We start from the raw sequence: 57,671 nt of genomic DNA on the forward strand, positions 1-57,671 counted from the left end.
TTATACGGCATTACATTATCCGTTTTTAATTGAGCCAACATTTCTGGTATATCAAAAATATTAAAGTGTCCAATATTTTTACCTATTGCTTCAGGTAGTTCTGTATTTATCTCTTTATAAAAATTTTCAATGGTGGTAGCTTTCATCCTATTTATTGTAAAATTCAAATATCAATCTAATAACATACATTCTATTTACAATTTCAAAATAATACCATCTACAAATAAAAAAATAGCAGCTTTTAACATTAATTTAAGCAATTAGCCCAATTTCTTCTCTAACTAGATTTTAATTTATAAATTGTACGAGCAAAAAACTATGCGCTTTTTATGAGAAAAGTATTGCTTATTGTCTTCTTATACCTATTCTCTAATACTATCTTTTCTCAAGATTTATCTAAAGAATATAATTTTGTAAGTATAAAAGAAGGCATCTCTAAGGTTGGTGTATCTACAATTGTGCAAGACCATCACGGGTTTATGTGGATGGGTACAAATGGTGTTGGTTTATACCGTTACGATGGTATAGACTATACCTACTACAAGCATATTTTAAACGATACCACCTCTATAAGTAGTAGTTTGGTTTATTGCTCTTATTTAGACAATAGCAATAGATTGTGGTTTGGTACAGAAGAGGGCTTAAATGTGTACGATAGAGATAAAGATCAGTTTAAAAAAATTCACCTTACTACCGAAGAAAAAGAAAATAGAACAAACATATCTATACGCAGTTTAGAGGGCGATAAAAACGGAAATCTATTTATTGGTACGTATGAGCAGGGATTGTTTAAGTTAAATTTAGAAACTTTAGAGGCTAAAAAAATACAAAATCAATACAAGTACATCCCTATTAGCATTTTTGCTTTAAAAATTGATAACAATAACAAAATTTACGCGGGTACAAGTATAGGTTTGCAGGAATTTGATTCTAACACAAATACCTTAAAACAATCTTTACTTAATACAGAAGATAACTCGTCTTCCCTTAAACAACCCATACAATCTTTAATGGTTGATAAAAAAAACAATATTTGGGTAGGTACAATTGGTGACGGACTTTATAAAATTGATGATCGACTAAATACCTATCATTTTTCAATTTCTGATAACAAGATTTTTTCTATAATTCAGTTACCGGACAATACCATTATGGTGGGTTCAGAGAACAGTGGACTTTTTCACTTAAACACTAATGGTAGTATTATAAAAAGATATCTTTCTAGTAAGACTGATGAAAAAAGTATTTTATACAACTCTATTTGGTCTTTATTTCTGGATAAGAACCAAAGAATCTGGATGGGTTATTACAATTCTGGTGTTGCTGTTTATGATAAGTTATATGATAAATTTAAAAACATAGAAAGCCTAAATAACACTCAAAATTCGCTTCAAATAGGTTCTGTAACCGGTATTTCTCAGGATAGTGAGGGTAAACTTTGGATTAGTATGGATGGCGGTGGTATAGATGTACTAGATCCTAAAACAAATAACTTTACCCATATAAACCTAAAAGAAAATAGTACTTACTCTGGACTAACCAGTGATTATATAGAAGCCATTTTTATAGATAGCAAAGAAAACATCTGGGCAACAAGTTGGGACAATGGTATATATATGCTAAAAAAAGGAGAAACTAAATTTACTCACTTTAACATAGAAAACACCAATGGTAATTTAAGTTCTAATACCGTTCTTAGTATTGATGAAGATTCTGAAGGTACCATTTGGATAGGCTCTTTTTATAGAGGTTTGCACTCTTACAATCCTAACACAGAAAAAATTACACACCATAACACAGAAATTTTTGTAAAGAATGATATTACAGTTAGTGATATCTGGAAAGTTTTAGTAGATCATGAAGATAATATTTGGCTTGGTACAACTTTAGGTTTATTTAGAGTTAAAAAAACAAATAATGGTAATTTTATTGTGACTCCAATGTCCGCTAGGATGTCTAAAGAATACAGAAACCAAGCAAGTGCTAGCCATATTTTAACCTTACATGAAGATAGTAAAGGAAATATGTGGATTGGTACAAAAGGTGCTGGTCTTTGTAAATACAACGTAGCAGAAGACACTTTTAAATGGTATAATAAATTTAATGGTTTAACAGAAGAAAATGTATCTGGAATTATAGAATGTACAGATGGTAACATTTGGGTTACAGGTAACGCAGGTATCTCTAAAATTATAGAAAAAGATAATAGTATTACTAATTACACAAGCAATGACGGTTTATTATCTAACGACTTTAATATAAATGCAACCTACAAAGACAGTGAAGGAAAACTGTACTTTGGTAATTATAAGGGCGTAGATTATTTTAACCCTAAAAACATACAAACCAACAAAACGCTAACTTCTATTTACTTAACAGATTTTAAACTGTTTAATAAAAAGGTGACTCCAACACAAGATAAATCACCCTTAAAAAAAGTTATATCAGAAACAGATAGCTTAACATTAAGTAGCAAACAATCTGTTTTTACTATAGAATATTCTGGTATTAACTACACCAGACCAGAGAAAAACGAGTATGCCTATTATTTAGAAGGATACGAGAAAAATTGGAACTATGTTGGTAATACTAGAAATGCAACTTACACAAATTTAGATCCTGGTAATTATGTTTTTAAACTAAAAGCGTCTAATAATGATGGGGTTTGGAATGAAAATCCGTTGGAATTAAAAATTACAATACTACCTCCCTGGTGGAAAAACATTTGGGCACTAATGGCCTATGTTGTCCTTTTTCTTTTAGGTGTGTACATTTTAAATAAAATGACACAAAGTAGAATAAAAGAGAAACAACTTATTAATAACGAAAGAGATAAAAGATTACAAGAAAAAGACTTAGACGAGAAAAAATTTCAGTTTTTCACAAATATATCTCATGAGTTTAGAACACCATTAACACTTATATTAAATCCGTTAGAAGATATTATTAACGATACTAATATTAGTCTACCTGAGCGTACCAAAGAAAAACTAAACATAATACATAAAAATACAGATAGACTTTACCGTTTAATAAACGAGCTTTTAGATTTTAGAAAACTAGAGCTAAACAAAATAAACATAAAAGTAAGAGAGCTTAACCTTGTTGCTTTTACCAAAGAAATTGCGAGTCACTTTAAAGAAGAAGCAAATTCTAAAAACATTAACTTATGGGTTAGCTCTACTATAGAAGATTTATCTATATGGGCAGATGAAAACAAATTAGAGAAAATAATATTTAATATTTTATCTAATGCAATGAAGGTTACTCCTAATGGTGGTGCCATAAAAATTAAGTTAGAACCAAAAAGTAAACTAGCAATACTGCCGCTTGTTAATACCACCAGGCCAGTTAGTGCTATTAAAATTACAATTTCTGATACCGGTCCCGGATTAAAAAAAGAACAAGTAAAACGTATTTTTGAGCGTTTTTATCAAGTAGACAACCTTAACAAAACTTATTATGATGGTACGGGTATTGGTTTAGAAGTTGTAAAAAGCTTTGTACAACTGCACAAAGGTAAAGTAGAGGTAAATAGCACTGTTGGCAAAGGAACAAAGTTTAAAATTATACTTCCTGCTGGTAAATCTCATTTCGCTGAAGATGAAATTCTACAAGATGCTATTAGTGTAAACGCAAAAAAAGAACGCTTTTCTACAGAAGAAACTAAGAATCAAACAGATACTGTAGACATAGAAAACAACTCTAACCTACATACATTATTAATAGTCGAAGACAATAGTGAACTAAGAAATTACCTAAAAAACGAGTTAAAGCATTTGTACAGAGTTTTAACTGCTGCAAATGGCTTAGAAGGCTTAAAAATTGCAAAAGAAGCCTTACCAGATGTTATAATTACAGACGTTATTATGCCAGAGATGAACGGTTATAAATTCTGTGAGAGCATTAAAAATGACCTAAAGACAAGTCATATTCCATTACTAATGCTTACTGCCAAAGCTAGAATAGACGACCGTATAGAGGGTATAGAAAAAGGCGCAGATGCCTATATGGTAAAACCTTTTGATATGCGACTTCTTAAATTAAGAGTCTCACAACTAATAACAAGTAGACAACTTATTTTTAATAAATATTTTAGTTTGATAAATGATGTGCCTAAAAACATAAACACAACTTCTTTAGATAAAGAGTTTATACAAAAAGTACTACTATATATTAATGAAAACATAGGAGATCCAGACTTAAATGTAGAATCATTAGCATCTGAATTAAACCTGAGCCGAAGTCAGTTTTACAGAAAAATAAAAGCCCTTACCAACCAAACAGCAAGTGAGTTCTTAAGAAATATACGTTTGCAAAAAGCAAAACAAATAATAGAAATGGGTAATACAAACATTAGTGAAGTATCTTATAAAGTAGGTTTTTCTTCTCCTTCTTACTTTACAAAGTGTTTTAAAAATTATTTTGATTTGCTACCCACAGATATCAAACAAACAGATTCGTAATTTTAAACAGTTTTAACGTTGATTTAAGCCTACTTAAGATTACTTTTTCATAACTAATACACGCCTAAACACAATACATAATTAAGCACCTTAATAAGGTAATTACAATCCTTTTTAATAGATTAATTCTAATACTTAAATACAGTGTAAGTTTACTATAAAGAGCTTCATCAATCTTACAAATAAAACTAAAATAACAGGAAGTACATACGTTATTTTAATGCATTTTTCATTTAAAAATCGGCTTCAATTAGATAATAATTAAGAGATTTTATACACCGTAACACTCAAGTTACAAAAATAACAATACTACAACTCCACTACAAACGCTCCTCTACTAAAAGGTATGTTGTATACAATGCTACAAATGTTGCAAATAGCTCGTATTACCACATATTGCTACAAATCTTGTAGTAAACGCTTTATATGTTTTAGCAACTAGTATGGTTCTGTATCTATATTTGAAATTATGAAGATTAACTATTCCAGATGGAGACGCCTCATAGAAATAGGCCTAATAGCAGCAATAATTGCACTCCTCGTTTTTATTATTACTTATATAATATAAACAATAACTTATTTACAAAACGTAACAATTAGAATAACTATATAATTAATGAAGAAAGCCTATGACAAACAACTCAAAAACGAATTAAAACTAAAAACTAAACAATTATAACTCACAAAAAACTAATTTACTAACTTAAACTTTTTTAATATGATAATAAGGTTAAAATACGTGATTGCTACACTGGTAATTATCTTTACACAAGCAGCATTCTCGCAGACAAAAACTGTAAGCGGAGTTGTTACAGACCAAAGCGGTATTCCGCTAGGTGGCGTAACTGTTCTTGTATCTGGAACCACTAATGGTACTAGTACAGATTTTGATGGTAACTATACTATTGAAAACACTAAGGCTACAGACAAACTAGAGTTTACATATATAAGTATGGTAGCTCAGACAATTCTTATTGGTAACAAAACAACAATAAACGTAACACTACAAGAAGATGCACAAGCTCTTGACGAAGTTGTTATCGTAGGTTACGGAGCTAAGAAAAAGAGCTTAGTAACTGGTGCTATCTCTAGCATAGATAGCGAAGATATTAAAAGCGCATCTGGCCAAAGGGTAGAGCAAGTTTTACAAGGTAGAACTTCTGGTGTAAGCGTTTCTTCTTCTTCTGGTGCACCAGGTTCTGGAGCAAAAATTAGAATTAGAGGTGCTGGTTCTAGTGGTAACTCAGATCCTTTATACATCGTAGATGGTATGAAAACTTCTTCTATAGTAGATATAGCTCCTGGAGATATTGCTAATTTAGAAATTTTAAAAGATGCCGCTTCTGCTGCAATATATGGTACAGAAGGTGCAAATGGTGTTGTAATTATTACAACTAAAAAAGGTAAAATTGGTGGTTTAAAAGTTGGTTTTAATACACAAATAGCAATACAATCTGTTAAAACTAAAATGGATTTAATGAATGCTGATCAGTTTGTAGAGTATATGAACGAAGCAGGACAAGCTAATGTTGTTAATAATGGTTACGATACAGATTGGATAGACGAAACATTTAACAATGCTTTTATGTTTAGAAATGATGTTAACCTTTCTGGAGCAACAGAAAAACTATCTTACTATATGTCTGCCTCTAACTTAAACCAAGATGGTATTGTTGGTAAAGGCAATTCTTCTTTTGAACGTTCTACATTTAGAGCTAATGTAAAAGTAGATGTAACCAAGTGGTTAGAAGCTGGTGTAAATGCTACCTATTCTATTACAGACAAAAACGGTATACAAGAAAATAGCGACACTAGAGGTGTTATACAAAACATGTTAATTATAGACCCATTAACTCCTGCTACTTATGCTAATGGTGCTGTACCACAATCTGTAATAGATAGAGCTACAAATAACAATGTACCTTTATTAACAGATAACAATGGTAATGTATATGGATACCCTAGTTATTCTACTGGAGAGGTAATTAATCCTGTAGCATTTGCTAATAGTATTAACAAAACTATTACAGACACAAATCAGTTTTTAGGTTCTGCTTATTTAAAGTTTAATTTATTTGAAGGATTCAATTTTACGTCTAGATTTGGATATGAAAACGGAGAAACTGAAGTAAGAAACAATGTAAACCCTTATTACGTTTCTTCTGAAGCTGCTAATACAAAATACACAACATCACAAACTAAGTACCAAACTAAAAAGTGGTTGTGGGAAAACTTTGCAACATACACTAAGTCTATAAACGATCATAACTTTACGTTGTTAGCTGGTTATTCTGCAGAACAAACAAGATTTGAAACTACACTTTCTAGAAATGGTTCTATAGACATAGATCAGTTTACTGGATTTGATTTAGACTTACCTGGTTACACTGTAGAAGTTAAAGATATTATACCTGCTCCAGATAATATGGTTTCTATGTATGGTAGATTATCTTATGATTTTGCTGGTAAATATTTATTTGAAACATCTATAAGAAGAGATAGATCTGATAAATTCCCTGATGCTAACAAAGCTGGTACTTTCCCTGCTTTTTCTGCAGGTTGGTTATTATCTAAAGAAGATTTCTGGAAAGAAGATTCTAAAATAAACTATGCAAAATTAAGAGCTAGTTGGGGACAAAACGGAAGTAGAAGTAACCTTAATGGAAACTCAGATAAAACATATGTTATTAGAGCTATTAATGGTATTGATATAAATTACGAAGGATTAACAGGTGCACAGATTTCTGGCTACTCTAACCCTAACTTAGTTTGGGAAACATCTGAACAGTTAGATTTTGGTGCAGATTTTAGAGCTTTTGAAAACAGATTAAACTTTTCTGTAGATTATTATAAGAAGACTACAAGAGATGCTATTGTTAATGATGGTAGTTTAATTACTCCAGGTTCTGCAGGTTTTCAATCTAACGAATTTAACGCTGGTACTATAGAAAACAAAGGTTGGGAATTTGAGCTAGGTTATGGAGATACAACTAGTAGTGGTTTTAGATACGATATTAACGCTAACTTATCAACCCTAAAAAATGAAGTAACAGAAATTTTATTTGTACCAGAAGGTGCATCTATAATTGGTGCTGGTGCACAACAGAATCCTGATGGTGTTACACGTTTTACACAAGGACAACCTTCTTGGTACTTTTACGGTTACGAAACTAATGGTATAGATACTGCAACTGGTGAAGTTATTAAAGTAGATACTAATGGAGATAACATTATAAACAATGCAGATAAAGTTAATGTAGGTTCTCCTCACCCAGATGTTTTATTTGGTGGTAACATTGCTTTAGGATACAAAGCTATAGATTTTAATGTACAGTTTCAAGGTACAATTGGTAACGATATTTTTGCTACGTACCACCAACCTTCTAGACCTATAACTAACAAACCAGTACATTTTTATAATGAAAGATGGACACAACCTGGTGATGTTGCTACTTTTCCAGGAGCAGCTAATGTTATAGATTCTTACGATACAGATTTAATGGTAGAAGATGGTTCTTATATGAGAATTAAGCAAATACAAGTTGGGTATACATTACCTAAGAAAATTGCAGAGAAACTACGTATTAACAATTTAAGAATGTATGTATCTCTAGACGACTACTTTACATTTACAGATTACAAAGGTTTAGATCCAGAAATTGGTAACTTTAGCTATAATTCTATTGGTGTAGATAGAGGTTTTTATCCTACAGCTGCTAAAACTGTATTTGGTATTTCATTAGACTTTTAATAAAACAGATATATTATTATGAAAAAAATTATAGTAACAATGGTAACTATCCTATTAATAGGAGGAGTTACTTCATGTAGTGAAGATTTTACAACCAACCCTCGTGAGGATGGTGAAGACCTAGCAACATTTTTTCTTGAAGAAGAAAATGTAGATGCTGCTGTTGTAGGTATATATGACCTTATGCAACACAACTATTCTGTAGATTGGAACAGTGTATTTTTGGTAAAACAATTACCTGGAGATGATATGAATGCTGCTGGTGGTAACAGTGATGATCAACCACAATTACAAGATATAGACGATTACGCTAATGTATCTACATCTAACCAATCTATAAGAAGCGTTTGGGATTTGTTTTACAGAACAATTTCTTTATCAAACTTAGTTATAGAAAACATTAAAGACAGTGAGTTAAGTAACAAAGAACAAGCTTTAGCTGAAGCTAAATTTTTAAGAGCTTGGTCTTATTTTGAGCTTACAACTATGTTTGGTGATATTCCTTTAAGATTAACAATACCTGCTTCTGCTACAGAATTTGGAATTGCTAAATCTTCTAGAGCAGATATTTACGCACAAATAAAGCTAGACTTAACAGATGCAATTGCTGGTTTAAAAGATAAATCTGCATTAGCAGATAACTTTAGAGCTTCTAAAGGTGCTGCACAAGCATTAATGGGAAAAGTATTAGTTTTTGAAGGTAAATATGGCGAAGCAATTCCTTTTTTCGAGGATGTAATTGCTAATCCTGCTCACGACTTAGCTATAAATCCAGAAGATGTGTGGAGTATTAACCACGAATTTGGACCAGAATCTTTATTCGAAATTGGTTTTATCTCTACTACCGGAAGAGACTGGGGTAATTTTGCTTGGGGAGGTAGAAACGAGAATAACATACACATACAGTTAATGGGCCCACGTGGAGATGGTATTTTTGATGTTTCTACAATTGGTTTAATTAACGGTTGGGGTTTTAACTTACCAACTGCAAAATTAATGAACGCTTTTGATGCTGCTGGTGATACAGAAAGAAAAGTAGCTACTGTAATGACAGAAGCAGAATTAATAGCTGCTGGTGGTGCTGTAGACCAATCTCTTGCAACTGGTGGTGCTGTTTGGGATTACGAAGGTGGTATTAGAATTAAATACGCTACAAAAGAAGAAGATACAAGTTCTGACGGTGTTAAGGAATTAAACTATGGTACAAACTATAAACTGTTCCGTTATGCAGAAGTTTTATTATTAGCTGCTGAGGCTTACAATAAAGATAATAAAGATGGACAAGCTAGAACTGAGTTAAATAAAGTTAGAAACAGAGCTGGTTTAGCAGATGTAGATGCTTCTTTAGCTGGTGACGATTTATTTGAAGCTATTGTAAATGAAAAGTTTTTAGAATTAGCTCACGAAGGTCAACGTTTTTGGGATTTAGTACGTTGGGGTAAAGCTGCAACAGAATTAGCAGGTACAGGTTATACTGCTAAAAACGACTTGTTCCCTATTCCTGAAACAGAAATTGAAAAAAATTCAGAATTAACGCAAGCAGACCAGAATCCTGGTTATTAATTCTTAGAATATAGTAGTTAGATTTTTAGTTGAATTGATACGGCAGTTTAAGATTTCTTAAACTGTCGTATCTTTTTTATACCAAGTTCTAATCATCATTATATAAAAAGTCGCTTAAAAGAACAGTACTGTTCTTTTAAGCGACTTTTTATATGTATACAGTAGTTAATAATTAAATATACAGCTGTTTTTAAAGCGGTTAAATTAGTTAAAAAAGCCATTAAAATTTAAGAAATGATCAACTTAATACATTCATTTTTAGATAATTAATAATAAAATCTACTTTAACAATTTATTAACTTCGTTTAGTTCGGGAGTTTCCGAACCAACTATATCTTTGCACCTTTCTTTTACGCAAGAAATTAGTTTACTTAAGAATATGAATTCTAAAAAATAGCAAATGAAAAAAAACATTTGTATTAAAAAAAATGCCTTAGTAGAAAAACTAGGAATACATATAGAAGACAATAATGGTTATGCACCATTAGCATCTAGAATATTAGCCTACGTAATACTAACAGGTAAAATAGGTACCACTTTTGAAGATTTGGTTTCTGTATTGTGCGCTAGTAAAAGTACCATATCTACACATTTAAATTATTTATCAGATTTAAAGGAAATAGAATATTTTACAAAAACAGGAGATCGTAAAAAATATTATGTAATTACAAGCAACAAAATTAAGAATCATATTAATACAATGATTCACAAATGGGAAGTAGAAAAAGAATTACATCAAGAAATTAGAGATTATAAAGATGATATAAACAAAATAGAGACAACAACAGAAGAGGAAAAATTTGATTTAACATTTCATAACAATTACATACAATTTTTAAACCAAGCAATTACGTCTATATCTAAACTACACATAGACAACATTAACCTATAAAGACAAACAAGATGAAAAAGAGAACTATCAGTAAAATTTTAATACCAATGGCAGCAATTCTTGTCATTGTTGGCTGTGGCGGTAAGCAAGAGCAACAAGCTCCGCAAGCACCACCGGCATCTTTACCAGTTGTACAATTACAACCAAAAACGGTAACAGGGTTTACAGAGTACCCAACTACAATAGAAGGTGTTATTAATAGTAATGTTAGAGCTAAAGCTTCAGGATATATTCAGAAAGTATTAGTAGACGAAGGACAAAAAGTACGTAAAGGTCAAATTTTATTTAGACTAGAAACGCAATCTTTAAGTCAGGATGCTGGTGCTGCAAAAGCACGTATTAATGTTGCACAAGTAGAGGTAGATAAACTAATACCTTTAGTAGAAAAAAACATTATTAGTGCTGTGCAATTAGAAACTGCTAAAGCTAATTTAGCACAAGCAAAAGCTAATTACAGTAGTGTTGCTGCTACTATTGGTTATGCTACAATTAAAAGCCCTGTAGATGGTTATGTTGGTGCTATTAATTTTAGAGAAGGTACTTTAATTAGTCCTAGCGACCCAACACCATTAACAACTGTTAGTGATATTAGTAAAGTATATGCTTTTTTTAGTTTAAACGAAACTCAGTATTTAGACTTTTTACAAAATGCTGAAGGAAAAAATGTAAAAGAAAAATTAGCAAATTATGCAGATGTTAATTTGATTCTAGCAAATGGTAGTATTTATTCTGAAAAAGGAAAAATACAAACAAGTACAGGACAAGTAAATCCAAATACAGGTACTGTAAGCTTAAGAGCAATTTTTAACAACCCTAATCAACTTATTACAAACGGTAATAGTGGAAAAATACAAATTCCTACTGTTTATGAAAACGCTATAGTTATACCACAAGAAGCTACTTACGAGCAACAAGGTAATGTTATGCTTTTTAAATTAGGAGAAAATAATAAAGTGGTTAACACTATTGTAAAGGTAAAAGCAACTATAGGCAATTTATATGTTATAGAATCTGGTTTAGATGCTAAAGATAAAATTGTTACTACTGGTGTTGGCAAATTAAGAGATGGCGTAGAAATAGCTCCAAAAGAAGTTTCTTTTGATGACGTTCTAAAGCCAATCGAAACATTATTTAAAAACTAGAAATTTAGAAACTATGTTAAAAACATTTATTGAAAGGCCTGTACTTTCAACAGTTATTTCTATAATTATAGTTATGCTTGGTGTTATTAGTATCACCGGCTTACCTATAGAGGAATACCCAGATATTGCGCCACCAACTATTAAGGTAACAGCATCTTACCCAGGTGCAAACGCAGAAACAGTTCTAGAAAGTGTAATTGTACCTATAGAAGAACAAATTAACGGTGTAGAAGGTATGACGTATATTACCTCTACAGCATCTAACAATGGTACTGCAGATATTACTGTATATTTTGATCAGACAGTAGATGCAGATATTGCTGCAGTAAACGTACAAAACCGTGTTGCTAGAGCAAATCCATTATTACCACAAGAGGTAAAACAAACTGGTGTTACTACACAAAAACAAGAGACAAGTGCATTAATGTTCTTATCTATGTATACAGATAGTGACGATTACGATGCTACTTTTATTCAGAATTACCTAAAAATCAACGTAATACCTGCAATGCAACGTATTAAAGGTGTTGGTGATGTTAGTGTATTTTCTCAACAAGATTATGCAATGCGTATTTGGTTAAAACCAGAAAAACTTGCTGCATATGGTTTAATTCCTTCAGATATTTCTGCTGTATTAGCCGAGCAAAACTTAGAAGCTGCTGCAGGGTCTTTAGGAGAAAATAACGGAGAAGCATTTACATATACGTTAACCTACAGCGGACGTTTTAAAGACGAGAAGCAATACGGAGACATTGTAATTAAAGCATTAGGAAACGGAGAATTTTTACGTTTAAACGATGTAGCTAAAATAGAGTTAGATGCACAATCTTACTCTTCAAACGCAATGAGTTTAGGACATCCTGCAGTATTTATGGGGGTTTTTCAAACTAAAGGATCTAATGCAAGAGAAATTATTGAGAACATAAAAACAACTTTAGAATCTGTTGAAAGAGATTTACCAGAAGGATTAAACATTTTTGTTCCTTATGATACTAGTTTGTTCTTAAACGCATCTATAGAAAAGGTAGTTAGCACTTTAATTGAAGCATTTTTACTAGTATTCTTAGTTGTATTTATCTTTTTACAAGATTTTAGATCTACATTAATACCTGCAATAGCGGTACCAGTATCTATTATAGGTACGTTCTTTTTCCTTAGTGTTTTTGGTTATTCTATTAACCTATTAACTTTATTTGCTTTAGTCCTCGCCATAGGTATTGTGGTAGATGATGCCATTGTGGTTGTAGAAGCCGTACACGCAAAAATGGATGAAGGTGTTAAAAATCCTAAAAAAGCAACATTAGTTGCTATGAACGAGATCTCTGGGGCTATTATATCTATTACTTTAGTAATGGCAGCAGTATTTATTCCGGTAACCTTTATTACAGGACCTACAGGTGTATTTTACGAGCAATTTGGTGTAACATTAATTATTGCAATTCTTATTTCTGCAGTAAACGCATTAACGTTAAGTCCGGCTTTATGTGCTTTATTATTAAAAGAACATAAGGATGATGAAGAGTTAAAAGGAAAAAGTCCTTTAAAGCGTTTTTACACATTATTTAATCGTGGTTTTAACGCTACAATAGAGAAATACGGTAAATCACTTCAGTTCTTATACAAGAAAAAATTTATATCTGTTATATTATTAATAATAGCAGTAATAGGTATTTTCTGGGCTGCTAAAACAACGCCAACTGGTTTTGTACCAGATGAAGATAGAGGTATTATTTTTGCCAATATAGAGTTGCCAGCAGGTTCTTCTTTGGATAGAACAAATGCTGTAGCAAAAGATTTATACGATAAGATAAATGGTATAGACGGTATTATTGGTGTTAACTTTATTAAAGGTCGAAGTTTAATTAGTGGATCTGGTACAAACTACGGTTTTGGTATTATAAAACTTAAAGATTGGGGTGAGCGTAAAGATCCATCACTATCTGCACAAGCAATTACTGGAAAATTATTTGGTGTTGCATCTTCAATACCAGAAGCAAACATTATTTTCTTCTCTCCTCCAAGTATTAGAGGTTTTGGTAACTCAGCTGGTTTTGAAGTTAACTTGTTAGATAAATTTGGTGGTGAATTTACAGACTTAGATAAAGCGAATCAAGAATTTGCTGCAGCTTTAATGTCTCACCCAGAAATTAAATATGCACAATCTGCTTTTAACACAAAGTATCCACAGTACGAGATGGAAATTAATGTGCCTTTAGCTAAAGAAAAAGGAGTGCCAATTAATAGTATCTTCTCTACTCTACAAGGGTATATTGGAGGTATTTATGCTTCAGATTTCTCTAAATATGGTAAACAGTTTAGAGTTTACATACAAGCTCTACCAGAAGATCGTGCTAGCCTAGATGCTTTAAACAGTATGTATGTTAGGACTGATGCAGGAGAAATGACACCAATTACACAGTTTGTAAAATTAGAGCGTGTATATGGTCCGCAATCTGTAACTCGTTTTAACTTATTTAATTCTACAACAATTACAGGGGCAACAAATGCAGGTTTTAGTACTGGTGATGCCATTAAAATTATTGAAGAAGAGGTTGCAAAACTACCAAGTAATTACACTGTTGCATATTCTGGTTTAACTCGTGAAGAGGTAAACGCTGGTAACCAAACTACGTTTATATTTATATTAAGTATTTTGTTTGTTTACTTCTTATTAAGTGCACAGTACGAGAGTTACTTATTACCATTTGCAGTAATATTTTCTTTACCATTTGGTGTATTTGGAGCTTATATAAGTACTAAATTCTTTGGATTAGAAAACAACATCTATTTTCAAATTGCATTAATTATGCTTATTGGTCTACTAGCCAAGAACGCTATATTAATTGTGGAATTTGCCCTAGCTAGACGAAAAAATGGCGAAAGTATTGTAGATGCTGCCATACACGGTGCAAAAGCACGTTTACGTCCTATATTAATGACATCATTTGCCTTTATCTTAGGTTTAATGCCATTGGTATTAGCAAAAGGTGTTGGTGCAGAAGGTAACAACTCTATTGGTACTGGTGCAGCTGGTGGTATGTTAATAGGTACAGTTTTAGGGGTATTTGTTATTCCAATATTGTTTATTTTATTTCAATGGTTACAAGAAAAAGTTTCTAGTAAACCAGCAGTTCAAACTACAGAAGAATAAGAATTATGAAATCTACAACGAAATATAAATTTATTAGCAAAACAGCACTTGTCGTAGTTGTTGCATTTACACTACAAAGTTGTTTTGTTGCTAAGGATTACGAAAGGACTGAGTTTAAAGAAACTGAAGCCCTATACAGAACAGACAATTTGCCTACAGATAGTATATCTATGGCAAATGTGTCTTGGAAAACAATTTTTACAGACAATTATTTAGAGCAATATATTAATGAAGGATTGCAAAGCAATTTAGATATTAGAATTGCAATACAACAATTGGCTGCTGCAGAAGCTTATGCTAAACAAGGTAAAGCGGGCTATTTACCTACTTTAGACGTTGGTGCTAAATTAACGCACCAAGAGCTTTCTAAAAATAGTCAGTTTGGATCTTTCTTTAATGGTAGTTTAGACCAATATGATATTACAGCTAACCTATCTTGGGAAGCAGACATTTGGGGTAAAATAAGAAGCAATAAAAGAGCTACACAAGCTGCATATATGCAAAGTGTTGCTGGTCATCAGGCAGTAAAAACGCAACTTATCTCTAGTATCGCAAATACGTATTATAACTTATTGGCTTTAGATGCTCAATTGGCTGTTACAAAAAAGACTATTGAGACAAGAGAAAGTAGTGTAGAAACTATAAAAGCTTTAAAAGATGCTGGTAACGTAACGCAAGTTGCAGTAGACCAAAACATAGCGCAATACAACAGCGCTAAGGCTTTAAAAGTAGATTTAGAAACTGCCATTTTTAAAACTGAAAATACACTTAGTATTTTATTAGGTAAAGCGCCACAAAACATTAAAAGAACTAGTCTAGATGTACAAGATATATCAACAGATTTAACTGTTGGTGTGCCTTCTACCTTACTAAGCAACAGACCAGATGTAATGGCTGCTGAGTATGGACTAATTCAGTCTTTTGAGCTTACTAATGTTGCTAGAAGTAGTTTTTATCCATCATTAACGCTAACAGCTTCTGGAGGTTTTCAGAGTTTAGAATTAGACCAGTTAATAGATGCTAATTCGCTTTTTGCCAATATAATTGGTGGGTTAACACAACCTCTTTTTAATCAGCGTAAGCTAAAAACACAAAAAGAAGTTGCTTTAGCACAACAAGAACAGTCTTTATTACAATTTAAAAAGACATTACTAGTTGCTGGCTCAGAAGTTTCTAATGCTTTATACACATATAATGCTGAAACAGAAAAGTACGAGTATAGACAAAAACAAGTTGAAGCTTTACGTAGAGCAGAGCTTAATTCTGAAGAGTTACTTAAAAACGGGTACGCTAACTACCTAGATTTATTAACTGCTAGAGAGAGTGCTTTAAATGCAGAGCTTAGTATTATAGACAGTAAGTTACAACAACTAACAAGTATTGTAAATCTATACGAAGCACTTGGTGGTGGCTGGAGATAAAAACAGTAATGATTACTAAAAAGGAACTTTTAAAGTGTGCAATTACCAACTTTACAAAATTTGGTAGTAAACGTTTAACTTTAGATGAACTAGCAAAAATTTTAGGGATATCTAAAAAAACAATTTATATACATTTTAAAAACAAAGAAACTTTAGTAGAAAATAGTTTAGAGTTTTTATTAGATGAATACAAAGCAGACATTAAAAGCATTATAGCGGATAACAAAAAAGACGCTATACTTACTATTATATTAATATACAAAAGAGGGTTAGAGTATCTTAGATACTTTAAACCCTCTTTTATTTTTGGCCTAAAAAAATATTACCCTGATGCTTATACTATTTTCGATAATTTTAGAGTAGAATTAGCATACGTTACCATTTTAGATTTACTTAAAAAAGCAAAAGAAGACGGCTATATACGTAACAATGTAAATCTTAAATTAGTTACAGAACTCTATTTTTTAAGAATAGAATCTATTGCATTTACCGTAGATAATCTTTTTACGGTTTATGATATTAACACAATTCTAGACCACTTTATTGTAAATAATTTAAGAGGAATAACTACAAGCCAATACTCTAATTGTTATTACAATTAACTCCTCTTTTTAAAAATATTAGCATCTAAAAAATAGGTCATTTTTAATGATATTGTTGTGCTACTTTTCTCTTCTAAAACACGTTTAAAATTTGTACCATAGGTAGAGTTTACATCTGTGTTGTAATAGTTAGCCCCTAACTTACAGGCCAAACTAATTTCACTCGCTGGAGCAAACTGCCATTTAGATATAAAATCTATATTAAACTGATTAAAATTATCATCGTAATCATCTGGATTTATAGCAAAATTATGAGTTGTAAAATCTCCATTTTCTTTTAATGAAAACTGATCTTTATAATCTACAGTAATCCAATAATGACGCAAACGCATATTTACGTTTAAGGTAGAGTTTACAGCGTAATTTAACGTAATTGCATTACTTAATTCTTTTACTTTTCTACTACCAAAAATAATACTATTATCTTGTTTTGCTAAAAAACCTACTCCGTTTGGTTTATCTTCTAAAGCCTGACTAAAATATAATGAAAAATGCTGACCAACCCTGGCATTTACACCATAACCTGCTATAAACTCTTTTTTGTAAATTTCAGAATTAAAATATTTTACTAAGACCATATAACCTGCTATAGAAACAGCTTTATTATCATTAGTTTGGTACTCTAAAAATGTTTCTGCTTGTGCTGGCACATTAAAATGCTTGTCTTTTGTACGAGCCTCAAAAAAGTTTTTACTCTTTTCTATATATCTAAACTCTCCAAAAAATGTATGGTTGTTTTTTTTAAATACTCCGTAAGACCCCAATTTATAATAAGTCTGTTCTTCCTTTAATAAGCTATAGTAATACGTTTGTTGGTGATCTAGAAAAACTTGATATCTAGAAAATATTTTTTCAGGGTTATTGTTTGTGTACCGCAAATCTCCTTTAAAACGGAACTCATTATTTCTAGACAAATATCCAAAGTCATTAGAATCAAATTTATCATCTAATAATTTAACAGACACACCACCTGTCCATTTACCACTTACTTTACCTGCATACCCATAATATTCGTGTCCAAATTGGTCTTCTTCTCCTGTAAAATATTTTTGAGAAAGTGCCTTTTTAAAGTACATAGAATACGTTCTGTCTTTATTGTAATACCTGTACAAAAGTGCCGTTAAATTAGCATCGTACGCAGATCCGCTACGTAAAACAGAATTATTTATAAAAGTTAAAGAAGAGTTGTTTTTTAGTGTCTTATCTAAAACAATTGCATTGTAATTCGTTAGTGGGTTAGTTAGTACATTTCTTGTAGTATTGGTATTTGTATTTTTAATTTCGGCTTTACTCTCTGCAGTAATTCCGTTTAAAATACCAATAGACAATCCGTTTTTAGATTTACCTGTAAACTTTATAAGGTTTATAATATTAGACGTTACAGGGTTTTCTATAATCTCTTCTTCATCAGTCTTTGTAATAGTATCTTTATAGATTGGGGTACCTCCTATTCTACGTGTGTATAAATATCCACCTTTATCAAAAATCTCTGTACCCTCTACAAAAAACTGTCTGTTTTCATTAAATTTTACTTCAAACGGAGATAAATTAAAAATCTGATCGTCTGATGGTGCCTGACTAAAATCTGGAATAAGAGAAACATCTAATGTATATGCATTTTTATGCACGTATTTTACATCTAAACCGCCATTAAAAGTTGTGTTTTTATAACCTACAGGACTCTTTTCTGTAACAACAGACACAAAAGGATTAAACGATAAATTTAGCGGTGGTGCAATATTATTTAATCCGTTTAATTTTCCAAGCTGATTTAAATACCCATCTAGATCTAACCGTATTGGACTCCAATAAGCATCTTCATTTAAACTATTAGTTATACGCTGAAAATTTATTTTAAAATTGCTTAAATCCTCTTTAGGAAAACGTATACTGTTAAAAGGTATTTTCATCTCCACAATCCATTTATCATTATACAATTTTACTTTGCTCTGCCAAACTACGTTGTAATTGGAGTAAGAATCGGTTGCCGTTATTTTTTGATCTAACTGTACACCAGCTGCTGTAACAGAGAAATCGTAACCTTCTCTTGCCTCACCAAAAGGATCTATTTGTATCCCAAAAACATCTGCATTACCAGTATCGTCCCTAGCGGTTAACTGGTTACTTATTGTTTCTTTATTCGCTACATATAAAACACCCAGAACATATAAATAAGCATCATCAAACAAAATAGCTATATCTGTTTTTTGTTTAGATGGTTTACCTGCTTCTGGCAAAGTTTGTGTAAAATTACCAGCTATTAAATGCTGTTGCCAAATAGACTCTGTTACTTCGCCATCAATCTTTATAGGTTCGTTTACTTTGTGTATTGTTATATTTTTTTGAGCAGACATTTTATGTACTATAAGACTTAATACACAAAAGACAAACAACTTATACATATTGTTTTTATTTGATAGTTTCATTATTGGTTGTTTTTTAATTGATGCCGCAAATGTGAGGTTGTTCTATTAATAAGTTGGTTAACCCAAGGTTAAAGGGCGGTTAATACCAAGACTATTAGAATTTTTAAATAATTAACAGAAGAATAAAAAGCCTTTAAACACTGTAAACACAGCATATATTAACGTTAATGAAGGGTTAACGGTTTCTGTTTGCACTACTTAATCTAGGTTTATTGGTACTTTTGACTTGCAGAAAAAAACCAATGAAAAACAAAACAACCATATTAATAAGTACCGCTATACTAGTTTTAATAGCGTTATCGTCTATACAGGCATACTTAATAAACAATACCTATCAACTAAAAAAGAAGGCATTTATTAACGAAACAACAGATGTTATATCTATTATAGATGACAACCCTAAACTAGATTCTTTATATAATATTTGGGGAGACGATTTAAAAAATAACATATCAGATTATAAAAACAATCGTTTATCTAAAGCTCAAATTATAAGTAGATCTAATGAAAAGAGTAACAGCTTAAACTCCGAGTTTAAAAGAATATTTAAAGAAGAATTAAAGAAAGTTAACTTAGGGTATGATGTAGATTTTAAAATGAATTTAACCAGCGTTGTTCTTTTAGATAAAATTAAAAACGACACTATATTTTCGGCTAGCAAAAACCAATCTAGATTATTTGGAGAAAAGTTTGATGATGAAAATGCAAAAACAATAAATAATGCCAAATGGTTTTCTGAACAAGAGTTTGTAGAAAAAGTTGAAGGTGAAATAAAAATAAACACATTTGATTTAGAAGTTAAATCTGAAAATAAAATATTAATTAAAGAATGGAAAAGCATTGTATACAAAAGAATGGCATTTCTACTCTTTGCCTCTGTACTTATATTTTTAATAGTTATTGGCCTTTTATATTACTCTATAAAAAACCTAATAACACAGAAAAAAATAACAGCAATTAAAACCGACTTTATAAACAACATTACACACGAGTTAAAAACGCCTTTAGCAACCTTAAGTATTGCATCTAAAAGTCTTAAAAAAGCAGAAATTAAGAATAACGAAGCTATTTTTAATAGCACTCTTAATATTGTAGACAGACAAAATGAACGTTTACAAAAGCTAATAGACCAAGTATTGACCAATAGTCTAAGTTCCGAAGAAATTGTTCTAAATAGAGAACAGATTATAGATAACGAATACTTTAAACATTTAATTGAAGATTTTAAATTATCTGTACAACAACAAGATGTTACCATAATAAACAAAGTTTGCTCTGCAGAAGTTTTACTGCGCATAGATAAGTTTCATTTTACTACGGCACTATTAAACATATTAGAAAATGCGGTAAAGTATGGTACAGAATCTATACAAATTACTATAGAAACCAAACATACAAACGGAGAGTATAGTATTGTAATTAAAGACAATGGCATTGGCATCCCAGAAAAAAACCTTCCATTAATTTTCGATAAATTCTATAGAGTTACAGATGGTAACCTACACAATGTAAAAGGCTTAGGACTGGGACTATATTACACAAAACAAATAATAAATGCGCACAATGGCACTATTACAATAGAAAGCCAATTGCATAAAGGAACAACGTTTACTATTAAAACACCTATAAACTAATGCAAAAGACAACTGTTTTATTAGCCGAGGACGATTTTGATTTTGGAAGTATTTTAAAGCAATACTTAGAAATTCACGATTTTACTGTTACCTGGGCAAAAGATGGAAAAGAAGCTTTAGACTCTTTTACAAAAGAAGCAAGTAACAACAACCCTTTTGACATTTGTGTTTTTGATGTTATGATGCCAAAAATGGATGGTTTTACCTTAGCCGAAAAAATAATAAACAATAGTCCAGAAACTCCTTTTGTTTTTTTAACAGCCAAAAAAATGAAAGAAGATAAGATTAAAGGGTTAAAGCTTGGAGCAGACGATTATATAGTAAAACCCTTTGAAGCAGATATACTAATATTACGATTAAAAAATATATTAAAAAGAACACAAAAAATCATTCATCAATCAAAAAACAACAGTAGTTACAACATAGGCGCCTATGTTTTTAACCCTGTTAATTACCAATTACTTTTTAATAACAAAATACAACGACTAACAGAAAAAGAAGCTCAGTTAATAGCCTATTTTTTTGAAAACAAAAACCAAATGGTAAAAAGAGATCATCTGCTTACTGCTGTTTGGGGCACAGATGATTTTTTCTCTGGTCGCAGTATGGACGTTTTTATTAGTAGACTCCGTAAATATTTTAAAGAAGACAACAACATTTCTATAGAAAGTGCGCGTGGTGTTGGCTTAACTTTTAAAATTAAGGAGTAAAATGTAACAACAAAAACTTCTGTAAAAAGCAGAAATTAAAAACAAAATCTATGAAAAAAATAACAATATTAACCGTACACATTATTTTATTTTTACTAGGAAACACAGTACTAGCACAAACAATACCAACTCCGCCAAAACCACCAACAACACATACATCTAGTTCTAGTTCTATGTCTTATTCTAGCTCTAGCAGCGATAATCGTGGTGGTAACATTTCTATAGCTATTAGCAATACAAATGACAGTTATAAGTTTAAAGCAAAATTCCCCGAAAAAAGATACTCAGAATTAGTATCTGTCTTAAAAAATGAATTAGAATCTAAAAAAATGACCAAATCTGGTAATTCTTATTCTTGGATTTCTAATGCTGATGAAAATGAAGTTTACAATGTAAATTTAAATTCTAAAAAACTAGTGATGTCTTTAGATAAAAATGTAGCTTCTGATGCACTTATTGATAAGTTTGAAGCCTTAGGAAAAACATTAAAAACAGTTATATCTGGTAGTAATGAAACAAAGCGAGAAGCAGAAGAATTACAACGTGAAGCAGATAGATTACTTAGAGATGCAGAAAGAATGCAACGTGAAGCAGATAGAATACACAGAGAAGCCAAACGTATAGAACAAGCCAGTTTAGAAAGCTATAGAGAAGATGCTATGCATATTGCAGAAGAAGCAAAACGCTTAGCAGAAAAAGCTGCAATAATTAGTGTAGAAGCAAGTCATAAAGGAGCTATTAATGCTCCTTTAAAAATGCTATTGCGTAGTAACAAAACTTACTTAAGTAATACCCTAATAAACACAATTAATTATACTTGGCCAAGTGCGCAAAATGAACTTATTACGGCTCTTTTAAAAGATAATATAGTACAATCTAAAAATGATATAGTTTTTAATACAGACCCAACAGGTGTTTACATAAACGGCACAAAACTTACCAATACACAAATTAACCAGTACAAGAGTATTTTAAAAAAATATAACATTACGCCAGATAATACATTCTCGTTCTACAAAACAGACAATAATATTGTTATTATTAATGACAATGCAAAACTTACTAGCTTTTTAAAAAGCTTAAAAGAAAAAGGATATATAAACTCTTTAAAAGACAAATTGCTTTTAGAAATTAACGGTACCAGTATTATAAAAAACGGAAAGGCAGTTTCTGCTAAAGATCTAGCAATTTACAATACGTTACTTTTAAAAAATAACATTATACCTGCACCCGGAAAAATTATAGAAATAACAACTTCTAATGCATATAAATTAGGCTACACATTAAATAACAATGCACATTTAGGAACTTGGGTTATGCCTTAACTAAAACACAACCCAGTTCTTATTTTTTTTTAAACTACTTCTTGTTTACAGACATAGAGTATGGCTTAGCTTCTTTAGCTGTACCTCTACTCTTATTTGGTACATTTTTCATACTAAAATCGTATGTTGTACCATCCATAATATCATCAAACGTAATATAGTTTTTATTGTAACTACTACCATTTTTCTGTACTGCATCAATATAAATATTCTCTTTAGTATTCTCTGGTGCATTTACTGTAAAAGTTTTACCGTTTCTTAAATGCATTTTTACACTTTTAAATAAAGGGCTACCTAAAGCATATTCACCTGTTCCTGGAGTTACAGGGTAAAAACCAGCTGCAGAAAATACGTACCAAGCAGATGTTTGTCCGTTATCCTCATCACCACACAAACCGTCTGGCGCAGAAGAATATAATTTATCCATTACATTACGTGTGTGCATTTGCGTTTTCCAAGGTTGCTCTAACCAATTATACAAATAAATTGCGTGTTGTATGGGTTGGTTACCGTGTGCATATTGCCCCATATCTGCAACTAACATTTCTGTAATTTCATGTATTTGTTGTCCGTAATAAGAATCGTTAAAAGTTGGTGCTGTTGTAAAAACATCGTCTAATCTAGAACGCATTTTGTCTACACCACCAAAGTCATCTGCTAACCCTAACGGATCGTGAAAAACACACCACGTCCAATGCCAAGCAGCACCCTCTGTAAAAGCATCTCCCCACTTATCTGGCGTGTATGTAGTTGCCCAGGAACCATCTTTATTTTTACCACGCATAAAACCAATTTCAGGATCAAATACGTTTTTATAATTTAAAGAGCGTTGTCTAAATAACTTAACCTCTTTTTTAGGTTTTCCTAAAGCTTCACCTAATTCTGCAATACTCCAATCTGCATATGCATATTCTAATGTACGCGCAGCATTTTCATTAACTCCAACATCATAAGGAACGTATCCTAAATCATTATAAAATTCAGCTCCAAAACGACCAACAGAATTAACTGGTCCTTTACTTGTTGAGTTTTTAACAACAGCCTCATATAAGGTTTCAATATCAAAACCTCTAATACCTCTTAAATATGCATCTGTAATGTTTATGGCAGAGTTAGACCCTATCATACAATCTCTATGCCCTGGACTTGCCCATTCTGGCAACCAACCACTTTCATTATATGTGTTTACAAGGCCTTGCATTACATTACTTAAGTAATCTGGATACATTATAGTAAAGAAAGGAAAAACAGCTCTAAATGTATCCCAAAAGCCATTATCTGTAAACATATAACCTGGTAATACTTTGCCATTGTAAGGACTGTAATGTACTATTTTATCATCTGCATTTAGCTCATAAAACTTTCTAGGGAATAATAACACACGATACAAAGCAGTATAAAATGTTCTGTATTGTTCTACAGTACCACCATCTACTTCCATACGTCCTAATTCCTTATTCCATGCAGTTGCAGCTTTTTCTTTAGTCTGATTAAAAGTGTCTTCTCCTATTTCTCTTTTTAAGTTGATTTCTGCTTGTTCTAAACTTATAAAAGACGATGCCACTTTTGCAGTAACCTGCTCCCCGTCTTTTGTTGAAAAACTAATTGCAGCACCAACGTGGTATCCTTCTGCTTCTTTGGTGAACGATATTTGTTCTTTACCTTCTTTTTCTTTTTTCCAAGTTAGAACCTCATCAAAATCTTTATCGAAAACTAAAACAAAGTAATTGTGAAAATTCTCTGGTACACCACCACTATTATTTCTACAATAGCCAATAATTTTACGCTCTTCTGGTATTATTTTTACCATAGATCCTTTAAAAAAACCATCTACAAGAATATGAGATTTTTTAGATTCTGGAAATGTAAACCTAAACTGTGCTCCTCTTTCTGTTGGTGTAATTTCTGTAGTTACATCATAATCTGCCAAGTAAGCACTGTAGTAATGTGGTTTGCTAATTTCTGATTTATGTGAATACCAAGAAGCTCTATCGTCTTCATTAATTTTTAATTTTCCTGTTTCCGGAAACAAAGAAAAAGCAGCATAATCATTGATCCACGGGCTTGGTTGATGCGTTTGTTTAAAACCTCTAAGTTTTAAAGCATCGTAGGTATATCCCCAGCCGTCTCCCATTTTACCAGTTTGCGGTGTCCAAAAGTTCATTCCCCAAGGCGTAGCAATTGCTGGGTAAGTATTACCATTAGATAAAGCAAACTCAGAATCTGAACCTACCAACGGGTTTACATAATCTACATAAGATGTTGCCGATTTACTTTGAGCAAATATGGCTGTGTTTACAAGTACAATTAGGGGAAAAAGTATTTTTATTAATTTCATTTTTTGAGATTGTTTACACTATTTTGAATAGGAAATATTTTACTAATTTAAGCTTATTTGCGCTCTTATTGTAACTAAAAAAAGAGGAGGAATAATTCCCTCCTCTTTTAAAAAACTAAATAATTACACTAAAAAATTATTTATCCCACCATACTCTTGTTGTAAGTACATCTGGTCCTTGAGAAGCTATTGCCGCTGCATAGTTCTCTGGGTTATTACTTTGTTCGCTAGTTGCGTATGTAAGTCTTCTTGGTATAGTACCTCCTGTTTCATTACCTGGGTAATTAACTGGTGTTAAATTAGGAAAACCTACTCTTCTCCAGTTTGCGAAAGCTTCATATTCATTTAAGAAAGTCGCAGCCCAATACTGTGTATTAATTTGCTCTATAGCATTAGCTGCATCAAACGGATTATTAGTTAAATATGTATCTATGTCTGCATCTGCAATAATAGCATCATCACCATAAATTGATAACATTTTCATTGCAGCTCTTACACCTGCATTGTAATGTACCTCTGCATCACCACCAGCTAAGCCCCAACGCTCTGCTGCTTCTGCTAACATAAATTCTACCTCTGCATATGTTTGATAAAACATTGGAGCACCTTCACCTGTAATAATACTTCTATTAGGTTCTGCATACAAATCTGTATCTAATTCTCCTGTTGCGTCTTCTAATAACTGACTATCTAAACCATTAGGTAAACCTTTAAGGTCTGCAATAGCAGTGCTACCATCACTTCTACGAGCAGCTAAAATTGGCAATCTAGGGTCGTCTTGTAAAAAATCTACAAAAGTCTTACTCATACGAGGATTACTATCCGCAGAAAAAGCTTCTCCATTACCATTTTTATTAATCCCTTCTGGCCCTGCAGTATGCTGTATGTAAGCAATATCTGCATTAGACTCCATGACACCACCTGCTATAGCTTTAGTTACCCAAGCCTCAGAAGCACTAGCATCTACTTTTATTAAACGTAAACCTAATCTAAGCATCATAGAATTACCAAATCTTTTCCATTTGCCTTGGTCTCCTTGAAACATTAAATCTGCATCTCCAAAACCAGAAGTTCCAGAACCTAAAACGGCTACAGATTCTTCTAATTCTTTTAACATATCTGCGTAAATATCACTCTGCTTGTCATATTTAGGAGTTAAGTTACCAGTAATAACGGCTTTACCAGCTTCAGAATAAGGTACATCTCCATACAAATCTGTTAATCTGTGGTAAATAAAAACTCTCATTATTCTAGTAATAGCTTTCATTTCTTCTGGCTGCTCTTCTTCATCTAACTGTATAAGCATATCTTCTACAGTTTTAATAGCATTACCATAAATACGATCTATCATAGAAGAAGCATATCCTTTGTTCCAAGTATACTTATCTCCTGACCAATAACCAGCTGTGGTAGACAAGTGCTGCATCATTGTAGAAGAGTAAATTAAATTTGCTCTCCAGTTTTCATATCGTTCACCAGAAGTGTACAACTGTGCTGCACTAAATTTGGTTGTAACTGGCACCTGATTTGGTGCTGTTGGGTTCACGTTTAACTCTTCAAAACCTTTATCACAGGCTCCAAGAACTAATACAAATGATAATATAAATAATATTTTTCTCATGTTCTTAAAATTTTACATTTAGACTAAAACCATAGTTTCTAGTTGATGGTACACCAAAATACTCTAAACCTTGAGAGTTACCCGAGTTGTATGTACTTTCTGGATCTACGTTATCTATACTTCTTGAAATGTAGAATAAGTTTCTAGCAATTAAAGAAACGCTTACACTATTAATAAATGTTTTTTCTAACATTGCTTCTGGTAAAGTGTAACCAATACTAAGTTCTCTAAATTTAATGTAATCTGAATCTTCTACAAACTCTTCTGCAATACGGCTAACTCTTCCGTAGTATGTTTGCAAATCTTCTGGAGCAACTGTTGTTGTAAATGGCAAACCTGTATCTCCGTCTATTCCAGAAACTTCTAATCCGTTTTCTCTTCCTTCTAAAGTTGTTTTATGTAAACCTGTACTATACCCTAATGCATTAGTTCCAGACAATAACTGTCCGCCAAATTTACCATCTATTAAAAATCCAAGATTAAAATCTTTGTATCTAAATGTGTTACTCCATCCTAAAGTTAATGGTGGCACTCCTTCTCCTAATATTTTACGTTCACCTTCTTGTGCAATTGGCACACCATCAGAATCTATATCGTAAATAATATTACCTGTATTATCTCTATTATAAGATACACCTACGATTGAACCGTAAGGCTCACCTACAACGTGAGTAATTCTTGCATTTTGTGTTCTTGGTTCATCTAAACTAATAGGGTTTCCGTCATCATTAGTTGCAGTAACTTCACTCTTATTATAAGCTCCATTAAAGCTTGTGTTCCAGCTAAAGTCTTCTGTTTTTATTGGTGTTCCAGATATTAAAAACTCTATACCTTTATTTTCTAAGCTACCAATATTTGCAGTAGCACTATCATAACCAGAGAATACAGATGTAGAAATATTTACGATATCTTTAGTTGTCTCATTTTGGTAATAAGCAACATCTAAAGATAATCTACTACCAAAAAGTCTAAGATCTAAACCAATTTCAGTTTCATCCTTTTCCCAAGGAACTAAATTTGCGTTAGGAACTGAACTACCGTTAATTCTACCTAATGTTTGTCCTTGATGTCCTTGTCCAAAAATTTGATATGTTGGAGACAATTGATACGCACCATCTCCACCACCAGCTACACCAGAATAACCACCTCTAATTTTTAAGAAATCTATAAAACTTGGTAGTTCTAAAACATCAGATAAAATAATACTTGAGTTTACAGAAAAATAAAACTCATTGTTAGGTGTTGTTTTACCTGGGTAAGATAATGTAGAAAACCAATCGTTTCTACCAGTAAATGTTAAGTAAGCCCATTTATCATAAGCAAAACCTAGAGAACCATAAATACCAGATATTTTTCTCTCTTCGTAGTCTCTACTTCTAGACTGATCTCTTAAATTAGAAATATCCTCAAAACCAGGAACAACAAAATTGTCTCCTCCTAAATATAAGTTTTCTGTTTTAACATGGTTAGAGTTTGCACCTAATAAACCATCTATTGTAAATTTCTCTGTAATAGCTTTATTTACACCTAACATTACATCTGCATCTATCTGGGTATATCTTCCCTCAGTCTCTGTCATACCTCCTAAAACTTTATAAGCTGTTCCCCAAGGTTCTACATTAGTTGCTTTTCTTGTATAGTGATCTACACCAACACGAGTAGAAGCATATAACCAATCTAAAATATCATAACGTAGAGAAGTAGAAGCTATAATTCTATTTTTAGAATCTTCATTATTAAAGTTATAAGCTGCGTAGTATGGGTTTTGAGAGTATATGTTTGCAGAATATCCTCTTTCAGATCCATCTGGATTTGCACCCGGATTCATATCACGTACATCTATGTTTGGAGAAAGTAACGCTACAGAATAGTTTGCATTACCAGGAGCATCAGATAATCTTGGTCTATTATTTACGTTTTCTACTATGTATTTTACGTTAACCTGACTCGTTAATTTATCTGCTAATACTGCACTTGTGTTTAAAGAAAAAGATTTTCTGTTAATTCCTGAATTAGGAACAATATCTTCATTATCAAGATCAGATACAGAAAGTCTGTAACTCATATTTTCAGAACCACTAGTTATTGCAATTGTATTAATAAACGTAGTACCTGTTCTATAAAAATGATCTCTATTATCACCTACATAAGAATAAGGTCTTTCTACACCATCCCACTGTACAACACTAGAGCCATCTAATTTTGGACCCCAAGAAGATAAACCTAAATCAAAAGCTTCAGACTGGTTAGATGGTACTCTACCTCTAGTTCCTTGCCCGTATGTAGTTTGAAAATCTGTTAAAGAAGTATCTACTTCATCAAAAGTAACAGAGCTACTAATTTCTACTCCTAAACCCTTTTTCTGAGAACCATTTTTTGTTGTAATAATAATTACACCATTACCTGCCCTAGAACCATATAATGCAGCTGCTGCACCACCTTTTAAAACACTAACACTTGCTATATCATCTGGGTTAATACTAGAGATACCATCACCACCGTCACTACCTCCGTATGTACCAGATGATCCATTGTTATCATTACCAATAGGAATACCATCTACTACGTATAGTGGCTGGTTATTACCCGTTAATGTACTATTACCACGAATAATTACTCTACTAGAACCTGATGCTCCAGTTGAGTTTTGTGTAATGTTTACACCTGCTACTTTACCTTGTAAAGAGTTAATTGCACTAACTTGTTTTACATTAGATAATTCGTCTCCACCAACTTCTGTTAATGAATATCCTAATGCTTTTGCTTCTTTTTTAATGCCTAAAGCTGTAACAACAACCTCTCCTAGTTGTTCTGCATCTTCAGCCATTGTAACATTTACAGTTGTTTTACCTGTTACAAAAGAAGTTTTAAACGTATAACCAATAGATGTAAATTCTAAAACAGAAGATTCACCTGCAACAGTTATAGTATATTTTCCATCAAAATCTGTAGATGTACCGTTAGAAGTTCCTTTCTCTAATACATTAACCCCCAAGAGAGGCATACCAGATTCATCTGTAACCGTACCGGTTACAGTCTTGCTCTGTGCTACCATACCAGTGGTAAGGAGAAACAGCACAAACAATAGTAAGTAATGAGTTTTTCTTTGCATACTTAATTGAGTTTAATTGTTAAGTTAGTTTTAGTTAATTAATGATTAAATTTTACGTATTAATGTTAAAAGCAGAAATTAATTCGACTAACAACTTTGTGGAAAAGCTAAGCGACATTAAAAAGAGGTACAAAAAAGTAATAAGTGTTAACCATTTGCTTAATACTTGCTATGTTATGTTAAATAAAACAAACACAAAACCTTACAACTACTAGATAATTAGAAGGTTACAAAGGAAAAAACTTGTTAAAAAAAGTACTCTTAATCCATCTTAATTTCTAAAACAGCACCGTTTAATAAGTCTTGATGATTAATAAAATAGCCTTGAACAACTTTATTATTTAATTTAATAGACTTTATTTTTCCGTCTAAATCTCCTGTTCTTTTTATAACCAACTTTTTATTTTTGTAATAGGTAGTATCTAAATGAATGGTCATAGATGTAAACCTTGGTGTAGAAATAGTATAAACTGGTGTAGTCGGACTAACAGGGTATATACCCATCATTGCATATACCAACCAAGCAGACATTGTACCTGTATCATCATTACCTGGTAAACCTGCTGGTGTATTTGTAAAATATGTTTTTATTAATTGCTGTACACGTTGTTGCGTTTTCCACTCGTCTCCTTTACTATAGTTGTATAAAAAAGGATATGCTATATCTGGCTCGTTAGCCATATCAAACTGGTTATTGTCAAAAATATAATCTAAATGAGAAACAAATTGTTTTTTACCTCCCATTAATTTCATTAATCCCTTAATGTCATGCGGTACCATAAAAGCATATTGCCAAGCATTACCCTCTATATACCCAACATTCTTCTCAAAATTAGCTCCCTTGTATGGATCAAAGGGTGTGTACCAACTACCATCACTATTTTTAGGTCGCATTAGTTTAAGTTTTTTATCAAACAATTTTCTGTAAGATAAAGACTGATTATAAAACTTTTTATAATCGTCTTTTTTACCCAATGTTTTTGCTAATTGCGCTATTGCAAAGTCAGATATATTATATTCTTCGGTTGAAGAAACAGGTCCTTCCCCGCCTCCATCTACACTTAAATATCCATTTTCCCAATATTCTTTTATTCCTGGTCGTAGCGGATTATTATTTAGCTGAGTTGCTCCTTTTACCATTGCAGCATATGCCTCATCAACATTAAAATCTGTAATACCGCGTAAATATGTATCTGCAATAACTACAGGTGCAGGGTCACCAACCATTGTAAAAGTTTCGGTTGAATTTAGCTCCCATTTAGGCAACCAACCATTCTCTTTATACATAGACAACATACTATTAACCATATTAGATTGTTGTGCTGGGTACAAGGTACTCATTAACGGATGGTAATTTCTGTAGGTATCCCAAAGTGAAAAGACAGTGTATCTAGTCCCCTTTGTATTCCCTATTTTACCCGTTGCAATTTCTGGATAGTCTCCATTAAAATCGTTTAGCGTATTAGGGTGTATTTGTGTATGGTACAATGCTGTGTAAAATATTGTTTTATCATCGGTTGTGCCTCCTTCTACTTCTACCGTAGATAAAGTCTTGTTCCAAACTGCTTTTGTCTCTGTATATATATCTTCAAAACTTTTAGTAGCTGTTTCTTGTTCTAAATTTTCTCTAGCGTTTTCTATACTAACATAAGAAACTCCTATTTTAACCTCAACACTCGTTTTTTGCTTAAAATTGTAACGCATATATGCACCAATACTATCGCCAACAACCTCTTTGGTGTATCCTTTCATCAATCTAGTCTTACCATTATAAGTCATCCATTGTGCTTCTACACCATTGTATTTCCTAGGTTTTTTCCAAGCACCAAATTCTTCCGCCGGTTTAGAGAATTTAGCAACAAAATATACCGGATAAGCGTGTTCTGGGCTATTGTAACAAAAAGAGCCAACTGTACGCATCCCCTCAATCTCTGTATTAGAAACTACCTTTACCATAGCACCTTGCTCATTGGTTAAACCCAATCCTAGGTTTACAAGTATGTTAGATTCTCCTGCAGGAAAACTATATCTAGAAACACCTACTCTTGTTGTTGCAGTAAGCTCTGTTTTTATTTTATATTTTGATAAGTTAACCGAATAATAACCTGCACTAGAAACCTCATCTGTGTATGTGGTTCCATATTCCATATGGTTTGTTTTTAGATTTCCAGTTGTAGGCATTGTTAGTATTACACCTAAATCTGGACAACCAACACCACTTAAGTTAACGTGAGTAAAACCTGTTAAAAAGGTATTTTGTTTTACATATGGGTTAGACAACCAACCAGCATCTTTCTCTACAGCTACATTAAAAGGAGATACACTTGCCATACCTCTTGGTGCAATAGCTCCTGGATTTGTTGCTCCAAAATTAGAAGTGCCAATAAACGGATTTACATAATCTACAGGCTTTTGCGCATAAACAAATGCAACTGCAACTAAAAAAATACTTAAAACTTTAAATTTCATATTTATCTATTTATTCTACAACAATTTCATCTACAAACAACCAAGCTCCTCCTCCTGTTGGCGGACTACTTAAGTTAGTTGCTATTACTTTTATATACCTTGCTTTTGTTTTATCAAAATTTATTGTAAAATCTTTTAATTCTGATTTCCCATTAACTTTAAATGCTCTACTAATTTCTCCTACTTTGGTAAACTTTTTTCTATGTTTAGATGTAAACACTTCAACTTTTATTGGAAAATAAATACCAGACCCTTGATTTTCTAATGTACCTAAAATCATTTTAGAAAATTCGGTTTCTTTCTCTAAATCTATAACCACTTCCATATTATTACCTAACCAACCTTGCCATTGACCGTCGTGAAAATTTTTAGAACCTCGCAGCACATTTACCAGTCCTACTTCTTTTGCTCCTTGGTAACTTTTATGATATTCCTCTTTATAAACAACCTCCTTAGCAGTAGCTTTATGGTAATTTATTTCTTTTTCTAAAACCGGACCTACCTTTTTTCCGTTTTCAAACATTGCTACTTTTATCTTTGTTGAAGCTGTTAATGTTATAGGTTCTTTGTATTGTAATGAAGATTGATGAACAGCACTACCATCTATAGAATATCTAATATCAGAATTAGGAAATTCGTTTTTTAAAGCAATGGTTAAAATTCCTGTTTTTACATCAATTTTAGTATCTGTTGTAATTTGATAAGCACTTTTAGCATAATTAACACCCATTACATCGTAACGCTTAAACAACTCTTTTACACGTCCTGAAAAATTTGTCCAATCTTTATTTTCTTTTGAACTCCATACAGCTTCTGACATAGCTGCTAGTCTAGGAAAAATCATATACTCAGACTGTTCTTCTGTTGGCAAATACTCTGCCCATAAATTTGCTTGTCCGCCTAATACGTGTTTTTCTTGTTCTAAAGTCATTTCTTCTACTATAGGGTCAAAATTATACACCTTACTTAAAGGTGTGTACCCACCAAAAGCAAGAGGTTCTTTATCTTGATCTCCTTGGTAATGATCAAAATAACAATGCGTTCCTGGAGTCATTACAACATCATGACCTTCTGCAGAGGCCTCTAAACCTCCCTTTACACCTCGCCAGCTCATAACCGTAGCTCCTGGAGCTAAGCCACCTTCTAGAATTTCGTCCCAACCAATTAAAACTCGGTCATTAGAACTTATAAAACGCTCCATTCTCTTAATAAAATAGCTTTGTAACTCTTCTACATTTGCTAAACCTTCTGTTTGTAATCTAGCGGTACAATGCGGACACGTTTCCCAATTGGTTTTAGTAGCTTCATCTCCGCCAATGTGTATATATTTAGACGGAAACAAATCCATTACCTCTGTTAATACATCTTCTAAAAAAGTAAAGGTTTCTTCTTTGCCTGCACAATAAATATCTGTTATTGGCCACACACCACCAGACGGAACTACAATAGGTTTAGCCAAACAAGAAAATTCTGGATATGCAGCTATTGCACTACTAACATGGGCTGGCATTTCTATTTCTGGAACTACCGTAATGCCTCTTTCTGCTGCATAAGCAACAACTTCTTTTATTTGTTCTTGTGTATAAAAACCACCGTAAGTAGCTTTTGTTCCTAAAGGTGCATTTGGTCTAGCATTCCAAGGTTTATCTTCTTGGTTTACTCTAAAACCACCAACTCCTGTAAGTTTTGGGTACTTTTTTATTTCTATACGCCATCCTTGATCGTCTACCAAGTGCCAATGAAAAGTATTCATTTTTAGCATTGCCATACGGTCTAACGTTTTTTTAATATAATCTACTTCAAAGAAATGTCTAGATACATCTAACATTAATCCTCTCCATTTAAAACGAGGAGCATCTTTAATTTCTACATTAGGAACAACCCAATTTTCTTGCACTAACGCAGCACTTTCTATAGCTACAGGAAGTAATTGTTTAATAGTTTCTAAGCCGTAAACAAAACCAGCATAGGCATTTGCTTTTACAACAATTGCATTTGTTTTTATTGCCAAGTTATACTCCTCATCTTTTAAAGTTGTATCTACTACAAACTGAATATAATTGGTTGTTGGCACTATAGAAGCAACTTCTGTTTTTATGCCAGAGACTTTTTCTAACTTAATAGAAAAAGAGCGCAATAAGTTTTGCTGTTCTTTTGTTTCTGCAATTAATTTAGTGTCATTAGTAAACTTAAAGCTACCTGTATTTAGCTCAGTAAATATTGGCTTAGGAATTATATTTATATCTTTTTCTGTAAATATTTTTTCTTCTTTATTTTCACAACTAAAAGCAGCTACTAAAAATAAAAAGGCTAATATGTATTTAGAGTGCTTCATAAATTGTAGCAATTAATTTAGTTCTTTACTAAGTCTTTTTATCACTTTAAATTGTTCATCTGTAAGTGCATTACCATCAAAAATAGAAACTCCTTTTGCGCCATTATCTTTTGCTAATAGAATTGCTTTTTCTAAATCAGAAACCGACATATCTGGCACATAAATACCTGTATGCAATTCGGTTTTAGAGTTTTTTAAATCTTTTACCCCCTCTCCTGTTGCATAACCAATCCAATCTATTTCTTCATTATAAAAATTATGATAAATCATTGGTAATACTTTATCTACATTCCATTTATCCCAACGTTGACGTACCATATGATCTGCCATTTCTGGGTAAGGAAATACTGCTGCAGTTAATATTTTATTGTTATTATGGGCAATTTCATAAGCCTCGTCTACAATAGCTTTTACCTTATTTAATCTAAACTGTTTCCACTCCATATCTATGGCAGGGTTTTCTGAATCTCTAGGATTTTTATGATGTTCCTTTTCAAACTCAGCTACACATACATCACAGTAACAAAAATCGAACTCAGGTAACTCTATCTCTTGTTTTAAATTATATTTTGGCAATAAACCAATAGGTAAAAAGATATCTGAATAACGAATGTAATCTAAATGTACACTTGACACACCTTCTACTTTTGCTAAACCTTCTACCAAACTTAAAATATGTGCTTTAGATTCTTTTCTAGTAGGACACAACCATTTGTAATAACCAACATAAGGTGGCTCATCAAAACAAGATTTACCATCTCTACTTACAGCATACCATTCTGGATGTTGCTCTGCTACAGCATCTCCTGGTCTGTTTACTGTAAACATCCAAGCGTGTACATCTAAACCTTCTTTTTTTGCTATAGGTGTAATTCTGCTTAATAACTTAGGATCTGTACCTGTGTTTATTAAAACATCTGTAATACCATTGGCTTTATATTTTGCAAACTCTTCTTGGTAAGCAGCATCTTCTTTTTCTGCATTAGCAGATGTCCACGTCCAAAATGTAAAACTATCTGTAGTAGTATTAGCCACTGGAGCTACTATTTCTTTTGTTTTTTTCTCTTCACAAGAAAACAACAATATAACTGCTAAAAAACCCACTACTACCTGTAAAAATATCTTATTCTGCTTCATAACTACTAAATTTTCCGTTTTCTTTAATTACTAGTATTTTATTTGTAAATGGACTCTTTACCCATATATTAAATCCTGTTGTGTGTTTTTCTAATCTAGGTTCTATTAGTTTACCTAATACCTTTTTAGATTGTATTAAACTTTCATCCTTATGATATACAAAGCTTAAAAAAACATCATATAAATACCATTTAAGATGTTCGTCTTTTGGAATATTCCATTTTGGTTGCTTACCATTAACCTCATCAGAAAAATAAACATACCCCCATTTATTAGGCTTATGCATATTAATTACCCCTTGCGGAGACCAAACCCAATTGTATTCTGGTAATACTTTACCATTAGCATCTTTCTTTTTAGCATACTTACCATCTTCTATAGTATGCTGCCATTGTACTCGTGAAAAATTTATACGCCAAAAATCGTTTACAGGTATTGTTTTTAAATTAGATGGCTCTAACATAGCCGCCCAAGGAATAGCAATTTCAACTGTCCAGCTTTTATCTGTATCACTACTATTATTTAAAGTTCCGTTTATATGTACTGCAGATTTTAAGCCGTTTATATCCCAATTATTTATAGCTGCACCACCTTGGCTATAGGTTTTTGTTAGCAACAAATCCCAAACAGTATTTAATACATTTACCTCTAATTCCATATAATTATGAGTGGTGCCTTTAGGATCTATAAAAATCTCAAAATCGTTGTTATAAAAAATTACAGCATCTCTTTTTGTTATATCTCCCCAAATATGAGGCTCTTCTAATTTTGCGAAAAAATACAGGTATTTTGCATCCCAAAGCATTTTAACTCTTGTGGCATAATTTGCTTTTTTATCTCCTTCAATATCTATAAAAACATCTGACCACTCTGCATTTTGCCAAGATTTCTCTGTATCTAAACCATCTACAATTAAACTATCTAACACTTTAAAAGCTGTATATTTTTTTGGTGCTTCTTGGGCAGCTGCTGCAGCACAACCTAAGTACAATAGAAAAAGAAAGATTGCTATTTTTTGTTTGGTTTTAACAGAAGTATCTAAACTCATAATCTTATATTATTGGTAACTTTATTTTAACCTTATTATAATTTAGTTGTTAATTAAATTATTTTTTATACTTTTCACGAGTCCTATTCTGCATATAGTACAAAGCAGACATATCTAGTTTTTAGACTGTACAACAACTCTTTATAAATATTCTTTTTTTTATTTATACTGAAAATAATTTTAGACCAATAACGACAGGCAAATGCTAAACGATTAAATAGTAGAGACAAAAACAACGAAACCAAACCAATGAATATAAATAATAATGTAGACTCTTTTATAGATCAAAACTCCTCTAAAGGTTTTGATATTAACTACAAACACCACATTATTTTTTGGTGTATCTACTTTATATTTAACAGCTTACGATATAGTAATATTCATCAAGATTTTATGCTTTCTTTTCATATGAATCTTATTGGTTTTCCAATACATATGGCTATTGCATACTTTAATGTGTATTATTTAATGCCAAAGTTTGTTTTCAAAAAAAAATACTTTAGCTATACCATTTCCGTAATTGCTACTTTACTCGTAATGCTACTGGTAAAATACTATGCAACATATTATTTTATTGGTCCTAATGTTTGGCCAGAAGGTCCTGAAGAGTTAGAAGGTTTAACTTTAAACTACGCTACAACTATGATGGTTGGCGAGCTTTATGTTTCTTCTTTTGTTGCCGCTATAAAACTTACCATAGATTGGTTAAAAGAACATAGCAAACTACATGAATTAGAAAAAAGACAACTAAGTACAGAATTACGTTTTTTACGCTCTCAAGTATCACCTCATTTCTTTTTTAACACACTTAATAATGTCTATTCCTTAACCTTAGAAAAGTCTGACAGAGCTCCTGAAGTTATTTTAAAACTATCTGAATTAATGCGTTACTTATTATACGCAACCAAAAAGAACAAACAAGATCTTAAAAGTGAATTAGACTGTATACAAAACTACTTAGACTTAGAACGTTTACGTTTTGATGAGTCTTTAAACATAAACTTTAGTATTTCTGGAGATCTAGAAAACAAACGTATTTCACCTATGTTATTAATACCTGTCATAGAAAATTGCTTTAAACACGGTGCTAGTAAAAACATTGGAGATATGATTATAGATATAGATGTGCAAGTAAGTGAAGACTTTTTACACTTTAAAGTATCCAATACTATCCCTGTACATAGTCCAGAAAGTTTAATACCTATTAGAAGTGGTGGTATTGGACTAAGTAATTTAAAAAAGCGCCTGGAGTTAGGTTACAAGAAAGAAGACTACCACTTATCTATTTATGAAAAAGAGAAAATGTTTAATGTAATTCTAAAACTTAAAGTATGATTAAATTACGAACCATAATTGTAGATGATGAGCCGCTTGCTATTAATGTTTTAAAAAATTATGTTTCTCAAGTACAAGAATTAGAATTAATAGAAACCTTCTCTAATGCTGTTGCTGCAACCACTTTTGTTCAGAAAAACACAGTAGATATTATTTTTTTAGATATTAATATGCCCATTTTAGATGGTTTAGATTTTTTAAAAAATCTACAATCTGTTCCAATGGTTGTTATTACTACTGCTCACGAAGAATATGCATTAACAAGTTACGAGCTACAAGCTATAGACTACCTAGTTAAACCAATTCCGTTCCCTAGATTTTTACAATCTGTACAACGTATTATCAAACTAAAACAAAGCAGTACAACTCCTGTTAGCGCAAGTAATACTGCAGAAAACCCTAGTATTTTTATAAAAATTGATAAAAAGAAATTACAAAAAATATTTTTAGAAGATATTTTGGTAATTGAAAGTCTAAAAGATTACATCCGTATAAAAACAAAATCAGATAAATACATCATTCATAGAACCTTAAGTAGTTTTACAGACGAATTACCCAGCGATAAATTTATAAGAATACATAGATCTTACACAATATCTATTTGTAAAGTAGATACTATAGAAGGTAACAGCCTAGAAATTGGTGGTATACGTTATACTATTGGTCGTAGTTATATTAATGATGTAAAAGAAACCCTATTAGGAAACGCATAATATTAAAACTGCATTTTCTTACTTAAAAAAATAACAGAAGCTTAGTTTTTTAATCATATTAAGCTATTATCATTTGTTATTGGTCGATATTTATTGTGAATCACTTTTATAATAACAATATTTAGTACCTATATAAATGCTTATTTTTTAAGGTATGATAAAAAAGAACTGGTTTCTATTAGCTAAAAAATCTCTGCTAAAAATAGCATTCGCTATTTTATCTACCATTAGTATAATAAGCTGCAAAACAGATAACAAATATTCTGAAGTTGCAATTGCAGAAAATGGTGAAATTGCTGTTCCTGATAAAATTGATTTTACATTCCATGTAAAACCAATAATATCAGACAGATGTTTTATATGTCACGGACCAGATAAAAATGCTGTAGAAGGTAACTTTTCTATGGTATCTCCAGAAGAAGCTTATAAAGCTTTAGGTGAAAAAATGGATCATTTTGCAATAGTTCCTGGAAATGTAGAAAAAAGCGGAATGATAAACCGTATTTATTCTGAAGATCCTAGTGCTATTATGCCACCACCAGAATCTAACTTAATTCTTACAGATTATGAAAAAGCTATACTAAAAAAATGGGTAGAGCAAGGTGCAGAATATAAAGATCATTGGGCTTTTATACCACCTGTAGAACAAACTGTTCCAGAGAAAAAAGAAGATTGGGGCAACAATGAAATAGATAATTTTATTTATCAAAAACTAGAAGAGAACAACTTAAAGCCTTCTGAAAAAGCATCTAAAGAAAAATTAATTAGAAGAGTCTATTTCGATTTAACTGGCTTACCACCATCGCCAAAAGCAATACATCAATTTTTAAAAGACTCATCTTCTAATGCATATGAAAAAGTAATAGACAATTTACTTTCTTCTCAAGATTATGCAGAAAATATGGCAGCCGAATGGATGGATATTGCTCGCTATGCAGATACTCACGGTTACCAAGACGATTTTGAACGTACAATGTGGCCTTGGAGAGACTGGGTTATTCACGCCTTTAAAAACAATATACCGTATAACGAGTTTGTAACAGACCAACTAGCCGGAGATTTAATACCAAATGCATCTTTAGAACAAATTTTAGCTACGGGTTTTAATCGCAACCATAAGATTACTTATGAAGGCGGTGTAATTCCTGAAGAATATAGAGTTGAGTATGTAGAAGATCGTATACAAACCTTTGGCACAGCCTTTTTAGGATTAACCTTAGAGTGTGCACGTTGTCACGATCACAAGTACGATCCAATAAGTCAAAAAGCACACTTCTCTTTCTTTAGCTTTTTTAATAATATAGATGAAGACGGACTAGTTAATGGCGGTGCTGGTGTAATTCCTAAACCATACATAACTATTACAGAAAAAGAGAAAAGTGATGTTCTAAATTTTGTTCAATTAAACAAATCTGAAGCTAAAGAAATTCCTGTAATGGTAATGCAAGAAATGGATACTCCAAGACAAGCATATATACTTAATAGAGGAGCTTACGATCAGCACGGAGAAAAAGTATATCCAGATACACCTGCATCTATATTAAGTTATCCTGAAGAATTTGAAAAAAACCGATTAGGACTTGCTAAATGGTTGTTTCATGAAGACAACCCATTAACAGCTAGAGTTGCTGTAAATCGTTTTTGGCAACGTATGTTTGGCACAGGTATAGTGGCCAGTTCTTATGATTTTGGTAATCAAGGGGCATTGCCTTCTCATCCTGAATTATTAGACTATTTAGCTATTAAATTTAGAAAAAGTGGCTGGGACACTAAAGATATTCTTAAATCTATAGCAATGTCGCAAACCTACCAACAGAGTACAGTTATATCAAAAGAAAATTTAGAAAAAGACCCGCCTAACAAATGGCTTGCTCGTGCACCAAGGTTACGTTTATCTGCAGAAATGATAAGAGATCAAGCACTTTTTGTTAGTGGATTATTAAATACAGAGGTTGGTGGCCCAAGTGTAAAACCTTACCAACCAGATGGTATTTGGGAAGAAACAACTGGCGGCGGTGGCGGTAGTACATCTTCTTACATTTTAAGTGAAGGCAAGGATTTGTACAGAAAAAGTTTATATACATTCTGGAAAAGAACCGTACCACCACCTAGTATGATAACTTTTGATGCTGCATCTAGAGATTTATGTTCTGTAAAAAGACAAGAAACAAATACTCCGCTACAGGCACTGGTGCTTTTAAACGATCCGCAACTTATAGAAGCAGCAAGAGTATTAGCAAGTAATGCAATTACAACTAACGAAGAGTTAGCAAAACAAATAATCTACATTTTTGAATCTGCAACTTCTAGGTTACCAGACGAAACCGAAATTACAGAGCTTAGCAACCATTACAACGATATGCTTAACAGAATAAGTAGTAATGAAATTAAGGCAGACGAATACTTATCTATTGGTTCGTACAAGGTAGATACTACAATTTCATCAGATAAGCTAGCTGCATTGTCTTTAACAGCGCATACCATTTTAAATCTAGATGAAACTATAACAAAAGGATAGTTATGAGTGAGAAGAAAATTTTAGAAGAGCGGTCGTTAATTTTAAATCGTAGAGCTTTTTTAGGAAAAACGGCTTTAGGTCTTGGCGGTACTGCTCTAGCATCCTTAATGGGCTATAGCTATTTTAATAAGAGTCCAAACGGAGTACTTTCTCCTTCTAACACAATAGCAGGCTCTAAAGGTGCATTAAACACATTGCATCATCCTGCAAAAGTTAAAAGAGTTATTTACTTGTTTCAGAGTGGTGGCCCTTCTCAGTTAGAATTGTTTGACTATAAACCTCTTTTAAATTTACGTAGAGGTGAAGATTTACCAGAATCTATTAGAAACGGTCAACGCTTAACAGGAATGACCTCTGGTCAAGATAAATTTCCTTTGGTGGGTTCTCAGTTCGATTTTAAACAATACGGAAAAAATGGCACTTGGATTAGCGATTTGTTACCCTATACCGCAAAAATGGTAGATGACTTATGTATTGTAAAATCGATGCATACTGAAGCTATAAACCACGATCCTGCAGTTACTTTTTTTCAAACAGGATCTCAACAACCAGGCAGACCTAGTATAGGTTCTTGGTTAAGTTATGGTATTGGTAGTGAAAACGATAATTTACCTGCTTTTACTGTTCTATTATCAAGAGGAACAGGCAGACCACAAGGTCAGCCACTATATACAAGATTATGGGGTAACGGATTTTTAAATTCATTACACCAAGGTGTTCAATTTAGAGCAGCAAAAGACCCTGTTTTATATTTAAACGATCCTAAAGGAACTACAAAAGACACTAAACGTGCCGTTTTAGATAAATTAGCTTCTTTAAATGATAAGCAATACACAGAATTTGGAGATCCAGAAATACAAAGTAGAATTGCACAATATGAGATGGCATACAGAATGCAAACTTCTGTTCCAGATGTTATGAATATAGATAACGAACCAGATTATATTTATAAAATGTATGGTTCAGATGCTAAAATACCGGGCACCTTTGCTGCAAACTGCCTACTAGCCAGAAAATTAGCAGAAAAAGATGTTCGTTTTATACAACTTTACCATATGGGTTGGGACCAGCATGATAATTTACCAGGTGCAATTAAAAAACAAGCCAAAGACGTAGACCAGGCATCTGCAGCTCTTGTCGCAGATTTAAAACAACGTGGTTTATTAGAAGATACACTTATTGTTTGGGGTGGCGAGTTTGGAAGAACCAACTACTCTCAAGGTATATTAACAGAAGATAACTACGGAAGAGATCACCATCCAAGAAGTTTTACAATGTGGATGGCCGGCGGCGGTATTAAACCAGGAATTAGCTACGGAGAAACAGATGACTTTGGATATAACATTGTAAAGAATCCTGTACATGTACACGATTTTCAGGCAACAATGATGCATCTCCTGGGCATAGACCATAAAAAACTAACCTACAAATACCAAGGACGTAGATTTAGATTAACAGATGTAGAAGGCCATGTTATAAAAGATATTTTATCTTAACAAAAATCAACCAGCCATTTTAAACCATTTATGAACAGAAGAAACTTTATACAAAGTACTAGTTTAGCCAGCGCTGGACTACTTTTTTGTACTCCAGCACTACACGCTATGCATCCTTATAAAGATGCAATAATTGGTCACGGAAATTTTAAATACAAAATAGACCTAAATTGGGGAGCATTAAATGCTAATTTTTATCCCGTAGAAAATTGTCATGAAATGGTACAAGATTCTAAAGGCAGAATTATTCTACTAACAGACCATATTAAAAACAATGTTATTGTTTACGATAAAAATGGGAACTTAATTGAGGTTTGGGGTACCGAATTTCCTGGTGCACACGGACTAACTTTAAACGTAGAAAACGGAGAAGACTTCTTATACATTGCAGATAACAATAGGCATGAGGTAATTAAAACAACTATAGATGGTAAGGTTGTTCAAATTTTTAAGTTTCCTGAAACTGCTGGAAAGTATAAGAACAAAGAAGAATATATACCTACAGAAACCGCTGTTGCTGCTAACGGAGATGTTTACATTACAGACGGCTATGGAGCACAATACATTCTACATTACAATGAAAAAGGACATTTACTAAACGTTTTTGGCGGTAAAGGTAAAGAAGATCATTTATTTGGTAATGCACATGGTATTACTATAGATACACGAGAAAATGAACCTACACTACTTATTACAGACCGTATGGAAAATAAGTTTAAACGTTTTAATATGGAGGGCAAATATATAAGCACCATACATTTACCGGGAGCTTTTGTATGCAGACCTGTAATACACAAAGAAAATATTTATACTGCTACTATTTGGTCTGGAGAAGGAGCTATGGATACAGGTTTTATATCAATCTTAAATAAAGAAAATAAATTGGTTTCTGCCCCAGGAGGTACAGAGCCAATTTATAGCAAAGACGGCATTTTGCAACCTATGCAACAGGCTTTAAAAGTTTTTAAGAATCCGCATGACGTTTGTATAGATACAGATGAAAATCTTTATGTAGCGCAATGGAGCTCTGGAAAAACATATCCTATTAAACTAACTAGAGTATAATTTGCAACGAATTAATCTATGAAAAACATAGTATACATAATGGTTATAGCATTGTTTTTTTCTTGTACAGAAAGTAAAGAAACAAGTTTTGCCCAAACCAAAGACATCAAGGTAGTTTCCCCAAATTTTACCGTAGATTCTATATTTTTTAAAAACAATGCTACCATTAACTTTAGAACTGCAATAGGCAATACAGAGCTAAGGTATACTACAGATACAAGTAACATTACTAACAACTCTAAACTTATTACAACTCCTTTAAAGGTAAATAAGTCTTCATTTTTAAAAGTAAAGGCTTATCATCCAGATTTTAAAGAAAGTGAAACTATTAAACTTCAATTAAAAAAAGTAAAACATTCTATTTCTAATGCCACGGTAACAATTAATCCTATGCCTAGTGATAGCTACCCTGCCAATGGCCCTAGTAGTCTTACCGATTTAAAAAGTGGCACCATTCAATTTAAAAAAAACAATACGTGGCTAGGTTTTAATACTAAAGAAGTAACTATTAAGGTAGATTTAGCAAAAGAACTTACACTTTCTACTATTACACTACATACGCTTACAGCACAAGGAGATTGGATATTTGCTCCTGAAGAGATATCTATTTACAGCGACTCTAAGTTAATTGGTAATTACAATAGTAAAAATGCTAGTTCGCAAACAAAAGAAAGTACAATCATAGATTTTATAGAAGTTCCTGTTACAACTAACACTTATTCTTCTTTTGCTATTACAATTAAAAGTTTAGACAAAATTCCTGCTTGGCATCCAGGAGCCAACAGCATACCTTGGTTTTTTATTGACGAAATTATTGTAGAATAATGCAGATACACCTTTTAACAATTCAGATAGGAAATTTACACCCATTGTTTGTACACTTACCAATTGGGATACTAACCTTTGCTTTTATTTTAGAGATTTATTTAAAAATTAAAAAGTCCAAACAAACAGATATTGCTAAATTAGCTTTAGGTTTAACTGCAATTACAGCATTATTTTCTTTAGGTACAGGCTGGCTTTTAGGAGACAATGGTGGTTATGACGAGCTTGCTTTATCTAGACATAAGTGGATGGCAGTTGGGCTAACCGTTTGTAGTATTTTACTTTTTGTTTTAAGAACACTACCTCATAATTGGTGTAAAAAAGTATATGTTCCTTTATTTTTAGTTACACTTGCTTTGTTAGGTATTACAGGCCACCTAGGAGGGAATATGACTCACGGAGATGATTTTCTTTTTAAGGAACATACCTTAAGTGAAGTTGCCATAGTAGACATAAATAAGGCTAATGCATATAGAGACATTATACAGCCTATTCTAGACTCTAAATGCGTTAGTTGTCACAATGCAAATAAAGCCAAAGGAGAGCTGTTACTTACCTCTAAGGCATCTATTATAGCTGGCGGAGAAAACGGTAGCATTTTAGACTCTATTAACGGAGAAGCTGCCTCTCTATTAACAAGATTACATTTGCCTTTAGATGATAAATTACATATGCCACCTAAAGGAAAAGTACAACTTACCGCAGAAGAAATAAGTTTATTAAAATGGTGGATAAAAAATAACAATTGTTTTGATTGTACTGTGGAAGAAACAGATGCTAGTCCGCAAACAAAATCTATTTTAAAAACACTAGAAAAAGACACCACAGCATTAGGAATATTAACTGCAACAGCAGAAATTGTACCCTTAGAATGGATTTCTAAAATGAATGCAAATGGTTATAGTGTTATACCTTTAGCTGAAAAGAGTCCGTTACTAATTGTAACATTAGCCAGTAAAAAAAATATAACTTCTAAAGATTTTAAATACTTAAACGAATACGCAGAAAACATTGTTGAACTAAATTTAGCATACACCAATTTTAATGATGATTTAACTAGTGCTTTACCTAAATTCAAAAACCTTTTAAAATTACAATTACAAAAAACTAAAATTACTTCTGCTGCTTTAAAAGATATTGAAAAGTTAAGCTTATTAGAATCTTTAAATTTATATGGCACTGCTGTTAAGAGTGATGCATTTGAACACATTAAAAAGTTAAAGAATCTAAAAAAACTATACTTGTACCAAACAGCTATAACTAAAACAGAATTAGCTAGTTTAAAAAAGGAAAAACCAAACCTTATTACAAAGCATTTAGCAGATACACTTTTTAATAATGCTGTTCTAAACAACCCATACATAGTAGATGCATCAGACTTTTTTAATGATAAACTAGATTTACAATTAGAACACGTTTTTAAAAGTGCTACTATATTTTATACAACAGATGGTACAGAACCAGATACTACTGCAACAAAATACACCTCACCTATTCGTATTAAAGAATCTAAAACAGTTAAGTTTTTTGCTTACAAAAAAGATTGGGTCCAAAGTGATGTAGTAACTGCTAATATTAAAAAAAGTGGATTGCTTTTAGATTCTATTTGGTTACAAAAAAAACCTCATGAAAATTATATAGGAGATGGTGCAAACACCTTAAAAGACTTAAAAAGGGGAACTATAAATTTTCAAGATGGATCTTGGCTTGCTTATCAAGGAGAAAACCTAAATACAACTATTGTTTTTAATGAACCTAAAAAAATAAGCACTGTTTCTATTGGCTCATTAACAAAACCTACCAGCTGGATTTTTCATCCAATAGGCTATAAAGTTTGGGTCTCTAACAACAACAAAGACTTTAAGTTACTTAAATCTATAAAATTACCTATTCCAAAAAAGTATGTAGATGATGCAATTGCCTTCTACGATATTACTTTTGAAGAAACCGAGGCTAAGTTTGTAAAAATTGAAGTTAAAAACATAACAAAAAACCCAGTTTGGCATCCAAATCCTGGAGGTCAAAGCTGGGTTTTTGTAGATGAAATTCTTATTAATTAAACTATTTCTGCACTTAAGCCTGCTTGTAATAGCTTACTACATCTTGGTTCTAAATCTTTATAATCACCTGTTTTTACAGTGCATTTACCTTTGTAATGTACTAAAAAAGCACATTGTTCTGCCTGTAAAGGTGTATGGTCGCAAGCATCTACTAAAGTATCTATAACATGATCAAATGTATTTACATCATCATTAAATAATACTATTTCATTGTTGTTTGCTACCTCTTCTTCTACTAATAGTTCTTCTAAATATTTTTCCTGATTACTCATAACCCTCTAACATTTATACTATCTAAAATACATATTTTACTGCAACCCAATTATTTTTTTCTAGGTTTTTTTCAAACTTTAATCCTACTTCATTACATTTTTCAGTAATTACAGGAATGTCTTCTTTGTAAAATCCGCTTAAAAATAAAATACCATCTTTAGTTAAACATTTAGCATACGATGGTATATCTGCTAATAAAATATTACGATTTATATTCGCTATAATAATATTGTATTTCTGGTCTTTTAATAAGCTAACATCGCCCTCAAAAACATTTATTTGATTGCAATTGTTACGCTCCTTGTTTTCTACAGCATTTAAATAACACCAGTTATCTATATCTATTGCATCTACAGAACCTGCATTTTTCATTGCTGCTAAAATTGCCAAAACACCTGTTCCGCTACCCATATCTAAAACCGATTTTCCTTTAAAATCGTGCTCTAAAATATGTTGTAACATCATATGTGTAGTCTCATGATGCCCGGTACCAAAACTCATTTTTGGTTCAATAACAATATCAAACTCGGTATTTGGTTTTTCGTGAAAAGGGGCACGTACAGTACAGATATCCTCTACTACAATTTTCTCAAAGTTTTTTTCCCACTCAGAGTTCCAGTTTTGTTGTTCAATTTCTTTAAAGTCGTAACTAATATTAAAGTTCTCATTCGTTAATATTTGCACATCTTTTACACTATCTTCTTTCCAAAGATCTTTTAAAATATACGCTTGTACTCCTTCTTCATTTTCTACAAAACTATCAAACCCAATTTCGCCTAATTGCGCAATTAAAATGTCTGATGCTGGTTGCAATGGTGCAACTGTAAAATTGTATTCTATATAGATTAGATCTGCCATTGTGTACTTGTATCTGTAAACTTGTTTTTTTAGAAATACAAAGGTACTATTATATTGCTTCTATTATAGCAATAAAATCGTCTGCTTTTAATGCTGCGCCGCCAATAAGGCCACCATCTACATCTACTTTAGAGAAAATTTCTTTAGCGTTTGCAGGTTTTACACTACCACCGTATAGGATAGATACAGCTTCTGCTATTTCTGTTGTATACTCGTTAGCAATAGTTTTTCTAATAAAAGCGTGCATTTCTTGCGCTTGTTCTGGAGATGCAGTTTCACCTGTACCAATAGCCCAAACAGGCTCGTAAGCTAAAACAATTTTAGACCAAGCTTCTGGCTTTAGGTTAAAAAGTCCGTTTTTTAATTGAGATGCTACTAAGTTAAAATGATTGTCAGATTTACGATCTTCTAACTCTTCACCAAAACAGAAAACAACTCGTAAATTCTTTTCTAAAGCTGTAATTACTTTTTTAGCTAAAATCTCATCTGTTTCACCAAAATAAGCTCTACGTTCAGAGTGACCAATAATTACAGTATCTACACCTATATCTAACAACATATCTGCAGATATTTCTCCTGTGTAAGCACCATTTTCTGCAAAGTGCATGTTCTGTGCAATTACTTGTATTGTAGAAGAATTAACATCTTGTACTGCTGCTGCTAAATTAACAAATGTAGGTGCTACCATTACTTCTGCATCTGTGTCTGGTAATTTACCTGCTAGCTCTGCTAATAATGCATTAGTTTCTGTTAAAGTCTTGTTCATTTTCCAGTTACCTGCAACTATTTTTGATCTCATTTTATGTGTTTTTATGCGTTAAATATCAATCTAAGATATCAAAGATAACACATAATATTTGTATCACTTAATCATTTAGTATTAGTAACAAATAACTATCTAATCCTTAAAAAAAGAGCCTTAAGATGATAAATATTTAAAGATTTTTGCTTTTTATTGGAATCCAAACTTCTTCTTCTGATTTAGGGTTTGCTGCACCTAAGTACCTTTTATCTAAAAACTCAAAATGTGGTCTATTATCTAATTGATAATTAGAATTAGGCATCCATTCAGAAAAAATATATTGAAAAGTGTTTGAAAAGTCTTTAGCCATACCTCTGTGAATAAACACAGCATACAAACCTCCTTGAAGATGCAACACATCCATATTCTCTGGAATATCTTGTGGTTCTGGCACAGCTACAGCTGCCCATTTTTTAAATGTTGCAGCAGGATTAAAATTTGAAAAAGAATACGACTCTCCGTATTCTTGAACCGAATAATACTCACCTATTATATGGTTAGCTATTTCTTCTCTCCTACACATAAAGCTTTTCCAGTGAGCAACATTATCCATAGTAAGTACAGAAACCTCCTTTTTTATACCTACTAAAATTCTTGATTCTAGTTCTTTTATTTCTGGCGTTGTACTTACTAAATTTTTCATTCTTATGCTGTAATAATTTCTATAGTACTTTTGTGTGTTAAAATCTCTTTAATAAAACTATCGTTGGTTTCTGGGCTAATATAAAGCTCGTTATACTTACCATATTTTATAATTAACCCTTTGCTTGCTGTGGCAGGTTTAAGACCAACCCAAAGTGTTCTTCCTTTTATAATTTGGTGTATTTCTACTATAGGAACATTGCCTTTTATAGGTCCGCTCTTATAATTTAAAGTAGTAGAAGTTAGCTTGTAGCTTGTTCCAAAAAATATCCATAGTAAAAGACATAAAACCAAGCTTGTTATAATAATACTTATAACACCATCTGTAGTTGTCGTATTTTCTAAAAGGCATAAATAAAGTATAAAAAATAGCAGTGCAACAATAGCAATCATTACACTTTTAAATAAGCTATCTTTTCTACTTTTAAAAATCATTTTAAAACTTTAAATCGTCTACATCATTGTAGTGTACTTTTTGTTTAATTGTACCTTTTTCTAATACTAAAACAGCAGGGTTAGAACGTACAATTGTTTTTAAGGCAGTTTCATCTGTAAAATAAAAACTAAAATCTAGATTGTATTTAGCTACTATTTTACCAGACAACTCGTCGTTAGAAGCAGACATACCAATTACTTTGTACCCTTTAGCTTTTGCCTTATCTGTTACTGTCTTAATTGCCGTAAAAGCATCATAATCACTCTTAGCTAAATCATATGCAATTACCATTACCAACTTATCTTCTTGCAGTAAAGATTCTGCAAAATTTTCTCCTTCTTGTTCTATTGTAAAATCGTGTATGGGTGGCTCATAGCCTTTTTGTATTTCTGTGGTTTCTACACTAACATACTCACCGTCTACTGTTGGATAATCTCCTTGTGTAACGTATATTTTTTCTTCTCCGTTTACATTAAACTTCCATTCGTAATTAAAAATAGCTTGTGGAGCATTTTCTGGCATAGACATACCTTCTTCTATATTTGCACCTATTTTATATGGCCTAAAATCTACAACTGGTAAATGGTTTAATACGTGGTTTGCAAAAAGAACACAACCAAGTAAAGCCAATAAAACAATACCTCTTCTTATGTTATAGTTAGCAATAGAATTAACATATTTTATACCTACAGTTAAAACTATTATTAACACCAACAACGCAATGTCTTTATAGAAAGATTGCCAAGGGGTTAATTTTATGGCGTCTCCAAAACAACCACAATCTGTAACTTTATTAAAATAAGCTGAATAGAAGGTTAAGAATGTAAAAAAGACAATCATCCCTAACAAACTATACACCGTAAATTTTGGTCTATATCCTACCAAAAGCATAATACCAAGTAGTACTTCTAAAATTACAACTACAATAGAAATAGATAAGGCGTGTGGCTCTAGAAAAGGAATATTTAAAACACCTTGACTAAAATATTCTTCTAATTTAAACGAAAAACCAACTGGATCGTTAAGTTTTATAAGACCACTTATAATAAATAATATACCAACTACCCACCTACTTAAACCTACTATATATTTCATAAAATAATATAAAATTGAAAAAATACTACTTAAAAGTTAATCATTATAACTTTTAACTTTTGCTTTTATTTTTTACCCGTTTAAGTGAATTAATGCAAAAACCGAATAATTAATAATATCCTGGTAATTAGCATCTATACCTTCACTTACCAAAGTTTTACCTTTATTATCTTCTATCTGCTTTACACGCAGTAACTTTTGCAAAATAAGATCTGTTAAAGAACTAACACGCATTTCTCTCCAAGCCTCACCATAATCGTGATTCTTATTTTCCATTAGTGTTTTAGTAATAGTAATATGCTTATTATACAATTCTACTGCTGCAGTAACATCTAAATCTGGTTGTTCTACAATGCCTTTTTCAATTTGCACCAAAGCCATAATAGCATAGTTTATAATGCCTATAAATTCAGATTTTTCTCCCTCATCTACCTTTCTAACCTCATTTTCTTGTAATCCGCGTATGCGTTGTGCTTTAATGTAAATCTGGTCTGTTAAAGATGGTAAACGTAAAATGCGCCAAGCACTACCATAATCTTTCATTTTTTTCTGAAACAGCTCACGGCATTCTTTTATAACCGCATCATATTGTTCTGAAGTATTCTGCATTTATCTTATCTAATTTGTGTAAATTTCGCTTAAAATTTTGAACTATTCAAAAGTAAGGGTTTTATCTTAAATCATTTATTTTTTATCAGTTTTAGAAAATCAATTTAACAAACAGTATGACAATTAATTGCAACGGAAATTTAATAGACTTATCTACGCCCAAAGTAATGGGTATTTTAAATCTTACACCAGATTCTTTTTATGATGGTGGAAGCTATAAAGATGAAAAATCTATTTTATTACAGGTTGATAAAATGCTTAAAGACGGTGCTACTTTTATAGATGTTGGTGCATATAGCTCTAGGCCAAATGCAACCAATATCTCTGTTGAAGAAGAAATTAGTCGTATTGTACCTATTGTAAAACTATTAATCAAAGAGTTTCCTTCTATTTTACTTTCTATTGACACTTTTAGAAGTGCTGTTGCAAAAGCTTGTTTAGAAAATGGCGCTACACTAATTAACGACATTTCGGCTGGTAGTTTAGATGATGAGATGATGAGTGTTATTGCAGCATATAAAGTTCCTTATATACTTATGCATATGCGTGGCACACCTGCAACAATGCAACAACTAACAGAATACACAGATGTAACTTTAGATATTAAGCATTATTTTGCTGAAAAAATAGCTAAAGCAAGAGCCAAAGGAATTATAGACATAATTATAGATCCTGGTTTTGGTTTTGCAAAAACAACTGCGCAAAATTTTACCCTTTTACAAAATTTAGATCTATTTAAAAGCATAGATGTACCTATATTAGCAGGGTTAAGCAGAAAATCTATGATTTATAAAACACTAGACACTACTGCCGCAAATGCATTAAACGGCACAACAGCATTAAACACTATTGCACTGACCAAAGGAGCTGGCATTTTACGTGTGCACGACGTTAAAGAAGCTGTTGAATGTATTGCACTAACTAATGCTTTAAAGTTTAATGAATAGATGTAATTTCATTCTTCATTTTTTTATAATTTTACAAAAACCCGTTATACTTGGATTTTCTAAATTTTCTTGATTTTAAAATAACAGATGTTATAGACATTATTTTAGTGGCTGTATTACTGTACTACATTTATAAACTAGTACGTGGTTCTGTTGCTATTAATATTTTTATAGGTATTGTTATTGTATGGGCACTTTGGAAACTTACCGAATTGCTAGATATGAAAATGATAAGCAGTATGGTTGGTGGCTTTATGAACATTGGTTTAATTGCCCTTATTATTGTTTTTCAGCAAGAATTGCGTAAGTTTTTATTAATGATAGGCTCTACTAATTTTGCCAATAAGCGTAACTTTATAAAACACTTTAAGTTTTTAAAGCAAGAAGCTATGACATCTGATACAAATGTAGAAGCTATTGTAACTGCTTGTGATAAAATGGGCAAAACTAAAACAGGAGCTTTATTAGTTTTAGAACGTACCAACTCTTTAGATTTTGTAAAAAGTTCTGGAGATAAAATGAATATTGAGGTTACACAACCTATTTTAGAAAGTATTTTTTATAAAAACAGCCCTCTGCATGATGGTGCTGCTGTATTGGTAAACAATACCATTGTTGCCACTAGAGTTATTTTACCTGTCTCACAAGAACGTACAATACCTTTACGTTTTGGATTAAGACATAGAGCAGCCGTTGGTATTACAGAAAAAACAGATAGCTTAGCTCTTGTTGTTAGTGAAGAAACTGGCGCTATTTCTTACATAAAAAACGGAGAGTTTGTACTTTACAAAGATTTAGACGAACTTACGAGTCTTATTAAAGAGGACTTAATATCTTAAAATGAATTGTAAAAATTGTGCAAATAATCTACAAACAGATTATTCTTTTTGTCCAGATTGTGGTGCAAAAGTGATTAGAAATAGGCTTACTATTAAAAATTTACTTAGTGACATTACAGAACGTTACTTTAACCTAGATAACACTTTTTTACGTACTTTTTTACATTTATTTACAAAACCAGATGTTGTTATAAATGGTTATGTAAACGGTACCAGAAGAAAGTATTTGAACCCTATTAGTTATTTTGGTATTGCTTTAATGCTAGCTGGTTTCTTAATGTTTTTTATGCGTAAGGTTTTTGATTTTGAAATGGATCTTGATGCTTTTGACCAAGGAATGAATCCTGAGTTTACTAAAAAAATGATAGATGTAATATATGATTACTCTTCCTTATCTTTTATAAGTTATATTCCTGTTTTTTTAATTGTAGGCCTCATTACATTAAACAAAAGAAAACACATACTAGCAGAATATACAATTAGTGTAATTTATAGCTTAGCACAATGGAGTATTTTGTCTTTTTTTACAAGTATGTTTATAATTGCCTACTTCCCGGAATCATTCACAAACTACAGCCTTACTGCATTATTATTTATGATTTTATATTTTCTTTATGTTCAGCAAAAGTTAAATAAGTATTCTGCTTGGCAAATAATTTACAAATCAGTATTATTTACAGGTATATTTTTTACAATATTTATGGGGCTAATACTTTTTATTATGATAGTGGGTTTTGCAACTGGAAATTTAAACCCTGCAGATTTTGTTCCTGCAAAATAATTTAAGCTACGTCTTCTGCTAAAAATTGTGCTTGGTATAAGCTCTTGTAGTAACCACCTTTTTTAAGAAGTTCTTTGTGTGTACCGCTTTCTATTATAGCACCAGCATCCATAACAATAATCTTGTCTGCTTTTTTAATAGTTGCTAAACGGTGCGCTATAACTATAGATGTTCTGCCTTGTGTTATTTTTTCTGTCGCTTTCTGTATTAATTGCTCTGAGTATGTATCTACAGAAGATGTTGCCTCATCTAAAATTAAAATACTAGGTTTACTAACATATGCACGTAAAAAAGCTAGTAGTTGTCGTTGTCCGCTAGACAACATAGACCCACGTTCTTTTACATTGTATTGGTAACTATTAGGCAGACTAGTAATAAAATCGTGTACAGATATTTCTTGTGCTGCTTGGGTTATGGTTTCTAGGGTTATATCTTCATTCTTTAAAGAAATATTATTCTCAATAGTATCAGCAAATAAAAATACATCTTGTAAAACAATGGCTATTTTCTCTCTTAAAGATGCTAGTTTATAATCCTTAATATCTACGCCATCTACCAAAATTTGACCCGAATTTATTTCATAAAAACGATTTAATAAATTAATAATAGTGGACTTACCTGCACCAGTTGCACCAACAATAGCAACAGTTTCACCAGCTTTAACATCAAAAGAAATTCCGTGTAATACTTCTTCTCCTTCTACATATCCAAAATGAACATTTTTAAATGAGATATCTCCTTTTATAGAAGGTTTCTCAAAAGATCCTTCATTTGTAATTGTGTCTTCTCTGTCTAAAATTGCAAAAACTCTATTTGCAGCAACCATTCCCATTTGCAATACATTAAACTTATCTGCTATTTGGCGTAATGGCCTAAACAGCATTTGTGATAATTGTATAAACATAAAAATAGTACCTAACTCATCTACATTATTATTTAGCACAACGCGTAAACCACCATACCAAACAATTAATCCTATAGCTACAGAAGAAACAATTTCTGCTATTGGAAAAAAGATAGAATTATACCAAACCGTTTTTAACCAAGCATTTTGGTGCTTCTCATTAATTAATCTAAACTTTTCTTGCTCTATTTTTTCTCTATTAAATAACTGAACAATTTTCATCCCTGTGATACGCTCTTGTACAAATGTATTTAGATTAGATACCTGACCTCTTACATCTATAAAAGCACCTTTCATTGCTTTTTGAAAAACTTTTGTTGCATATAATATAATTGGCATTATAGCAAACACTATTAAAGCCAGTTTCCAACTATAAAAAAGCATAACACCAGCAACAACAACCATTTTAAGAAGGTCAGACACAATCATAAAAAAACCTTGGCTAAAGATTTCTCCTATACGTTGTATGTCTGTAACAGCACGTGTTACCAATAAACCCACAGATGAATTATCGTAATACTTCATCTTAAAACTAAGCATATGCTTAAAGAGTTTTATTCTAATATCTTTAATAACAGATTCTCCCAACCAATTAGCATAGTACACAAAAGAAAGCTGACTAACAACTTCAAAAATTAACACAACCATCATTAAAACAATAAGGTTTAACAATAAAGATTGGTCTTTATTTTCTAAAGCTGTATTAACAATTTCTCTTAATAATACTGGGCTTAAAATTGCAAATACAGATAATAATATTGCAGCTAAAATAACTCCGTAAAAGGTAATTCTATAAGGTTTAATAAACTGTAATAATCGTTTTAACAACGTATAGTCAAACGCTTTTCCTGTATCTTTTTCTGTCTTTTTAGCCATTCGTTTTTTTGATAATATTTTCTGGGTACAAAACCTGAGTTAAATATAATGCTTTGGCTGGTACAGATGTACCTGCCTCTGCTCTACTTTTACTAGAAATAACAGTATGCATATGTTCTACTGTTATTTTACCAGTACCTACATCTAATAATGTACCTACAATGGCTCTTACCATATTGCGTAAAAACCGATCTGCAGTTATAGTAAATACAAATTTATCTTCTTTTTGCTCCCATACTGCTTTTTTAACATTACAGTAAAAGGTTTTAACATCTGTTTTAGATTTAGAAAAACACTCAAAATCCTGTCTTCCTAAAAGTAAAGCTGCTGCTTGGTTCATCTTACCTATGTTTAGTTCTTGCTTTACATAGTAAGTTGATGGTATTGTAAAAGGGTTTTTGTGTTGTGTAACCCAATATTCATAGGTGCGTTCTGTTGCATTAAACCTTGCGTGTGCATCTTCAGGTACATTAATTATATTTTGTACAGCAATATCATCTGGCAAAAAAGAATTTAACCTACGCACTAAATCTTCTTCATTAGCTATAGTTGCTACATTAAAGTGTGCATACATCTGTTTGGCGTGCACACCTGCATCTGTTCTACCAGCTCCCATTAAAGAAATTTTTTCTCTTAAAAGCGTACTAAATGCTTTTTCTAGTTCTTCTTGTACAGTTATTGCGTTTGGTTGAATTTGCCAACCATGGTATGCTGCTCCAAAGTATGAAAATGCTACAAAATATCTCAAATTGAATACCTATTTTTGTAAACCACAAAGATACTTAATATAAGTAAGATTTTAGCAGGCAGTTCTGGGTATTACTTTATTTTTAGATTACATTACAACACTACTTTTTAAAACCGATTATTTAGAATGACAAAAATTTTATTACTGTCTGATACGCATAGCCATATAGACGATACAATTTTAAAATATATTAAGCAAGCTGATGAAGTCTGGCACGCAGGCGATATTGGCAGCTTAGACGTTACAGATAAAATAAAAGAATTAAAACCATTAAGAGCTGTATATGGCAATATTGATGATGACAAAGCTAGATTAGAGTTTCCGTTAGATAATAAATTTACTTGCGAAAAAGTCTCTGTTTGGATTACCCATATTGGCGGTTACCCAGATAAATACAATGTGCGTATACGTGAAGAAATAAAGAAAAATTCTCCTAAAATATTTATAAGCGGACACTCTCACATACTAAAAGTAATGTATGACAAAAAGCTTAACCTATTACATATGAATCCTGGTGCCTGTGGCAAGCACGGTTTTCATCAAGTACGTACAATGTTACGTTTTACAATAGATGGCAGTGATATAAAAGACCTAGAAGTTATAGAAATAGGTAAAAAATAATCAGCAAAAATGATATTTATCAACAAATAAAAAGGTAAATATGTTAAAATTACACTAATTTTATTAAAAAAATGCCCACTTTACT

Annotated in this window: 40 protein-coding genes (1 of these 40 only partly in view); 22 read left to right on the top strand and 18 right to left on the bottom strand. The window is 31.9% G+C overall.

Features of this window, described 5'->3' with window-relative positions; translation table 11 throughout:
- On the bottom strand, positions 1-146 hold the start of the coding sequence (locus BT107_RS06470) for a helix-turn-helix domain-containing protein (protein WP_072302984.1). It extends 760 nt beyond the left edge of the window; 146 of the gene's 906 nt are visible here — the first part of the coding sequence; its start codon is at positions 144-146; the stop codon falls past the left edge of the window.
- A gap of 183 nt (positions 147-329) precedes the next feature.
- Here BT107_RS06470 and BT107_RS06475 point away from each other — a divergent pair, with 183 nt between their 5' ends.
- From BT107_RS06475 to BT107_RS06510, 8 genes are all read left to right on the top strand, one after another.
- Complete coding sequence (locus tag BT107_RS06475) at positions 330-4,466, top strand: hybrid sensor histidine kinase/response regulator transcription factor (protein ID WP_072302985.1); 4,137 nt, start codon at positions 330-332, stop codon at positions 4,464-4,466.
- A gap of 718 nt (positions 4,467-5,184) precedes the next feature.
- Complete coding sequence (locus tag BT107_RS06480) at positions 5,185-8,217, top strand: SusC/RagA family TonB-linked outer membrane protein (RefSeq protein ID WP_072302986.1); 3,033 nt, start codon at positions 5,185-5,187, stop codon at positions 8,215-8,217.
- Between the two features lie 18 nt (positions 8,218-8,235).
- Positions 8,236-9,780: a RagB/SusD family nutrient uptake outer membrane protein gene (locus tag BT107_RS06485; protein ID WP_072302987.1), complete on the top strand. Its 1,545-nt coding sequence runs from the start codon at positions 8,236-8,238 to the stop codon at positions 9,778-9,780.
- A 400-nt stretch (positions 9,781-10,180) separates the two neighbouring features.
- On the top strand, positions 10,181-10,672 hold the full coding sequence (locus BT107_RS06490; RefSeq protein WP_072302988.1) for a GbsR/MarR family transcriptional regulator: 492 nt from the start codon (positions 10,181-10,183) through the stop codon (positions 10,670-10,672).
- 11 nt (positions 10,673-10,683) lie between these two features.
- Positions 10,684-11,814, top strand: a complete 1,131-nt coding sequence (locus BT107_RS06495) for an efflux RND transporter periplasmic adaptor subunit (RefSeq protein ID WP_072302989.1) — start codon at positions 10,684-10,686, stop codon at positions 11,812-11,814.
- 13 nt (positions 11,815-11,827) lie between these two features.
- On the top strand, positions 11,828-14,965 hold the full coding sequence (locus BT107_RS06500) for an efflux RND transporter permease subunit (RefSeq protein WP_072302990.1): 3,138 nt from the start codon (positions 11,828-11,830) through the stop codon (positions 14,963-14,965).
- Positions 14,966-14,970: 5 nt separating this feature from the next.
- Positions 14,971-16,386: a TolC family protein gene (locus BT107_RS06505; protein WP_072302991.1), complete on the top strand. Its 1,416-nt coding sequence runs from the start codon at positions 14,971-14,973 to the stop codon at positions 16,384-16,386.
- An 8-nt stretch (positions 16,387-16,394) separates the two neighbouring features.
- Positions 16,395-16,988, top strand: coding sequence for a TetR/AcrR family transcriptional regulator (locus tag BT107_RS06510; protein ID WP_072302992.1), 594 nt, complete (start codon positions 16,395-16,397; stop codon positions 16,986-16,988).
- Here BT107_RS06510 and BT107_RS06515 read toward each other — a convergent pair.
- Positions 16,985-19,414, bottom strand: coding sequence for a DUF5916 domain-containing protein (locus tag BT107_RS06515; RefSeq protein WP_084639171.1), 2,430 nt, complete (start codon positions 19,412-19,414; stop codon positions 16,985-16,987). The genes BT107_RS06510 and BT107_RS06515 overlap by 4 nt on opposite strands.
- A 242-nt stretch (positions 19,415-19,656) precedes the next feature.
- Here BT107_RS06515 and BT107_RS06520 point away from each other — a divergent pair, with 242 nt between their 5' ends.
- From BT107_RS06520 to BT107_RS06530, 3 genes are read left to right on the top strand one after another with little or no spacing between them, the layout of a single operon-like run.
- Positions 19,657-21,048, top strand: a complete 1,392-nt coding sequence (locus BT107_RS06520) for a sensor histidine kinase (protein ID WP_072302994.1) — start codon at positions 19,657-19,659, stop codon at positions 21,046-21,048.
- Positions 21,048-21,758 (top strand): response regulator transcription factor, encoded by a 711-nt coding sequence (locus BT107_RS06525; protein WP_072302995.1) that lies wholly within the window; start codon positions 21,048-21,050, stop codon positions 21,756-21,758. The genes BT107_RS06520 and BT107_RS06525 overlap by 1 nt, the downstream gene beginning before the upstream one ends.
- 50 nt (positions 21,759-21,808) lie before the next feature.
- Positions 21,809-23,083: an ATP synthase subunit B family protein gene (locus tag BT107_RS06530; RefSeq protein ID WP_072302996.1), complete on the top strand. Its 1,275-nt coding sequence runs from the start codon at positions 21,809-21,811 to the stop codon at positions 23,081-23,083.
- A gap of 34 nt (positions 23,084-23,117) precedes the next feature.
- Here BT107_RS06530 and BT107_RS06535 read toward each other — a convergent pair whose 3' ends face one another.
- The 7 genes from BT107_RS06535 to BT107_RS06565 all read right to left on the bottom strand — a co-directional run bounded on the left by BT107_RS06535 (position 23,118) and on the right by BT107_RS06565 (position 37,143).
- On the bottom strand, positions 23,118-25,421 hold the full coding sequence (locus tag BT107_RS06535; RefSeq protein ID WP_072302997.1) for a GH92 family glycosyl hydrolase: 2,304 nt from the start codon (positions 25,419-25,421) through the stop codon (positions 23,118-23,120).
- A gap of 136 nt (positions 25,422-25,557) precedes the next feature.
- Positions 25,558-27,042: a SusD/RagB family nutrient-binding outer membrane lipoprotein gene (locus BT107_RS06540; protein WP_072302998.1), complete on the bottom strand. Its 1,485-nt coding sequence runs from the start codon at positions 27,040-27,042 to the stop codon at positions 25,558-25,560.
- A gap of 4 nt (positions 27,043-27,046) precedes the next feature.
- Complete coding sequence (locus BT107_RS06545) at positions 27,047-30,154, bottom strand: SusC/RagA family TonB-linked outer membrane protein (protein ID WP_072302999.1); 3,108 nt, start codon at positions 30,152-30,154, stop codon at positions 27,047-27,049.
- Positions 30,155-30,415: 261 nt separating this feature from the next.
- Positions 30,416-32,623, bottom strand: coding sequence for a GH92 family glycosyl hydrolase (locus BT107_RS06550; RefSeq protein ID WP_072303000.1), 2,208 nt, complete (start codon positions 32,621-32,623; stop codon positions 30,416-30,418).
- 10 nt (positions 32,624-32,633) lie between these two features.
- Positions 32,634-34,958: a glycoside hydrolase family 20 protein gene (locus tag BT107_RS06555; RefSeq protein WP_072303001.1), complete on the bottom strand. Its 2,325-nt coding sequence runs from the start codon at positions 34,956-34,958 to the stop codon at positions 32,634-32,636.
- A gap of 12 nt (positions 34,959-34,970) precedes the next feature.
- The gene (locus BT107_RS06560; protein WP_072303002.1) at positions 34,971-36,095 is read right to left on the bottom strand and encodes a glycoside hydrolase family protein; all 1,125 of its coding nucleotides are present in this window, start codon (positions 36,093-36,095) and stop codon (positions 34,971-34,973) included.
- Complete coding sequence (locus BT107_RS06565) at positions 36,082-37,143, bottom strand: carbohydrate-binding family 9-like protein (RefSeq protein WP_072303003.1); 1,062 nt, start codon at positions 37,141-37,143, stop codon at positions 36,082-36,084. The genes BT107_RS06560 and BT107_RS06565 overlap by 14 nt, the downstream gene beginning before the upstream one ends.
- Positions 37,144-37,392: 249 nt before the next feature.
- On the opposite strand from BT107_RS06565, the gene BT107_RS06570 reads away from it, so the two are divergent.
- From BT107_RS06570 to BT107_RS06600, 7 genes are all read left to right on the top strand, one after another.
- Positions 37,393-38,478 carry a sensor histidine kinase gene (locus BT107_RS06570; protein ID WP_072303004.1) on the top strand — a complete coding sequence of 362 codons (1,086 nt, stop codon included), beginning with the start codon at positions 37,393-37,395 and terminating at the stop codon, positions 38,476-38,478.
- Positions 38,478-39,191: a LytR/AlgR family response regulator transcription factor gene (locus tag BT107_RS06575; RefSeq protein ID WP_072303773.1), complete on the top strand. Its 714-nt coding sequence runs from the start codon at positions 38,478-38,480 to the stop codon at positions 39,189-39,191. The genes BT107_RS06570 and BT107_RS06575 overlap by 1 nt, the downstream gene beginning before the upstream one ends.
- A gap of 154 nt (positions 39,192-39,345) precedes the next feature.
- Positions 39,346-41,709 (top strand): PSD1 and planctomycete cytochrome C domain-containing protein, encoded by a 2,364-nt coding sequence (locus BT107_RS06580; RefSeq protein ID WP_072303005.1) that lies wholly within the window; start codon positions 39,346-39,348, stop codon positions 41,707-41,709.
- Positions 41,710-41,711: 2 nt separating this feature from the next.
- Positions 41,712-43,205, top strand: a complete 1,494-nt coding sequence (locus BT107_RS06585) for a DUF1501 domain-containing protein (protein ID WP_072303006.1) — start codon at positions 41,712-41,714, stop codon at positions 43,203-43,205.
- A 30-nt stretch (positions 43,206-43,235) separates the two neighbouring features.
- Positions 43,236-44,270 carry a 6-bladed beta-propeller gene (locus tag BT107_RS06590; RefSeq protein ID WP_072303007.1) on the top strand — a complete coding sequence of 345 codons (1,035 nt, stop codon included), beginning with the start codon at positions 43,236-43,238 and terminating at the stop codon, positions 44,268-44,270.
- Between the two features lie 18 nt (positions 44,271-44,288).
- Positions 44,289-45,095: an FN3 associated domain-containing protein gene (locus BT107_RS06595; protein ID WP_072303008.1), complete on the top strand. Its 807-nt coding sequence runs from the start codon at positions 44,289-44,291 to the stop codon at positions 45,093-45,095.
- Positions 45,095-47,155, top strand: a complete 2,061-nt coding sequence (locus BT107_RS06600; protein ID WP_072303009.1) for an FN3 associated domain-containing protein — start codon at positions 45,095-45,097, stop codon at positions 47,153-47,155. The genes BT107_RS06595 and BT107_RS06600 overlap by 1 nt, the downstream gene beginning before the upstream one ends.
- On the opposite strand, the gene BT107_RS06605 is transcribed toward BT107_RS06600, so the two are convergent.
- The 7 genes from BT107_RS06605 to BT107_RS06635 form a co-directional block, all read right to left on the bottom strand.
- Complete coding sequence (locus BT107_RS06605) at positions 47,152-47,427, bottom strand: ATP-dependent Clp protease adaptor ClpS (RefSeq protein WP_072303010.1); 276 nt, start codon at positions 47,425-47,427, stop codon at positions 47,152-47,154. The genes BT107_RS06600 and BT107_RS06605 overlap by 4 nt on opposite strands.
- A 22-nt stretch (positions 47,428-47,449) precedes the next feature.
- Positions 47,450-48,286, bottom strand: coding sequence for a 50S ribosomal protein L11 methyltransferase (gene prmA, locus BT107_RS06610; protein ID WP_072303011.1), 837 nt, complete (start codon positions 48,284-48,286; stop codon positions 47,450-47,452).
- A 49-nt stretch (positions 48,287-48,335) separates the two neighbouring features.
- Entirely contained in the window at positions 48,336-49,085 is a 750-nt protein-coding gene (gene tpiA / locus BT107_RS06615) for a triose-phosphate isomerase (protein WP_072303012.1), read from the bottom strand.
- A gap of 136 nt (positions 49,086-49,221) precedes the next feature.
- Positions 49,222-49,731 (bottom strand): GyrI-like domain-containing protein, encoded by a 510-nt coding sequence (locus tag BT107_RS06620; RefSeq protein ID WP_072303013.1) that lies wholly within the window; start codon positions 49,729-49,731, stop codon positions 49,222-49,224.
- Between the two features lie 2 nt (positions 49,732-49,733).
- Positions 49,734-50,165 carry a PH domain-containing protein gene (locus BT107_RS06625; protein WP_072303014.1) on the bottom strand — a complete coding sequence of 144 codons (432 nt, stop codon included), beginning with the start codon at positions 50,163-50,165 and terminating at the stop codon, positions 49,734-49,736.
- A 1-nt stretch (position 50,166) separates the two neighbouring features.
- Positions 50,167-51,261 carry a BT_3928 family protein gene (locus BT107_RS06630; RefSeq protein ID WP_072303015.1) on the bottom strand — a complete coding sequence of 365 codons (1,095 nt, stop codon included), beginning with the start codon at positions 51,259-51,261 and terminating at the stop codon, positions 50,167-50,169.
- Positions 51,262-51,333: 72 nt separating this feature from the next.
- Positions 51,334-51,870, bottom strand: a complete 537-nt coding sequence (locus tag BT107_RS06635; RefSeq protein ID WP_072303016.1) for a DUF1599 domain-containing protein — start codon at positions 51,868-51,870, stop codon at positions 51,334-51,336.
- 116 nt (positions 51,871-51,986) lie between these two features.
- Between BT107_RS06635 and folP the strand changes: the two genes are divergently transcribed.
- Genes folP through BT107_RS06650 form a run of 3 tightly spaced genes read left to right on the top strand, consistent with a single transcriptional unit; the run spans position 51,987 to position 54,437 of the window.
- Entirely contained in the window at positions 51,987-52,817 is an 831-nt protein-coding gene (gene folP, locus BT107_RS06640; protein WP_072303017.1) for a dihydropteroate synthase, read from the top strand.
- 50 nt (positions 52,818-52,867) lie between these two features.
- The gene (locus tag BT107_RS06645) at positions 52,868-53,656 is read left to right on the top strand and encodes a diadenylate cyclase (protein WP_072303018.1); all 789 of its coding nucleotides are present in this window, start codon (positions 52,868-52,870) and stop codon (positions 53,654-53,656) included.
- Position 53,657: 1 nt separating this feature from the next.
- Entirely contained in the window at positions 53,658-54,437 is a 780-nt protein-coding gene (locus BT107_RS06650; RefSeq protein WP_072303019.1) for a DUF3667 domain-containing protein, read from the top strand.
- Position 54,438: 1 nt separating this feature from the next.
- On the opposite strand, the gene BT107_RS06655 is transcribed toward BT107_RS06650, so the two are convergent.
- Positions 54,439-56,217, bottom strand: coding sequence for an ABC transporter ATP-binding protein (locus BT107_RS06655; protein ID WP_072303020.1), 1,779 nt, complete (start codon positions 56,215-56,217; stop codon positions 54,439-54,441).
- Entirely contained in the window at positions 56,210-56,965 is a 756-nt protein-coding gene (gene truA, locus BT107_RS06660) for a tRNA pseudouridine(38-40) synthase TruA (protein ID WP_072303021.1), read from the bottom strand. The genes BT107_RS06655 and truA overlap by 8 nt, the downstream gene beginning before the upstream one ends.
- A gap of 126 nt (positions 56,966-57,091) precedes the next feature.
- On the opposite strand from truA, the gene BT107_RS06665 reads away from it, so the two are divergent.
- Positions 57,092-57,586, top strand: coding sequence for a metallophosphoesterase family protein (locus tag BT107_RS06665; RefSeq protein WP_072303022.1), 495 nt, complete (start codon positions 57,092-57,094; stop codon positions 57,584-57,586).
- Positions 57,587-57,671: the final 85 nt, after the last annotated feature.

It is taken from the genome of Cellulophaga fucicola, assembly GCF_900119145.1.
GTDB lineage: Bacteria > Bacteroidota > Bacteroidia > Flavobacteriales > Flavobacteriaceae > Cellulophaga > Cellulophaga fucicola.

What these genes read in the sequence shown, in the direction of transcription:
- BT107_RS06475 (WP_072302985.1), top strand. Translation starts at nt 330, where the DNA reads ATGAGAAAAGTATTGCTTATTGTCTTCTTATACCTATTCTCTAATACT.
- BT107_RS06480 (WP_072302986.1), top strand. Translation starts at nt 5,185, where the DNA reads ATGATAATAAGGTTAAAATACGTGATTGCTACACTGGTAATTATCTTT.
- BT107_RS06485 (WP_072302987.1), top strand. Translation starts at nt 8,236, where the DNA reads ATGAAAAAAATTATAGTAACAATGGTAACTATCCTATTAATAGGAGGA.
- BT107_RS06490 (WP_072302988.1), top strand. Translation starts at nt 10,181, where the DNA reads ATGAAAAAAAACATTTGTATTAAAAAAAATGCCTTAGTAGAAAAACTA.
- BT107_RS06495 (WP_072302989.1), top strand. Translation starts at nt 10,684, where the DNA reads ATGAAAAAGAGAACTATCAGTAAAATTTTAATACCAATGGCAGCAATT.
- BT107_RS06500 (WP_072302990.1), top strand. Translation starts at nt 11,828, where the DNA reads ATGTTAAAAACATTTATTGAAAGGCCTGTACTTTCAACAGTTATTTCT.
- BT107_RS06505 (WP_072302991.1), top strand. Translation starts at nt 14,971, where the DNA reads ATGAAATCTACAACGAAATATAAATTTATTAGCAAAACAGCACTTGTC.
- BT107_RS06510 (WP_072302992.1), top strand. Translation starts at nt 16,395, where the DNA reads ATGATTACTAAAAAGGAACTTTTAAAGTGTGCAATTACCAACTTTACA.
- BT107_RS06515 (WP_084639171.1), bottom strand. Translation starts at nt 19,414, where the DNA reads ATGAAACTATCAAATAAAAACAATATGTATAAGTTGTTTGTCTTTTGT.
- BT107_RS06520 (WP_072302994.1), top strand. Translation starts at nt 19,657, where the DNA reads ATGAAAAACAAAACAACCATATTAATAAGTACCGCTATACTAGTTTTA.
- BT107_RS06525 (WP_072302995.1), top strand. Translation starts at nt 21,048, where the DNA reads ATGCAAAAGACAACTGTTTTATTAGCCGAGGACGATTTTGATTTTGGA.
- BT107_RS06530 (WP_072302996.1), top strand. Translation starts at nt 21,809, where the DNA reads ATGAAAAAAATAACAATATTAACCGTACACATTATTTTATTTTTACTA.
- BT107_RS06535 (WP_072302997.1), bottom strand. Translation starts at nt 25,421, where the DNA reads ATGAAATTAATAAAAATACTTTTTCCCCTAATTGTACTTGTAAACACA.
- BT107_RS06540 (WP_072302998.1), bottom strand. Translation starts at nt 27,042, where the DNA reads ATGAGAAAAATATTATTTATATTATCATTTGTATTAGTTCTTGGAGCC.
- BT107_RS06545 (WP_072302999.1), bottom strand. Translation starts at nt 30,154, where the DNA reads ATGCAAAGAAAAACTCATTACTTACTATTGTTTGTGCTGTTTCTCCTT.
- BT107_RS06550 (WP_072303000.1), bottom strand. Translation starts at nt 32,623, where the DNA reads ATGAAATTTAAAGTTTTAAGTATTTTTTTAGTTGCAGTTGCATTTGTT.
- BT107_RS06555 (WP_072303001.1), bottom strand. Translation starts at nt 34,958, where the DNA reads ATGAAGCACTCTAAATACATATTAGCCTTTTTATTTTTAGTAGCTGCT.
- BT107_RS06560 (WP_072303002.1), bottom strand. Translation starts at nt 36,095, where the DNA reads ATGAAGCAGAATAAGATATTTTTACAGGTAGTAGTGGGTTTTTTAGCA.
- BT107_RS06565 (WP_072303003.1), bottom strand. Translation starts at nt 37,143, where the DNA reads ATGAGTTTAGATACTTCTGTTAAAACCAAACAAAAAATAGCAATCTTT.
- BT107_RS06570 (WP_072303004.1), top strand. Translation starts at nt 37,393, where the DNA reads ATGAATATAAATAATAATGTAGACTCTTTTATAGATCAAAACTCCTCT.
- BT107_RS06580 (WP_072303005.1), top strand. Translation starts at nt 39,346, where the DNA reads ATGATAAAAAAGAACTGGTTTCTATTAGCTAAAAAATCTCTGCTAAAA.
- BT107_RS06585 (WP_072303006.1), top strand. Translation starts at nt 41,712, where the DNA reads ATGAGTGAGAAGAAAATTTTAGAAGAGCGGTCGTTAATTTTAAATCGT.
- BT107_RS06590 (WP_072303007.1), top strand. Translation starts at nt 43,236, where the DNA reads ATGAACAGAAGAAACTTTATACAAAGTACTAGTTTAGCCAGCGCTGGA.
- BT107_RS06595 (WP_072303008.1), top strand. Translation starts at nt 44,289, where the DNA reads ATGAAAAACATAGTATACATAATGGTTATAGCATTGTTTTTTTCTTGT.
- BT107_RS06600 (WP_072303009.1), top strand. Translation starts at nt 45,095, where the DNA reads ATGCAGATACACCTTTTAACAATTCAGATAGGAAATTTACACCCATTG.
- BT107_RS06605 (WP_072303010.1), bottom strand. Translation starts at nt 47,427, where the DNA reads ATGAGTAATCAGGAAAAATATTTAGAAGAACTATTAGTAGAAGAAGAG.
- prmA (WP_072303011.1), bottom strand. Translation starts at nt 48,286, where the DNA reads ATGGCAGATCTAATCTATATAGAATACAATTTTACAGTTGCACCATTG.
- tpiA (WP_072303012.1), bottom strand. Translation starts at nt 49,085, where the DNA reads ATGAGATCAAAAATAGTTGCAGGTAACTGGAAAATGAACAAGACTTTA.
- BT107_RS06620 (WP_072303013.1), bottom strand. Translation starts at nt 49,731, where the DNA reads ATGAAAAATTTAGTAAGTACAACGCCAGAAATAAAAGAACTAGAATCA.
- BT107_RS06625 (WP_072303014.1), bottom strand. Translation starts at nt 50,165, where the DNA reads ATGATTTTTAAAAGTAGAAAAGATAGCTTATTTAAAAGTGTAATGATT.
- BT107_RS06630 (WP_072303015.1), bottom strand. Translation starts at nt 51,261, where the DNA reads ATGAAATATATAGTAGGTTTAAGTAGGTGGGTAGTTGGTATATTATTT.
- BT107_RS06635 (WP_072303016.1), bottom strand. Translation starts at nt 51,870, where the DNA reads ATGCAGAATACTTCAGAACAATATGATGCGGTTATAAAAGAATGCCGT.
- folP (WP_072303017.1), top strand. Translation starts at nt 51,987, where the DNA reads ATGACAATTAATTGCAACGGAAATTTAATAGACTTATCTACGCCCAAA.
- BT107_RS06650 (WP_072303019.1), top strand. Translation starts at nt 53,658, where the DNA reads ATGAATTGTAAAAATTGTGCAAATAATCTACAAACAGATTATTCTTTT.
- BT107_RS06655 (WP_072303020.1), bottom strand. Translation starts at nt 56,217, where the DNA reads ATGGCTAAAAAGACAGAAAAAGATACAGGAAAAGCGTTTGACTATACG.
- BT107_RS06665 (WP_072303022.1), top strand. Translation starts at nt 57,092, where the DNA reads ATGACAAAAATTTTATTACTGTCTGATACGCATAGCCATATAGACGAT.